The 56,948-nt window shown below is 67.9% G+C and carries 51 protein-coding genes and 3 riboswitches (1 of these 54 running past the window's edge); of the genes, 27 read left to right on the top strand and 24 right to left on the bottom strand.

Going from position 1 to position 56,948, the window contains the following annotated elements:
- From FHR90_RS12595 to FHR90_RS12585, 3 genes are all read left to right on the top strand, one after another.
- Nucleotides 1–1,186, top strand: the 3' portion of a protein-coding gene (locus FHR90_RS12595; protein WP_408871436.1) for an ArnT family glycosyltransferase. 530 nt of this gene lie to the left of the window's left edge; the window shows 1,186 of its 1,716 coding nt (coding positions 531–1,716); its start codon lies off the left edge, out of view; the stop codon is at nt 1,184–1,186.
- The gene (gene tenA, locus FHR90_RS12590; protein WP_176623991.1) at nt 1,183–1,845 is read left to right on the top strand and encodes a thiaminase II; all 663 of its coding nucleotides are present in this window, start codon (nt 1,183–1,185) and stop codon (nt 1,843–1,845) included. The genes FHR90_RS12595 and tenA overlap by 4 nt, the downstream gene beginning before the upstream one ends.
- Before the next feature lie 64 nt (nt 1,846–1,909).
- Nucleotides 1,910–2,599, top strand: a complete 690-nt coding sequence (locus tag FHR90_RS12585; RefSeq protein WP_176623989.1) for a YjbE family putative metal transport protein — start codon at nt 1,910–1,912, stop codon at nt 2,597–2,599.
- A 3-nt stretch (nt 2,600–2,602) separates the two neighbouring features.
- Here the strand turns inward: FHR90_RS12585 and FHR90_RS12580 are convergent, their stop codons facing one another.
- Nucleotides 2,603–3,343 (bottom strand): DUF5694 domain-containing protein, encoded by a 741-nt coding sequence (locus tag FHR90_RS12580; RefSeq protein WP_218062039.1) that lies wholly within the window; start codon nt 3,341–3,343, stop codon nt 2,603–2,605.
- A 441-nt stretch (nt 3,344–3,784) separates the two neighbouring features.
- A riboswitch (TPP riboswitch) is annotated at nt 3,785–3,880 on the top strand.
- On the opposite strand from FHR90_RS12580, the gene FHR90_RS12575 reads away from it, so the two are divergent.
- From FHR90_RS12575 to FHR90_RS12550, 6 genes are all read left to right on the top strand, one after another.
- Complete coding sequence (locus FHR90_RS12575) at nt 3,869–6,196, top strand: TonB-dependent receptor (RefSeq protein WP_176623987.1); 2,328 nt, start codon at nt 3,869–3,871, stop codon at nt 6,194–6,196. It overlaps the preceding riboswitch by 12 nt.
- Nucleotides 6,197–7,156, top strand: coding sequence for an ABC transporter substrate-binding protein (locus FHR90_RS12570; protein WP_246330243.1), 960 nt, complete (start codon nt 6,197–6,199; stop codon nt 7,154–7,156).
- A gap of 111 nt (nt 7,157–7,267) precedes the next feature.
- Nucleotides 7,268–7,936 carry a DUF72 domain-containing protein gene (locus tag FHR90_RS12565; protein ID WP_218062197.1) on the top strand — a complete coding sequence of 223 codons (669 nt, stop codon included), beginning with the start codon at nt 7,268–7,270 and terminating at the stop codon, nt 7,934–7,936.
- Complete coding sequence (locus FHR90_RS17665) at nt 7,933–8,583, top strand: cytochrome P450 (protein WP_183275337.1); 651 nt, start codon at nt 7,933–7,935, stop codon at nt 8,581–8,583. The genes FHR90_RS12565 and FHR90_RS17665 overlap by 4 nt, the downstream gene beginning before the upstream one ends.
- Complete coding sequence (locus tag FHR90_RS17660) at nt 8,484–9,317, top strand: cytochrome P450 (RefSeq protein WP_183275336.1); 834 nt, start codon at nt 8,484–8,486, stop codon at nt 9,315–9,317. Before FHR90_RS17665 ends, FHR90_RS17660 begins: the two co-directional genes overlap by 100 nt.
- Before the next feature lie 28 nt (nt 9,318–9,345).
- Nucleotides 9,346–9,765, top strand: coding sequence for a hypothetical protein (locus FHR90_RS12550; RefSeq protein WP_176624810.1), 420 nt, complete (start codon nt 9,346–9,348; stop codon nt 9,763–9,765).
- A 1-nt stretch (nt 9,766) separates the two neighbouring features.
- Here FHR90_RS12550 and FHR90_RS12545 read toward each other — a convergent pair whose 3' ends face one another.
- Complete coding sequence (locus FHR90_RS12545; protein ID WP_176624812.1) at nt 9,767–10,477, bottom strand: SDR family NAD(P)-dependent oxidoreductase; 711 nt, start codon at nt 10,475–10,477, stop codon at nt 9,767–9,769.
- Between the two features lie 86 nt (nt 10,478–10,563).
- Between FHR90_RS12545 and FHR90_RS12540 the strand changes: the two genes are divergently transcribed.
- Nucleotides 10,564–10,956, top strand: coding sequence for an MAPEG family protein (locus tag FHR90_RS12540; protein WP_176624814.1), 393 nt, complete (start codon nt 10,564–10,566; stop codon nt 10,954–10,956).
- 4 nt (nt 10,957–10,960) lie between these two features.
- Here the strand turns inward: FHR90_RS12540 and FHR90_RS12535 are convergent, their stop codons facing one another.
- The gene (locus FHR90_RS12535) at nt 10,961–11,854 is read right to left on the bottom strand and encodes a hypothetical protein (protein ID WP_176624816.1); all 894 of its coding nucleotides are present in this window, start codon (nt 11,852–11,854) and stop codon (nt 10,961–10,963) included.
- A gap of 76 nt (nt 11,855–11,930) precedes the next feature.
- Entirely contained in the window at nt 11,931–12,653 is a 723-nt protein-coding gene (locus FHR90_RS12530; protein WP_176624818.1) for an SDR family NAD(P)-dependent oxidoreductase, read from the bottom strand.
- A gap of 110 nt (nt 12,654–12,763) precedes the next feature.
- Between FHR90_RS12530 and FHR90_RS12525 the strand changes: the two genes are divergently transcribed.
- The 3 genes from FHR90_RS12525 to FHR90_RS12515 all read left to right on the top strand — a co-directional run bounded on the left by FHR90_RS12525 (nt 12,764) and on the right by FHR90_RS12515 (nt 15,443).
- Nucleotides 12,764–13,678, top strand: a complete 915-nt coding sequence (locus FHR90_RS12525) for a LysR family transcriptional regulator (protein WP_221188271.1) — start codon at nt 12,764–12,766, stop codon at nt 13,676–13,678.
- Nucleotides 13,679–13,758: 80 nt separating this feature from the next.
- Nucleotides 13,759–15,021: an MFS transporter gene (locus FHR90_RS12520; protein ID WP_183275335.1), complete on the top strand. Its 1,263-nt coding sequence runs from the start codon at nt 13,759–13,761 to the stop codon at nt 15,019–15,021.
- On the top strand, nt 15,018–15,443 hold the full coding sequence (locus FHR90_RS12515; RefSeq protein WP_176621667.1) for a MarR family winged helix-turn-helix transcriptional regulator: 426 nt from the start codon (nt 15,018–15,020) through the stop codon (nt 15,441–15,443). The genes FHR90_RS12520 and FHR90_RS12515 overlap by 4 nt, the downstream gene beginning before the upstream one ends.
- A 69-nt stretch (nt 15,444–15,512) precedes the next feature.
- Here FHR90_RS12515 and gcvP read toward each other — a convergent pair whose 3' ends face one another.
- Genes gcvP through gcvT form a run of 3 tightly spaced genes read right to left on the bottom strand, consistent with a single transcriptional unit; the run spans nt 15,513 to nt 19,921 of the window.
- Nucleotides 15,513–18,437, bottom strand: a complete 2,925-nt coding sequence (gcvP, locus tag FHR90_RS12510; RefSeq protein WP_176621668.1) for an aminomethyl-transferring glycine dehydrogenase — start codon at nt 18,435–18,437, stop codon at nt 15,513–15,515.
- 29 nt (nt 18,438–18,466) lie between these two features.
- The gene (gene gcvH, locus FHR90_RS12505) at nt 18,467–18,844 is read right to left on the bottom strand and encodes a glycine cleavage system protein GcvH (RefSeq protein ID WP_176621669.1); all 378 of its coding nucleotides are present in this window, start codon (nt 18,842–18,844) and stop codon (nt 18,467–18,469) included.
- 12 nt (nt 18,845–18,856) lie between these two features.
- Nucleotides 18,857–19,921, bottom strand: a complete 1,065-nt coding sequence (gene gcvT, locus FHR90_RS12500) for a glycine cleavage system aminomethyltransferase GcvT (protein WP_456305520.1) — start codon at nt 19,919–19,921, stop codon at nt 18,857–18,859.
- A gap of 237 nt (nt 19,922–20,158) precedes the next feature.
- Nucleotides 20,159–20,281: riboswitch (glycine riboswitch) on the bottom strand.
- Between the two features lie 32 nt (nt 20,282–20,313).
- Nucleotides 20,314–20,402, bottom strand: a riboswitch (glycine riboswitch).
- 235 nt (nt 20,403–20,637) lie between these two features.
- On the opposite strand from gcvT, the gene FHR90_RS12495 reads away from it, so the two are divergent.
- The gene (locus tag FHR90_RS12495) at nt 20,638–23,625 is read left to right on the top strand and encodes a ligand-binding sensor domain-containing diguanylate cyclase (protein WP_246330249.1); all 2,988 of its coding nucleotides are present in this window, start codon (nt 20,638–20,640) and stop codon (nt 23,623–23,625) included.
- A gap of 50 nt (nt 23,626–23,675) precedes the next feature.
- Here FHR90_RS12495 and FHR90_RS12490 read toward each other — a convergent pair whose 3' ends face one another.
- Nucleotides 23,676–24,239, bottom strand: coding sequence for a hypothetical protein (locus FHR90_RS12490; protein ID WP_176621672.1), 564 nt, complete (start codon nt 24,237–24,239; stop codon nt 23,676–23,678).
- Between the two features lie 139 nt (nt 24,240–24,378).
- Between FHR90_RS12490 and ispH the strand changes: the two genes are divergently transcribed.
- Genes ispH through rnhA form a run of 3 tightly spaced genes read left to right on the top strand, consistent with a single transcriptional unit; the run spans nt 24,379 to nt 26,824 of the window.
- Nucleotides 24,379–25,392: a 4-hydroxy-3-methylbut-2-enyl diphosphate reductase gene (ispH, locus tag FHR90_RS12485; RefSeq protein WP_176621673.1), complete on the top strand. Its 1,014-nt coding sequence runs from the start codon at nt 24,379–24,381 to the stop codon at nt 25,390–25,392.
- A gap of 15 nt (nt 25,393–25,407) precedes the next feature.
- The gene (locus FHR90_RS12480; protein ID WP_176621674.1) at nt 25,408–26,376 is read left to right on the top strand and encodes a homoserine kinase; all 969 of its coding nucleotides are present in this window, start codon (nt 25,408–25,410) and stop codon (nt 26,374–26,376) included.
- Nucleotides 26,360–26,824 (top strand): ribonuclease HI, encoded by a 465-nt coding sequence (rnhA, locus tag FHR90_RS12475; protein ID WP_176621675.1) that lies wholly within the window; start codon nt 26,360–26,362, stop codon nt 26,822–26,824. Before FHR90_RS12480 ends, rnhA begins: the two co-directional genes overlap by 17 nt.
- Nucleotide 26,825: 1 nt before the next feature.
- Here rnhA and FHR90_RS12470 read toward each other — a convergent pair whose 3' ends face one another.
- Entirely contained in the window at nt 26,826–28,271 is a 1,446-nt protein-coding gene (locus FHR90_RS12470) for an amidohydrolase family protein (RefSeq protein ID WP_176621676.1), read from the bottom strand.
- 188 nt (nt 28,272–28,459) lie between these two features.
- On the opposite strand from FHR90_RS12470, the gene FHR90_RS12465 reads away from it, so the two are divergent.
- Nucleotides 28,460–29,605, top strand: coding sequence for an AI-2E family transporter (locus FHR90_RS12465; protein ID WP_176621677.1), 1,146 nt, complete (start codon nt 28,460–28,462; stop codon nt 29,603–29,605).
- Between the two features lie 6 nt (nt 29,606–29,611).
- Here the strand turns inward: FHR90_RS12465 and FHR90_RS12460 are convergent, their stop codons facing one another.
- From FHR90_RS12460 to FHR90_RS12415, 10 genes are all read right to left on the bottom strand, one after another.
- Nucleotides 29,612–31,270: a long-chain-fatty-acid--CoA ligase gene (locus FHR90_RS12460; protein WP_176621678.1), complete on the bottom strand. Its 1,659-nt coding sequence runs from the start codon at nt 31,268–31,270 to the stop codon at nt 29,612–29,614.
- An 80-nt stretch (nt 31,271–31,350) separates the two neighbouring features.
- Nucleotides 31,351–32,673, bottom strand: coding sequence for an OmpP1/FadL family transporter (locus FHR90_RS12455; protein ID WP_176621679.1), 1,323 nt, complete (start codon nt 32,671–32,673; stop codon nt 31,351–31,353).
- Nucleotides 32,674–32,822: 149 nt separating this feature from the next.
- On the bottom strand, nt 32,823–34,463 hold the full coding sequence (locus FHR90_RS12450; RefSeq protein WP_176621680.1) for an electron transfer flavoprotein-ubiquinone oxidoreductase: 1,641 nt from the start codon (nt 34,461–34,463) through the stop codon (nt 32,823–32,825).
- A gap of 33 nt (nt 34,464–34,496) precedes the next feature.
- Nucleotides 34,497–35,069: a MerR family transcriptional regulator gene (locus FHR90_RS12445; protein WP_176621681.1), complete on the bottom strand. Its 573-nt coding sequence runs from the start codon at nt 35,067–35,069 to the stop codon at nt 34,497–34,499.
- An 8-nt stretch (nt 35,070–35,077) separates the two neighbouring features.
- Entirely contained in the window at nt 35,078–36,046 is a 969-nt protein-coding gene (locus tag FHR90_RS12440; RefSeq protein ID WP_176621682.1) for an NAD(P)H-dependent flavin oxidoreductase, read from the bottom strand.
- A 6-nt stretch (nt 36,047–36,052) separates the two neighbouring features.
- Nucleotides 36,053–36,586 (bottom strand): PaaI family thioesterase, encoded by a 534-nt coding sequence (locus FHR90_RS12435; protein WP_176621683.1) that lies wholly within the window; start codon nt 36,584–36,586, stop codon nt 36,053–36,055.
- A 3-nt stretch (nt 36,587–36,589) separates the two neighbouring features.
- Nucleotides 36,590–38,380 (bottom strand): acyl-CoA dehydrogenase C-terminal domain-containing protein, encoded by a 1,791-nt coding sequence (locus tag FHR90_RS12430; protein WP_176621684.1) that lies wholly within the window; start codon nt 38,378–38,380, stop codon nt 36,590–36,592.
- A gap of 91 nt (nt 38,381–38,471) precedes the next feature.
- On the bottom strand, nt 38,472–40,808 hold the full coding sequence (locus tag FHR90_RS12425; protein WP_176621685.1) for a 3-hydroxyacyl-CoA dehydrogenase/enoyl-CoA hydratase family protein: 2,337 nt from the start codon (nt 40,806–40,808) through the stop codon (nt 38,472–38,474).
- Nucleotides 40,808–41,947: a thiolase family protein gene (locus tag FHR90_RS12420; RefSeq protein ID WP_176621686.1), complete on the bottom strand. Its 1,140-nt coding sequence runs from the start codon at nt 41,945–41,947 to the stop codon at nt 40,808–40,810. The genes FHR90_RS12425 and FHR90_RS12420 overlap by 1 nt, the downstream gene beginning before the upstream one ends.
- Before the next feature lie 203 nt (nt 41,948–42,150).
- Nucleotides 42,151–42,792: a class I SAM-dependent methyltransferase gene (locus tag FHR90_RS12415; protein WP_183275334.1), complete on the bottom strand. Its 642-nt coding sequence runs from the start codon at nt 42,790–42,792 to the stop codon at nt 42,151–42,153.
- A gap of 223 nt (nt 42,793–43,015) precedes the next feature.
- Here FHR90_RS12415 and FHR90_RS12410 point away from each other — a divergent pair, with 223 nt between their 5' ends.
- Entirely contained in the window at nt 43,016–43,726 is a 711-nt protein-coding gene (locus FHR90_RS12410) for a hypothetical protein (RefSeq protein WP_176622045.1), read from the top strand.
- A 3-nt stretch (nt 43,727–43,729) separates the two neighbouring features.
- Here FHR90_RS12410 and FHR90_RS12405 read toward each other — a convergent pair whose 3' ends face one another.
- Entirely contained in the window at nt 43,730–44,299 is a 570-nt protein-coding gene (locus FHR90_RS12405; protein WP_183275333.1) for a YidB family protein, read from the bottom strand.
- 96 nt (nt 44,300–44,395) lie between these two features.
- Here FHR90_RS12405 and FHR90_RS12400 point away from each other — a divergent pair, with 96 nt between their 5' ends.
- Genes FHR90_RS12400 through FHR90_RS12380 form a run of 5 tightly spaced genes read left to right on the top strand, consistent with a single transcriptional unit; the run spans nt 44,396 to nt 49,439 of the window.
- Entirely contained in the window at nt 44,396–45,706 is a 1,311-nt protein-coding gene (locus FHR90_RS12400; RefSeq protein WP_266152723.1) for an extracellular solute-binding protein, read from the top strand.
- Between the two features lie 29 nt (nt 45,707–45,735).
- Nucleotides 45,736–46,623, top strand: coding sequence for a carbohydrate ABC transporter permease (locus FHR90_RS12395; protein ID WP_176622047.1), 888 nt, complete (start codon nt 45,736–45,738; stop codon nt 46,621–46,623).
- A gap of 3 nt (nt 46,624–46,626) precedes the next feature.
- Nucleotides 46,627–47,493 carry a carbohydrate ABC transporter permease gene (locus FHR90_RS12390; RefSeq protein ID WP_176622048.1) on the top strand — a complete coding sequence of 289 codons (867 nt, stop codon included), beginning with the start codon at nt 46,627–46,629 and terminating at the stop codon, nt 47,491–47,493.
- Nucleotides 47,494–47,505: 12 nt separating this feature from the next.
- Nucleotides 47,506–48,651 (top strand): ABC transporter ATP-binding protein, encoded by a 1,146-nt coding sequence (locus FHR90_RS12385; protein ID WP_176622049.1) that lies wholly within the window; start codon nt 47,506–47,508, stop codon nt 48,649–48,651.
- 26 nt (nt 48,652–48,677) lie between these two features.
- Entirely contained in the window at nt 48,678–49,439 is a 762-nt protein-coding gene (locus FHR90_RS12380; RefSeq protein ID WP_176622050.1) for an SDR family NAD(P)-dependent oxidoreductase, read from the top strand.
- A gap of 56 nt (nt 49,440–49,495) precedes the next feature.
- On the opposite strand, the gene FHR90_RS12375 is transcribed toward FHR90_RS12380, so the two are convergent.
- From FHR90_RS12375 to FHR90_RS12360, 4 genes are all read right to left on the bottom strand, one after another.
- On the bottom strand, nt 49,496–49,681 hold the full coding sequence (locus tag FHR90_RS12375) for a hypothetical protein (RefSeq protein ID WP_176622044.1): 186 nt from the start codon (nt 49,679–49,681) through the stop codon (nt 49,496–49,498).
- A gap of 82 nt (nt 49,682–49,763) precedes the next feature.
- On the bottom strand, nt 49,764–49,991 hold the full coding sequence (locus FHR90_RS12370) for a hypothetical protein (RefSeq protein ID WP_176622051.1): 228 nt from the start codon (nt 49,989–49,991) through the stop codon (nt 49,764–49,766).
- Between the two features lie 126 nt (nt 49,992–50,117).
- Nucleotides 50,118–51,185, bottom strand: a complete 1,068-nt coding sequence (gene hisC / locus FHR90_RS12365) for a histidinol-phosphate transaminase (protein ID WP_176622052.1) — start codon at nt 51,183–51,185, stop codon at nt 50,118–50,120.
- A gap of 43 nt (nt 51,186–51,228) precedes the next feature.
- Nucleotides 51,229–52,038 (bottom strand): DUF1217 domain-containing protein, encoded by an 810-nt coding sequence (locus tag FHR90_RS12360; RefSeq protein ID WP_176622053.1) that lies wholly within the window; start codon nt 52,036–52,038, stop codon nt 51,229–51,231.
- A gap of 115 nt (nt 52,039–52,153) precedes the next feature.
- On the opposite strand from FHR90_RS12360, the gene FHR90_RS17655 reads away from it, so the two are divergent.
- From FHR90_RS17655 to clpB, 3 genes are all read left to right on the top strand, one after another.
- Nucleotides 52,154–53,398, top strand: a complete 1,245-nt coding sequence (locus FHR90_RS17655) for a flagellin N-terminal helical domain-containing protein (protein WP_176622054.1) — start codon at nt 52,154–52,156, stop codon at nt 53,396–53,398.
- Nucleotides 53,399–53,465: 67 nt separating this feature from the next.
- Entirely contained in the window at nt 53,466–53,894 is a 429-nt protein-coding gene (locus FHR90_RS12350) for a flagellar biosynthesis regulator FlaF (RefSeq protein ID WP_176622055.1), read from the top strand.
- Nucleotides 53,895–54,026: 132 nt separating this feature from the next.
- On the top strand, nt 54,027–56,615 hold the full coding sequence (gene clpB, locus FHR90_RS12345) for an ATP-dependent chaperone ClpB (RefSeq protein WP_176622056.1): 2,589 nt from the start codon (nt 54,027–54,029) through the stop codon (nt 56,613–56,615).
- The last annotated feature ends 333 nt before the right edge of the window (nt 56,616–56,948 follow it).

The raw sequence follows: 56,948 nt of genomic DNA, 5'->3' as shown, positions 1-56,948 counted from the left end.
TGCCGAGCGTGGTCGCCCGACCTCTCCGGCGGTCGCCGCGCTGTACTGGGTCGCGCTGGGCTGCGGGCTGATGTTCAAGGGCCCGGTGGTGCTGATCCCCGGCTGGGGGATGCCGATCGCACTCGCCGCGATCGAGCGCAGCACCGGCTGGTGGCGGCGTTTGCGCCCGCTCTGGGGCATCCCCCTGATGCTGCTGATCGTGGTGCCCTGGTGTGTGGCGATCTGGATCGTCAGCCACGGGACGTTCTTCGAGCGCGCGGTCGGCACCAATTTCCTCGGCAAGGTCGCCTCCGGCCAGCAGGCGCATGGCCTGCCGCCCGGATTCCATCTGGTGGTGTTCCTGCTCGCCTTCTGGCCGGGCTCGTTCTTCGCCATGCGCGCGCTGCCGTGGGTGATCGGACAGCGACGCAGCCTGCAGGTGCGGCTGCTGGCCTGCTGGATCGTGCCGCACTGGCTGGTGTTCGAGGCGATCGCGACCAAGCTGCCGCATTACGTGCTGCCGACCTATCCGGCGATCGCGCTGCTGGCGGCCGCCTCCCTGCTGCGGGGCGGTCCTGTCGCCGCGTTCGGCGCGCGTGGCTGGTGGCGTGGCTGGCTGGGGGTCTATGGCGCGCTGTGGCTGCTGGCCGGTCTCGCCCTCGCCCTCGCCGGACCGCTGCTGCTGTGGTTCGTCCAGCATGAGGTCCGCGTGCTGCCGATCGTCACCGGGGCGCTGGCCGGGCTTGCAGTGCTGTCCGGCGCCGTCCTCGTCGCCCGCGGGCAGGCCCTGCGCGGTCTCGTGGCGACGGGCGCCGGCGCGCTGGTCGCCTATCTCGGCATCTTCGCCGCCGTAATCCAGAACCTGACCACGATCTGGCTTAGCCCGCGTATCGCGCTGGCCTTCGACCAGGTTCGTCCCTGCGCCGACAGCGTGCTGGCCTCGACTTCGTTCAGCGAGCCGTCGCTGGTCTTCGCCGTCGGACAGGACACCAGGCTCGTCGATGCGGCCGGTGCCGCCGCCTTCCTCGCCACCGACCGGCGTTGTGGTGTCGCCCTCGTCGGCACCCGCGATCAGCCGGCCTTCGAACACGCCCTCGCCGATCGCGGCCTTACCGTCCGCCTGCTGGGCCGCGTGCAGGGCGTGAATTACTCCAACGGCCGCCACCTCGATCTCGGCTTCTTCGCCGTCGCAGGAGAGACACCATGAAACCTTGGGAACGCGGCCTGTTCGGCCGCCTGCGCCACGATGCGAGCGTGGTCTGGAAGAGCTATATCGACGCGCCGTTCGTCCGCGCGCTCGGCGATGGCAGCCTGCCGCGCGAGGATTTCCGCGCCTATCTGGTGCAGGACTACCTCTATCTGAATCACTTTGCCCGCGCCTACGCGCTCGCCGCCTACAAGGCGCCCGACCTCGCCGGCATGCGCCGCGCCGCCCGCTCGATGAGCACCATCGTCGATGTCGAGGCGGCGCTGCACGTCTCGCTCTGCGCCGAATGGGGCATGACCGAGGCCGAGATGGCCGCCACCCCGGAGACACTGGCCACCCTGGCCTACACCCGCTTCCTCATCGAGCGTGGCCTGTCGGGCGACGCGCTCGACCTGATGGTGGCGATGAGCGCCTGCGTGATGGGCTATGCCGAGATCGGCGACCGCCTGCGCGAGCGCGGCGCGGTCGAGAACCATCCCTATGCGTCCTGGATCAACACCTATGCCGGGTCAGACTACCAGGCGATCGCCGAGGAGGAGGCCGACGCGCTCGATGCGCTTGGCGCGAGGCTCGGGGCGGAGGCGCGCTACGAGATCCTGCTCGCGGAGTTCACCACCGCCTCGCGGCTCGAGGCGGCGTTCTGGACGGGGGCGGCATAGGACCTTCTTTTTCTGAGGAAAAAGAAGCAAAAAGACTTTTGTCCGTTTGAGCCCGGGGGCAGGAATGTCAGGTTTGGTCGGCCCCGAGATCTGGCCTTCCCTGATCGCGCTGGGGCAGGTGCTGGCGATCGATCTGGTACTGGCCGGTGACAACGCGGTCGTCGTCGGGCTCGCGGTGGCGGGGCTGGCGGTCGAACAGAAACGACGCGCGATCGCGCTCGGCGTCATCCTCGCGGCGATCATCCGGATCGCGCTCGCCCTGGTCGCGCTCGACCTGCTTGCCATCGTCGGATTGACCCTCGCCGGCGGGCTGCTGCTGCTGTGGGTCTGCTGGCGCATGTATCGCGAACTGCGCCATTCGCCCGCGCCCGACCCGACCGGCATTCCGGCGAAAAAGACCCTGCGCGCGGCGATCACCCAGATCGTGCTCGCCGATCTGTCGATGAGCCTCGACAACGTGCTTGCCGTCGCCGGGGCGGCCCATGACCACCCATATGTGCTCGTCGCCGGTCTCGCGGTCTCGGTGCTGCTGATGGGGGTTGCCGCCAATGCCATCGCCCGTCTGCTCGACCGCTATCGCTGGATCGCCTGGATCGGCCTGCTGATCGTGCTCTACGTGGCGCTGAAACTGATCTGGGAAGGCAGCGACAGCGTCATCGAGCACACCGGCTGCACCTTCTTGCCCGCCTGGGTGCCACATCCCCTACGCCGTGCGTGTGCGGCGCTTGCGCGGCCGGGGCTGCTGTTTTTCTAATCGTCAGTGCAGCAGTGCCTCGACGTCATCGAGACTGACGTCGTGCATCTGGTCCAGATAGGCCTCCAGATAGGGCCTGTGCGAGGCGCCGATCAATGACATCAGCCTCATTCCCGGGTGTTGACCGACGATCTCGCGGATATTGGCCGCAATACGCAGGTTGCGCGTCTCCCAGTAGCCGACATATTGGCGTCCGTAGCCCTGCGGTGATGGCTCGCGCAGTGCGGCGCCGAAATCCGACTGATAAACCACCATCCCCATCCCAGGGGCATTCAGGGCGCGATACAGGGCGAGCACCCCGTCGGGCCCGTCGATATCCGCGATCAGGCGCGCTTCCTGCGTCGCGCGCTCGCGATTTGCCGGGTTCTGCCAGGCCGCACTCAACGCCGCGCCGTAAGCCCGGGCATCGCCCGGCGTGTCGAGGGGCGTGTCGGAGTCGGCGGTGTGATCATCGACCGGCCAAACTCTCTGCAACCCCAGACGCACCGCGAGACGCACCGCCACCAGTACCGTCTCGTCGCGCTTGTTTTCGCCTTGGCGAAGCTGCGTGACGAGCGGATCGTCGAGACCGTCGCCTGCGTGGCGTTCGGGACCTGGCAACGACAGCCACTGCACCATCGCCGAGGCGGGATCACCGGCGGCGAGAAACAGCGCGGCAAGATGGCGGCGGCGCTGCGGGCCTGGCTCGGCTGGCCAGTCGGCGAGCGCCCGCTCGACCTCGGCCGTGGCACTCGCGACATCCAATCCCGTGCTGTGCGCCGCGGGCGTCGGGTCGGCGCAGTACCTGCCGACAGAACTGGCGTAGGGAAAGCGTAGCGTCGCATGGCATCGCATTGCAGACCGGGGAGTGCTTCAATCGAGATCGCCGTGGGCTGCCAACTGGCCAACCGGTCCAGCAAGGGGTCGAGGCGCCGAGGGTCGAAGTCAGCCGGCAGGCTCGAGAGATGGATGCTGCCGACCACAATTACGCGGTTGGGCTGGCTCAGGCCCTCGCGCTTCAGCGTCGAGGGCTGAAACAGTGGGTGGCCGTCGATGGGAGCGTTTTCGCCTCGACCCGGGGTGCTCGTGTTCAGCACAGCGCCGATGCTCAAGATCAACCATCCCAGGCGTCGCTGTCTCATGAGGTCCACCTCGCTGTCGACGCGCGATCGGGCTTGACCCACGTCGGAAATATGTCGAAAGCATCTCCCATGACCGGGGTGCCCGCAATTGCGGGCTGAGATCACACCCGTCGAACCTGATCCGGGTCATGCCGGCGAAGGGAGTTCCATGTCCTTACTGCGCCCGCTTCTTGTCCTGTCTGCTGCGTTCTGTGTCGCGCGGTCCTCTCTCGCCGAGCCGCCGAGGAAGAAGCCTGCCACCACCACGCAGAACATCGTCGTCACCGGCTCGCTCGCCAATGCGGCGGGCGGTGGCAACATCCTGCCGCAGACGGAGACCCGCTCGGTCAGCACCGTCTCGCAGGCGGCGATCGAGCGCGCCGCCCCGACGCTCAACGCCTACCAGCTCGTGGCCCGGTTGCCCGGGGCGAATGTGGCGATGTCGGACCCGTACGGCCTGTCGCAGCAGCTCTCCATCACCGTGCGCGGTTTCACCCAGGACCAGATCGGCTATGTGCTGGAAGGCATGCCGCTTGGCGACATGGGCTACTACAACGGCTATCCGTCGCAATTCGCCGACAGCGAGAACCTGCGTTCGGTCTCGTTCGCACAAGGGGCGGCCGATCTCGACTCGCCCGTCGTCAACGCCGCCGGCGGCCTGCTCACGCTCAGCTTCCGCGATCCGGCCACCCGTCCGGGCGGCGAGGTCTCGTATTCCTACGGCACCTATCGCGCCCAGCGGGTGTTCGCCCGTGCCGATACCGGCACCCTCGGCGCGTCGGGTATCCGTGCGTTTCTCTCCTACTCGCACACGGTGGCCGACAACTGGCGCGGACCGGGACGCGACTGGCGCGATCATGTCGACTTCAAGGCGGTGCGCGAATGGGGCGAGGGCACCCGTATCGCGCTCGCCGGCACCTATCACGATGCCTACACCTCCTCCTACCCCGAAGTGACCGCGGATCAGTGGCATGCCGACGGCATTGGCGGGCAGGACAACTATGCCGGCGACTACGCCACCGGCGGGACAGGTTACTGGAAGCTCTATGCCGGCACCTATCACCTGATCTATCTCAGCGCGCCGTCGGATTTGCGGGTCAATTCCGCAATATCGCTGCATGCAACACCGTATTTCCAGTTCGGCTACGGCAACTCGCCCGGCGGCACCACCATCGCCACCTCGGGGCTGTTCCAGGGCGCCGAGGCGCTGCCCTACACGCTCGACATCCCCGGCGCGCAGGATGGACAGGCCAACGTGGTGGGCAACTACACGGGCCAGCAATACCGGACCGGCTGGCGTCCCTCGCTGGACTGGCGCTGGCGCGGACATCGCTTCGTGCTCGGATACTGGGGCGAGTACGACCACGAGCAGGACCGTCAGAGCTTCGGCCTGATCGGCGACGATGGCACGCCTGGCAATGCCTGGGACAACGCCGCCAACGCCCGTGTGCTGCTCCCGGACGGACGCGCGCTGCTGGCGTCCGACACCGGCACGATCACTCGCATCAACATGATCTTCGTCGGCGACACATGGACGGTTCCCGGAACCTCGCTGACGTTGCAGGCGGGATTCAAGCAGGCCTGGGTGACGCGCGACGGCACCAACCATCTGCCGGGCCCGCAGTATCGCAGCTCGATCACCGATTCCGCGCCGCTGCCGCGCATCGGCGCGCGCTGGCAGATCACCGCGCGGCATCAACTGTTCCTCAGCGCGACAACGAACTTCCGGACACCGGCGCAGAGCACGCTGTTCGACGTGTACGACCCGTCCTCCGGCGAGGTGATCTCTGCCGCCAATACCGATCTGCGGCGCGAATATGCGATCAGCGAGGAGTTCGGCTACCGCTACAGCGGCGATTGGCTGATCGGATCGATCGCGTTCTTCAACGCCAACCTCACCAACCATCAGGTCGCCACCGTCATCGATCTCAACGGGGCCCTGGTGGGTGCGACCGTCAATGCCGGCGGCGAGACCTCTCGCGGCGTCGATATCGAGCTCGGCACGAAGCCCTGGCATCATGTCAGCCCGTATGTTTCGGCCGAATACCTGCACGCGACGATGGACAACGATTTCACCACTGGCGAGCAGGTTCTGCCGACGGCGGGCAAGCGCGCGGTCGGCAGTCCGTCGGTGCAGCTTGCCGCCTCGCTCACCTATGACGATGGCAGGCTGTTCGGCAGCATCGGCGGCAAGTATGTCGGCCGGCAATATGCGACCTTCATGAACGATGAGCGTCTGCCCGGCCGCGCCACCGGCGACATCGCGTTGGGCTGGCGCCTCGATCCCCGCCGCCTCGCCGGCCGCGAGGTCAGACCGCAGCTCAGGCTGAATGTGCTGAACTTCACCGACGCCCATTTCCGCTCGGGCATTGCCAGCCCGACCTCCAACGCGCTCGATACTGCGGCGCGTGACGGCAGCACCGTCGCCGGCAGCGCGCCGACCTTCTATATCGGCGGTGGTTTCGCGGCGATGATCACCGCATCGGCAGGTTTCTAGATGAGACAGCTTTCGCGCAGGATGGCGCTGGGTAAGGCCTTGGGGGCGGGTGCGGCGCTGGTGCTGGGCGCGCCGCCTGCGCGCGCGACCGACAGCCTGCGCGTGCTGCTCGACTGGTTCGTCGACGCCAACCATGCCGCCCTGTTTGCCGCCCATTACAGCGGTGCCTTCACACGCCAGGGCCTTGCGGTGGAGCTGACCCCGCCCGCCGATCCGAACACGCCGCCGCGCATGGTGGTCGCCGGTCAGGCCGATCTGGCGGTCAGCTATCAGCCGCAGCTGCAGATCCTCGCCGCCGAGGGCGTACCCCTGGCCCGGATCGCCAGCCTCGTCGCCCGGCCGCTCAATACGCTGCTGGTGCTCGGCAACGGCCCGGTCCGCCACGTCGCCGACCTGCGCGGCCGGCGGATCGGCATCTCGATCGGCGGCACCGACGAAGCCCTGCTGGGCGGCCTCCTGGCCTCGGCGGGGCTGAAACTGACGGATGTCCATGCCATCCCGCTGACCTTCGACCTCGAGGCCGCCCTGCTCGGTCACCAGCTCGATGCGATCATGGGCGCGATGCGCAATTACGAGCAGGTCGATCTCGCCCTGCGCGGTGCGTCGCCGCGCGCCTTCGACCCGGAGGCGTATGGCGTGCCGGCCTGGGACGAGCTGATCCTGGTGGCCCGGCGCGACCGGGCGGCCGATCCGCGCCTGCACCGCTTCACTCTCGCTCTCACCGAGGGCACGCGCGCGCTGCGCGACAATCCGGAGCGCATCCGCGCCGCGATGGAGGCCGATCACGCCGAGCTGCGCAGCCCGCTCAACCGCGCCGCCTGGACCGCGACACTGCCGCTGCTGGCCGACGATCCGGGCGCACTCGACCGGACGCGCTACGAGCGCTTTGCGTCGTTCCTGTTGCAACAGGGCGCGATCTCTCGCACCGTGCCGGTCGCGGACTATACCGCGACGCCCTGAAACGGCGCCGTTGCGCAAGGCAGGGCAGGGGAGGACGAACTGGGTCCGATCACCATCGGGGTCGGCGGCTGGGACTACGCGCCCTGGCACGAGACCTTCTATCCGAAGGACGTGCGCAAGTCCGGCGCGCTGGCCTACATGGCCGGGCGGCTCGGGGCGACCGAGATCAACGCCACCTTCTACCGCACCCAGACGCCGCAGACCTTCCGCGCCTGGCACGATGCGGTGCCGGAGGGCTTCGTCTTCGCCGTCAAGGCCGCCCGAGGTGCTGCCCAGCGCCGCGAGGCAGCGGAGGCCGCCCCGGCGATCGAGCGGTTCCTGCACTCCGGGCTCGCCGAACTGGGGGACAAGCTCGGCCCGCTGCTGTGGCAGCTCCCGGCCGGGCGGGTCTTCGACGCCGACGCTTTCAGCCGTTTCCTCGACCTGCTGCCGGACACGCTCGACGGGCTGCCCCTGCGCCATGCCATCGAGGCGGCGCATCCCTCCTTCGACGCCGCGGAGGCGCTGCTGGGTGAGCGCGGCATCGCGCGGGTGATCCTCGACAAGCCGGGCGTCGCGCCTGCCGACCGGCCGACGGCGCCGCATGTCTATCTGCGCCTCCAGGGCACGCATGCCGAGATCGAGACCGGCTATGACGCGCCCGCGCTCGATGCCTGGGCGGTGCGGCTGCGCGATCTCGCCCGTCCCGCGGGGCGGCGTGTGCATGCCTTCGTGATCGCCGGCGCGAAGGAGCGCAATCCCGCCGCCGCCCTCGCGCTGCAGTCCAGGATCGCCGCATGACCGGAGCGCCCGTCATCACGCGCCTCGAGGGCCATCATCCGCTGCGCCTGCTGCGCAGCTTCGTCGACACGGTGCGCAACCCGATCGCCGCCCTGCCGCCCGAGATCTATGACAGCGGCGCTCATATCGTCCGCGTCGGGCGCCAGCAGGTGCTCTATCTGAGCGACCCGGCGGCGATCCAGGAGGCGCTGAGCGCCCATGCCGGACGCCTGCGCAAGTCCGATGCGATGCTGCGCGCTCTCACCCCGGCGGTGGGCGAGGGGCTGCTGACCGCCGATGGCGCGCACTGGCGCTGGCAGCGTCAGGCGATGGCCGCCGCCTTCCGTCCGCAGGCCACCGACAGCCTCGCACCGCGCATGCTGGCCTGTGCGGGCCGCGCCGCCGACGCGCTCGCGGCACAGGCCGGGGATGTGGTGGCGATCGACGCGGCGATGATGCGCCTGACCTACGACATCCTGATCGAGACCATGCTGTCGGGCCAGGCCGTGGCGGGGATCGACACCGGGTTCGTCTTGCGCGCGGTGACGCGCTTTCTCGAACAGACCGGGTGGAGCATGGCCGGCGCGATCCTTGGCCTGCCGGACTGGAGCCGCACCCCGACCGCACCGGCGCGCGACGCGCGGCGCGGCGCCTGCGCGAGATGCTGATGGCGATGCTGGCGCGGCGTCGCGACGAACTCGCGGCCGGCGGGGCGCAACGCGGTGACCTGCTCGACCGGCTGCTCGACGCGCGCGATCCGGAGAGCGGCCGGGCGATGGACGATTCGGAGATCGTCGACAATCTCATCACCTTCGTCGCCGCCGGCCATGAGACCACCGCGCAGGCGCTGGGCTGGACGCTCGATCTGCTGGCGCGGCATCCGCGGGTGATGGCGGAGGTGTCGGCTGAGATCGATGCCGTCACCCGGGGTGGCTGCGTGCTGCCGGAGCACCTGGTGCATCTCGTCCTGACGCGCCGGGTGCTGGAGGAGGGCATGCGGCTGTTCCCGCCGGCGCCGATCATCGGCCGGGAGGTACAGGACGGCTTCGCGCTCGAGCGGCTCGGCGGGCTCGAGGTAGAGCCGGTGGCGACGATCATCGTGCCGATCTGGGCGGTGCACCGCCACCGGCGGCTGTGGGACGAACCCGGGCAGTTCGACCCCGACCGTTTCCTGCCCGAGCGCGTCGCTTCCCGGCATCGCTATACCTGGCTGCCGTTCGGCGTCGGGCCGCGCGTCTGCATCGGGGCGGGGTTCGCGATGCTGGAGGGAATGGCGATTCTCGCCGTGCTGCTGGCCCGGCTGCGCTTCGTGCCGGCCGATCCGTCCACGCCGGCGCCACGCATGGCGATCACCCTGCGCCCGGCCACCCCGTTGCGCCTGCGTCCGCTGCTGCGCGGTTGAACCGACAGCGAAAGGACTCGCATTGCCGGTGCGGTGTGTGGTCCCCTGTCGTCCTGCTGACATCGACACCGAGGCCCGTCTGCCGAAAGCGCTGCCCGCCATCGTGCTGATCTGCGCCGCAGGCGCCATCGCGCCGGCGCTGGCCGCCCCTGATGGCGGCCCGCTCTCACGCCCGATCTCGGGCCCGGTCACGGTGATGCAGGAAAGCCTGGTGGTGCACGGCCAGCGCCGGCTCGCACCCGCCCCCGACGCCGCGCGCGTGGTTCCGGAATTCGAGGACCACGCCTACAGCTATCATGGCTGGCAGCCCGGCAACGGGCGTGATCCCAACACCGATGCCTTCATCGCCCCGTTCGGCACCGCCTATGGCGAAAGTTCGCCGGCGCCGGGGGCCAATCTCAGCGCGCCGGGCACGATTTCGCCGATCCAGTCCGGATTGCGGCGCTGACTCAGCGGCCGCCGGACACCGTCATCACCGAGCCGGTGATGTAGGAGGCGGCGTCCGACAGTAGGAACGCCACCGCATCGGCGATCTCGTCGGGACGCCCGGGCCGACCGAGCGGGGTGGTCTGGCGGGCGATCTCGAGCAGGTCGGCGGCCATGTCGGTGTCGATGATGCCGGGCGAGAGCGCGTTGACCCGGATGCCTTGCGCGCCGACCTCGCCGGCCAGCGCGCGGGCGAATACTTCCACCGCCGCCTTGGAGGCCGAGTAGGCGGCCATGGTCGGCCGGGCGAGGCGGGCGGCGACGGAGGCCAGCATGACGATGCCGCTACCGGGCGGCATCCGTCGCACCGCCTGCTGCGCACAGAGCATCGCGCCCAGCACGTTGATGTCGAACAGCCGCGCCAGCGCGCCGGGGTCCGCCTCCGCGAAGGGCGCCGGCGGCAGGATCACCCCGGCATTGGTCACCAGCGCCGAGAGCGTGCCGAGCCCGTCCACCATGTCGAACAGGGCGGCGATCTGTGCGGGATCGCCGGCGTCGGAGCGCAGTGCCCGCGCATGGCCGCCACCGGCCTCGATCTCCGCCACCAGAGCGTCCGCTGCGTCTACCGAGGCGCCATAGGTGAAGGCGACCGTGTAGCCGTCGCGGGCGAGGCGCAGGCAGATCGCCCGGCCGATGCCGCGCGAGCCGCCGGTGACCAGTGCGATACCCTGCATTTGCGCTCTCCGATCCGATATGATCGAGCAACTGCCGCGCCCGCGTCGGGTTGCATCGCCCAACACCCCCGGAGGAGACGATCCCGATGACGCCCCTGCTCGCCCTGTTGCTCGGTGCCGCCCTGATCGGGCTGGTCTCCGCCGTCGCCACCGGACCGGCGCTGAGCGCGCAGCGCGGTTTCGCCTATTCGGCCGGCGCGCGCGACAACCCCCAGCCGTTGACCGGCATCCCGGCCCGGATACAGCGCGCTTCCGCCAATTTCAACGAGACCTTCGCCTTCTTCGCCGTTGCCGCCCTGGTCGCTCATCTGACCGGGCGCGAGACGCCGCTCGCGATCTGGGGCGGCTGGATCTATGTCGTCGCCAGGCTGGTCTACTGGCCGCTCTATGTCGCCGGTGTGCCGGTGATCCGTTCGCTGGTCTGGCTGGCGGCGGTCGCCGGCATCGTCATGGTCGGGTTTGCCGCCGCGTTCGGCTGAGGCGTCAGTGGCGGGCGAGGGTGCTGCGCACGCGCGAGGCGATCTCGGCCTGTTCGTCATGCGCCTCGCGCGCCGGATCGGCGTCGTAGAGGGCGTTCAGCACCGCGTGGTCGAAGGGCGTCAGACCCTCGGGTGCGGCCGGGTTGAACCGGCCGCCATCGAACAGGCTCATGATCGACACCGGCGAGAAATCCTCCCCGAGCTTCGGCCCGGCCAGGACGACAAAGGCAATGTAGTCGGCGAGCTGGCCCAGCCGCGCACCGGTGGCGCGCTGCGTGTCGACGATCACCATCAGAGAACTCACATGCGCGACGGTGTCCTTCTCCTGCTGGGAGATCTTGACGTTGTTGGTGGCGACGAAGCGGTGGAACCGCGGGTCCCAGACCGCCGCTACACCGGGTGCCGGATCGGTGACGGTGCTGCGATACCAACGTACCGAACGCTCCACCTTCAGATCGGCGATGTCGTCGTCTCCGGGAGGCTGGAAATCCGAGGTGTCGATGGCGACCAGCGGCGAGGTGTTGCCCAGCATCGGTGCGCGGTCGAGTATCTGCTCGAACGCCGCGGTGCCATCCTCGGTGAACAGGATGAACACGTTTGGCCTGGCGCATTTCGCCGTGGCATCGGAGATCACGGCCTGGGCGGCGCGCTCGACATGCTCCATCACCACTGTCTGGTAAGGGTCGGGCAATCCGACCACCCTGGGGCAGAAGTTCGCTCCCCAGCGGGCGAGTTGATGGTTCCAGGGTGCGGAGGCCAGCTTGTCGATCTCGCGACGGACCACCTGAGGCGTCATGCCGTGCACGATGATCGTCTCATCGTTGCCTGGATCGGCGCCGAGCGCAGGCATGATCGGCAGCGCGGCAAGCACAAAGGCCAGACAGAAGAGCTTTCGCATCCCGAACTCCCGCCGCGACATGGCATCAGCGCATGCCGGCGACGTCGAAGACAAGTCGAAAAGCAGCACATTTCCGTCACCACGGCACCACGCGGCCGAGATAGTCGAGATAGTGCAGTCCCGGATGGCCCGGCAGGCCGGACAGGACCTCGATCATGCCTGCGATACTGTCCTCGAGGGCAATCGGCGCGTCCGGGCCGCCGAGTTCGGTGCGCACCCAGCCGGGCGCCATCAGCACCATCGGATGGCCGCGCGAGGCCGTGCGGGCGGCATAGCTGCGCATGAAGCTGTTCAGCGCCGCCTTGCTGCCGCGATAGAGTTCGCGTCGGCCCGAGACGTTGTTGGCGACGCTGCCCTGGCCGGACGACATCACCCCGATCGTGCCGCCGGGCACCACCAGCCCGTCGATCGCCTCGATCACCCGCATCGGGCCGAGTGCGTTGGTCAGCATGATGTGGCTGAACACCGACGCCTCGACCTCGCCGATCGGCTGGTCCGGCTGGGCGCTGGTGGTGCCGGCGTTGACGAACAGCAGATCCAGCCCACGTCCCGCCAGCCGGTCGCGCAGCGCTGCCGGACCAGCGGCGTCGAGCAGGTCGAGCCGCTCGATCGTCACATGCCGCGGATGGCGGTTGCGCAGGGCCTGCAGACCGCAGGGCCGGTCGGGGTCGCGCCCGAGGTTGCGTGCGGTGCCGATCACCGTCCAGCCCCGCTCGACCAGCGCCTCCGTCAGCGCCAGACCGAGTCCGCGCGAGGCGCCGGCGATCAGGGCCGTCGGGGTGTGGGTGTTCGCATCCATCTCGACCTCCGTCATCAGCATGCACGGGCATATGCGTCGCCATCCGGATTGCGCCAGACGCGAGGGACGCAAACTATGATTGCGTCCGACGCCTCATCAGGAGACCGCCCTTGGCCGCCGACGATCCCGACCTCAACCTGCTGGCCGCGCTCGACGTGCTGCTGGAGGAGGCGAGCGTGACCGCGGCGGCGCGCCGGCTCGGGCTGAGCGTGTCGGCGATGAGCCGCACCCTGACCCGCCTGCGCGCGGTGACCGGCGATGCGTTGCTGGTGCGCGCCGGCCGCCGGCTGGTCCCGACGCCGCATGCGAGCGCGCTCGCCGCACGGGTGGCGGAGGTCCATCGCGCCGCCCGCGCCGTGCTGTCCGCCGCGCCGGAGGGCTTCGATCCGGCCCGTCTGCGTCGCGAGGTCTGCCTGCGGGTCAGTGAGGTGTTTCTCGATACCCTTGCGCCGTTCGTCACCGAGGCGCTGCTGGCGTCCGCGCCGGAGCTGCGCGTCCGCTTCGTGCTGCGCGCCGACCGTGATGCAGCCCCCTTGCGCGAGGAGCAGGCCGATCTCGAGATCGGCCTGCCCGGCGGCTCGGGGCCGGAAATCCGTCTGACCACGCTGTTCGAGGACCGCTATGTGGGCGTGGCGAGATGCGGCCATGCCCTGCTGGCGGAGGGTGCGCCGGATGCCGCGGGTTATGCCGGCTGTCGGCATGTGGCGGTGGCGTCCTCCGGTGCGGCGGGACAGATGCTCGACGATGGGCTCGCCGCACTGGGCCTCGCGCGCCGGGTGGCTGCCATCGTGCCCGGCTATCCTGCCGCGATGCGTCTGGCGGCGTCCGGCGATCTGGTGGCGATGGTGCCGCGCTCGGCGCTCGGACATCGCCAGGCGCCCGGCCTGGTCGCCTTCGCGCTGCCGGTGCCGCTGCCCGGGTTCCGGGTCTGTGCGATGTGGCACCCGCGCCGGCAGGCCGACCCGGTGCATCGTTGGCTGCGCGCGCAGGTGATCTCGGCCTGCCGGGAGGCGTGTGTGGACTGACGCCAGTCATGGGCAATTGCCCGCTTTACGATGAGGGCAATTGCACGTATGATCGCGATACCCTTGCCGGAGCCCTGCTGATGAGTCGCACGCCCCGACTGCACACTGCCTGGATCGTGTTCGGCGTGACCTTCCTGGTCATGCTCACCGGCGCCGGCATCCGCGCCGCGCCCGGTGCGCTGATGATGCCGCTCGAGATGGAGTTCGGCTGGTCGCCGGCCGCACTCGGCGGTGTCGTCGGCCTCGCGATCCTGCTCTACGGGCTCGTCGGCCCGTTCGCGGCCGCCCTCTACGAGCGCTTCGGCATGCGTCGCTGCATCTGCGCCGCCCTGCTGCTTCTGGCGGCGGCCCTCGCGCTGAGCACGCAGGTGCATCAGCTGTGGCAGATGCGGCTGGTCTGGGGGATCGCGATCGGGCTGGGGTCCGGCATGGTGGCGATGGTGCTGGGCGCGACCGTCGCCGAGCGCTGGTTCGCCAGCCATCGCGGCCTGGTGCTGGGCGTGCTGACCGCCTCCTCGGCCACCGGCCAACTGGTGTTCCTGCCGGCGATCGCCGCACTGAACGATCATGCCGGCTGGCGTATCGCGGTGGTGCTGCTGGCCGCCGTTGCCCTGGCGATGGTGCCGGTGGTGGCCCTGCTGCTGCGCGACACGCCCGCTGCCATCGGGTTGCGGCGCGTCGGCGAGGCGGACGACGCGGCACCACCCCCGGCGGCGAAGGTCAATCCCGCCCTGCGCGCGGTTCGCGCGTTGCGCGACGGGCTCGGCCGGCGCGATTTCTGGCTGCTTGCCGGCACGTTCTTCATCTGCGGCGCCTCGACCAACGGGCTGATCGGCACGCATCTGATCCCCGCCTGCGCCGATCACGGCATCCCCGAGCAGCGCTCGGCGGAACTGCTCGCCGCGATGGGCATCTTCGACCTGGTCGGAACCACGGCCTCGGGCTGGCTGACCGACCGTTTCGATGCCCGCAAGCTGTTGTTCGCCTATTACGGGCTGCGCGGCCTGTCGCTGATCTGGCTGCCTTGGGCGTTCGGCGCCGATGTTCTCGGTCTGCCGCTGTTCGCCGCCTTCTACGGGCTGGACTGGATCGCCACCGTGCCGCCCACGGTGCGTCTGGCCGAGCGCGCGTTCGGCAAGAGCAATGCCGCGGTGATGTTCGGCTGGGTAGGGGCATCGCACCAGATCGGGGCGGCCTGCGCGGCCTGGCTGGCCGGGGTGTGGAGGACGGATATGGGCAGCTATGGCGGCGCCTTCGCGATCGCCGGCGTGATCTGCGTCGGTGCGGGGTTTCTCGCGCTCGCCATCGGGCGCCGGGCGCCGGTGGCCGTGGCCGCCGGATGAGCGACGATCCACTGCACTGCACCTGCGCGGTACTGCGCGGGGCCTCGCGTCATCTCAGCCGCCGCTACGATGCCGCGCTGGCCGGGCTCGGGCTCAGCCTGAACCAGTATTCGATCCTCGCCCGGCTCGACCGGCTGGACGCGGCGGATGTCGGTAAGCTGGCCGAACTGCTGGTGATGGACCGTTCCACGCTCGGCCATCTGATCCGGCCTTTGCAGGCGCGGACCTGGCTGGAAACGCGTCGCGACCCTGACGACCGTCGCCGGACGGTGCTGGCACTGACCAGCACGGGACGTGCCGTGCTCGACGCCGCCCGGCCGATCGTCGCCGAGCATCAGCGCGGGCTGGAGACGGCCCTCGGCGAGGAGGATGCCGCCACCCTCATCGCCCTGCTGGAGCGGGTTACCGCCCTCAATCGCTGAGCAACGCTGCTCGCCCAGCTTCTGCACCGGCAGCACCCCCGCGCCCGGCCGCCGCCGGCACCGGCGAGGTCATGCAAGCGCTTCTTGCTCGGCATAGGCCTCCAGCGGCGCGCAGGTGCAGACCAGGTTGCGGTCGCCATAGGCGTTGTCGACGCGCTTGACCGGCGGCCAGTATTTCGCCGCCCGCACGAAGGGCAGCGGAAACACCGCCTGCGCCCGGCTGTAGGGGTGCGTCCAGTCGCCGGCGATCTCGGCCGCGGTGTGCGGCGAATTGCGCAGCACGTTGTCGGTACGATCGGCCGCACCGGCCTCGATCTCGGCGATCTCGGCGCGGATGGCGATCATCGCGTCGCAGAACCGGTCGAGCTCGTCCTTGGGTTCGCTCTCGGTCGGCTCGATCATCAGCGTGCCGGCCACCGGCCAGGACATGGTCGGCGCGTGGAAGCCGTAATCCTGCAGCCGCTTGGCGATGTCCTCGACGCGGATATTGGCCGAAGCCTCGAAGCCGCGGCAGTCGATGATGCATTCATGCGCCACCATGCCGCGCGCGCCGCGATAAAGCACCGGATAGTGCGGACCCAGCCGGCCGGCGATGTAGTTGGCGGACGCGATGGCGACCTCGGAGGCGCGTTTGAGCCCGGCCGCCCCCATCATGCGGATATAGGCGTAGGAGATCGGCAGGATCAGCGCGCTGCCATAGGGCGCGGCCGAGACCGGACCCACCGGCGAGGTAGGCGTGGCATCGGCGTGGCCGTCGCTGACCACCACCGGGCGGCCCGGCAGATAGGGCACCAGATGCGCGGCCACCCCGATCGGACCGATCCCCGGTCCGCCGCCGCCATGCGGGATGCAGAACGTCTTGTGCAGGTTGAGATGGCAGACATCGGCGCCGATCGCGCCGGGGCTGGTCAGCCCGAGCTGCGCGTTCATGTTGGCCCCGTCCATGTAGACCTGGCCGCCATGCGCGTGCACCAGCTCGCAGATGCGACGGATCTGCTCCTCGAACACGCCATGCGTCGAGGGGTAGGTGATCATCAGGGCGGCGAGGCTGTCGCCGTGTTGGGCGATCTTGGCCTCGAGATCGGCGACGTCGACGTCGCCATCCTTCGTGCAGGCGACGACCACGACGCGCATGCCGGCCATCGCCGCCGAGGCCGGGTTGGTGCCGTGCGCCGAGGACGGGATCAGGCAGATGTCGCGGTTGGCCTGGCCATTCGCATGGTGGAAGGCGCGGATCGCGAGCAGACCGGCATATTCGCCCTGGCTGCCGGCATTGGGTTGCAGCGACACGGCCGCGAAGCCGGTGGCGGCCGCGAGCCAGCCCGACAGCCGCTCGATCAGCGTGAGATAGCCCTGCGTCTGTGCGGCAGGCGCGAAGGGGTGGATGTCGGCGAATTCCGGCCAGGTGATGGCCATCATCTCGGCAGTGGCGTTCAGCTTCATCGTGCACGAGCCGAGCGGGATCATGCTGCGGTTGAGCGCGATGTCGCGGTCCTCGAGGCGCTTGAGATAGCGCAGCATGGCGTGCTCGGAATGGTGCGTGTTGAACACCGCCTGTTCGAGATAGTCCTCGCCGCGCAGCAGGGCGAGCGGCAGCGAGGTGGCGATCTCGCTCAGCGCGCCGCCCATCAGCGTGGCCGCGTCGCCGCCGAACAGGCCGATGAGCGTGTCGAGTTCGGCCAGGGTGACGGTCTCGTCGAGGCTGATCGACAGTGCGCCTTCGGGATGCAGGCGCAGGTTGAAGCCGGCCTCGGCGGCGGCGCGATACAGCGCGGTATTGGCCGGGGCGGGCGCCAGCGTGACGGTATCGAAGAAGGCGTCATGCATGACCGCATGGCCGCCGGCCCGTGCGGCGGCGGCGATCAGCCTGGCATGCAGGTTCACCCGCCGCGCGATCCGGCGCAGCCCCTCCGGCCCGTGCCAGACCGCATAGAATCCAGCGATCACGGCCAGCAGCACCTGGGCGGTGCAGATATTGGAGGTCGCCTTCTCGCGGCGGATATGCTGCTCGCGGGTCTGCAGCGCGAGGCGCATCGCGGGCGCGCCGGCGGCATCGATGCTGACGCCGACGATGCGTCCCGGCATCAGCCGGCGGTTGGCCTCGGTGGTGGCGAAGAACGCCGCATGCGGGCCGCCGAATCCCATCGGCACGCCGAAGCGCTGCGACGAGCCGACCACCACGTCTGCCCCCATCTCGCCCGGCGGGGTCAGCAGCACCAGCGCGAGCGGATCGGCGCAGACGATGGCCAGAGCGCCGACAGCATGCGCGGCGTCGATCTCGGCGCGCAGGTCGCGCACCTCGCCGGTGGTGCCGGGATAGGACAGCACCACCGCGAACGGCTTCGTCTCCGCGATCGCCTCCGGCTGGCCGGAAGCCAGATCGGCGAGCGGGATGCCGAGCGGCGCCATCCGGGTGGCGATCACCGCGCGGGTCTGCGGATGGATGTCGGTGGCGATGGCGACGGCGGTGTTGGTCTTCACCTTGCACGCCGCGCGCGCCATGGCGACGGCCTCGGCCGCGGCGGTGGCCTCGTCGAGCAGCGAGGCATTGGCCACCGGCAGCCCGGTGAGTTCGCAGACCAGGGTCTGGAAATTCAGCAGCGCTTCCAGCCGGCCTTGCGCGATCTCGGCCTGATAGGGCGTATAGGCTGTGTACCAGCCCGGATTTTCCAGCACGTTGCGCCCGATCACCGGCGGGGTGCGGGTGCCGTGATAGCCGGCGCCGATCAGCGAGCGCGCGACGGTGTTCTGCCGCGCCAGTGCGCGCAGCTCGTCGAGGGCGGCATGCTCGTCGCAGGGCGCGGGCAGGCCGGCGATCTCGCCGATGCGGATCCCGTCCGGCACGGTGCGGGCGGCGAGTGCGTCGAGCGAGGCGACGCCGATCGCGTCGAGCATATCGGCGATCCCGGCCGCGTCGGGCGCGATATGGCGGCCGATGAACGCATCCGCGGCGTCGAGGGCGGCGAGTTCGTCGCGGGTCGGGATCTGGCTCATGATGGCGTGTCCTTGCAGGGAGCCGAAGGTCAGTGCTCGGCCGCGAAGGCGGCGTAGGCGTCGGCATCCATCAGCGCCTCGAACTCCGACGGATCGGCCGGCTTGAGCTTGAAGAACCACGCCCCCGATTCAGCCTCCGAGTTCACCAGGGCCGGATCTTCCGACAACGCCTCGTTGGCGGCGATCACCGTGCCGGCGACCGGAGCGTAGATGTCCGACGCTGCCTTGACGCTCTCAACAACGGCCGCTGTCTCCTTCGCCGTCAGCTCGCGCCCCACATCGGGTGTCTCGACGAACACCACATCGCCCAGCGCCTGCTGCGCGTGGTCGGTGATGCCGACGGTGAGGCTGCCGTCGCTCTCGCGGCGCACCCATTCATGGCTCTCGGTGTAGCGGGTCTCGGTCATGCTCGGGTCTCCTCAGGCTTTCGCCGACTTGGCGCTGAAATAACGGTGCTTGACGAAGGGCAGGCTGGCGCGGCGGGCGGCAATCGCGCGATTGCGCACCAGCAGCGAGATGTCGCCCGCCTCGATCAGGTCGCGGCGCAGATAGCCCATCGACACCGGCGCGCCCCCCTCGACGGAGGGGCCGAACGTGCCGGAGGTCACGATGCCCGCCTCGGTTCCGTCGGCGGCGACGATGGTGGTGCCGGCCCGTGCCGGTGCCCGACCCTCGGGACGCAGGCCGACCCGCAGGCGCGGCGCGCCGTGGGCGAGCTGGTCGCGCACCACCACACCGCCCTCGAAGGCGAAATCCTCGCGGCGGCGCTTGCCGATCACCCAGTTCAGCGACGCCTCGACCGGGGTGGTCACCTCGTCGATGTCGTTGCCATACAGGCACAGCCCGGCTTCGAGGCGCAGTGAATCGCGCGCGCCCAGGCCCGCCAGCAAGACCTCCGGATCGGCGATCAGCGTCTCGGCCAGCGTCTCCGCACGGTCGGAGGCGACCGAGAGCTCGAACCCGTCCTCGCCGGTGTAGCCGCCCCGGGTGAGCTGGACCGGAATGCCCCCCACCAGTGCCTCCGCCAGCCCCATGAACGGGATCTCCGACGTCGCCACACCGAGCCGATCGAGCACCGCGGCCGCCCCCGGTCCCTGCAGGGCGAGCAGCGCACGGTCGAACATCGGTTCAAGGCGCACCGAGCCGGGCAGGGCGGTTTCCAGGTGGCGGTAATCCACCGCCTTTCGCGCCGCATTGACCACCAGGAACATCCGGTCTGCTGACAGCCGCGCGATCATCAGGTCGTCGATGATGCCACCGGCCTCGTTGAGCAGCACCGAATAGCGCTGTCGCCCATCCTTCAGTCCGAGAATGTCGGACGGCACCAGCTTCTCGAGTTCGGCGGCGGCGTCGGTGCCGTGCAGCAGCGCCTGGCCCATATGCGAGACGTCGAACAGCACGGCGCGGGAGCGGCAGTGCAGGTGCTCGGCCATCACCCCGGCGCCGTACTGCACCGGCAGCGCATAGCCGGCGAAATCCACCATCTTGCCGCCGTGCGCCCGGTGAAACGCGTCGAGCGGCAGGGTCGCCGGGCCGGTCAGCGCCCCGGTCGGGTCGGTATCATCGGGCACGCCGGCCGGGATCACCAGATCATCGGAGCGCAGCCCGGTCTCGCCGGTCGATTCGGAAGGATATGCGGTCATCGCGATGGCTCCATGAGGTCAAGGCTCCGCCCGGACGTCCGTAGCCACCGCATCGGGCGGCAGCCTTGAGAACGACGGACGGCCCCCTCTGTCACGGAACCTGAGAGATTCGGAGCCGTAAACCCCTGGCAAGGGGAAAGGCTCCTTTCTCCGTCGGTGACCCGCACCGGCGGGCCGGGGGGTCTTTCCAGAGGTCGTGGGTGTCCGCGCAGGCCTCTCGGCATGCTCGGACACTGGCCCGCGCGGTCCTGTGGCCTGAGCGTTTCCGGGGCCGGTTGCGCCTTCGGCGGCAGAACCATCTGCGCTCTCCCGCGCAGGCTGATCCAGACCCTGTCACACTGGACGAAATCGCCGCCCTGCGCAATCGCACTTGTGATGTCCCGGCAACGAAAGATCCCGTGTCGTGTCGTTAACGGTTTGTAAGTCGGTCTGCTATAACGGTCCCATTCGATGCTCATGGGGGCGGATCGGCTGGGCGGATGAACCGTGCGTACGGAAGTGACTTCGTAAGGCGTGCGTTCGTCAGCACGATAACTCGTGCCATCTTCGTGACCGTCATGATCGTGCTCGCATCGGCCATCGCGCCGGCCGCGCGCGCGGCGGACGGCCTGGCCCTGGGCGATCATCCGAGTGCGCTCGCAGCCCCGCTCCGCAACTTCGAGCTGGCGGTATGGACCACGCAGCAGGGCCTGCCGCAGAATTCGGTCCGGCGCATCGTCCAGACCGCGGACGGCTATCTGTGGTTTTCCACTTGGGAAGGGCTGGTCCGCTACGATGGCAGCCATTTTCAGGTCTACGATCGGGGGAATTCGCCCTTCATCCTCGATAACGCCCTGTGTGGGCTGGCCGTCGACCGGCACGGATGGCTCTGGGCCGGTGATTCGCGTGGCAACATCGCGATGCGGCTGCCGGACGGAAGCTGGCATCACTGGCCGCGGCCTGCGAACGCACCGTCGGCGCTGATCCAGGCCCTGCGGGGCGACGGCCGGGGCGGCGTGTGGGTGATGTACCAGGGTTACGGCCTGGGACATTTCGACGCGGCGGGGCATTTCACATTGCGGTATTCGGCGACCTCCAGACATGCCTGGGTGTCGGAATATCTGGAAGTCGACGACGCCGGCGGCCTGTGGGTCGGGGGCTATCATGGTGCAATGCGGCTCGATCCTTCGGGCTCCGTCAGCCTTGGTGACGAGGCCTACCACCTGCCCACAGGGTTCGCCTGGCCCTACAAGTCGCCGGGGGGAGCGATCTGGATCGTCGATGGTGACGGATTGTTCCGCTTCGAGCACGGCCGTGCCGTCTTGCAGCACAGTCTGGCCGGCATGGGGCGCGTCACCTCCCTGCTCGAGGACCGGAAGGGCTCTCTGTGGGCGGGCACGGAGAGTAACGGCGTCCTGCGGATCAGCGATCGTGGCGTCGAGATCCTGGCGCCAAGTCTGATCGTGCCCGATGGGCGGGTGCTGTCGCTCGCCCAGGATGCCGAGGGCAGTATCTGGATCGGCAGCAATGCCGGTCTGGCCCGTCTGCACGAGACGGCGTTCGGCAATTTCGGCACGGCCGATGGTCTGGCGAGCGGCTTCGTGCGCGATCTGCTGGAAGATCACACCGGTCGGATCTGGATCGGCAGCGGTGCCGGTCTGGATCGAACCGAGACGGATGGCCGGATCGTTCCGGTCAGCCTGCCGAGTTCGACAGGGCACTCGCCCGAAGTGCTCTCACTGGCCGAGGGCGCCGACGGCACGGTGTGGGTCGGCACATATGCGGACGGTCTGTACCGGATCGGTACAGCCGGCGACATCCGGGTGATCGGCGAGGCAAATGGTCTGCCGCCCGGTAGCATTCGTACGATTGTGATCGACCCGCATGGGCTTCTCTGGGTGGGTACGCAGCGTGGGGTGAGGCGTCTCGACCCCGTTACCCTGACAGCGACGCCGGTCGGCGGCGCGGTACAAGATCAGGTCGATTCCCTGGCTGTCGATCCGGATGCGACCTGGATCGGCACCGTGAACGGCCTGTGGCGGGTGGACAGCCGGGGCGTGCGCCAGATCGATCTCGAATCGTCGGGTGGCGGACGCACCATCCTGGCGCTGACCCATCTCGGACGCGCCCTGTGGATCTGCACTGACCGTGGTCTCTACAGGTGGCTCGACGGGCGGCTGTCACATGTCGGCCTCGAGCAGGGTCTCGGTGTCGACACCATCTTCGCCATGGTGCCCGACCGTCTCGGCAAGGTCTGGCTGACCAGCAATCGCGGCATCTGGCGCGTCTCGCGCGACGAGCTGGAAGCCGTCGCCGATGGCCGTATGTCCAGGCTGACGGTCCGGCACTTCGACGAGGCCGACGGAATGGCGAGTGCGCAGACGAGCGGTGGTGCCTCGCCTTCGGCGCTGCTGAGGCAGGATGGCACGCTGCTGGTGGCGACATCCGCCGGCCTGACCTCCGTCGACCCGGCTCGTGTCGACGAGAGCGCGGCGTTGCGTCCCCCCAGGGTACTGATCGATTCCGTCATGGTCGATGCAAGGCCCGTGCAGGTCTCGGCGGTCGCCGGGGAGGCTTCGGTGCGACTTTTCAGTTCTCAGAGACTGTCGATTTCCTACGTCGGACTGAGCTCGATCCTTGCCGACCGGATCACCTACCGCACGCGCCTGAAGGGGGTGGACGACAAATGGGTCGAGCGCGGGCGTCAACGCGGCATCGATATGGCCGGCCTGATGCCCGGCCATTATCTCCTGCACGTCGCCGCTGCGCGCCCCGGCGGGGATTGGGGCGTCCACGAGGCGACGCTTCGGATCGACGTCATGCCGTTGTGGTGGCAGCGGCTGTGGGTGCGGCTGTGCGCCGGGCTGCTGATGGCCGCGGCCACTGGCGTCGTCATCTTCGAGGCGGTGCGTCGTCCACGTCGACGTGCCTTGATGCTGGGTCATCTGGTCGCACGCCGCACCGCCGAGCTTGAGCGGCAGCGGGACCAGCTCGCAGCCCTTGCCGACGAAAAGACCGCGTTGCTGGAGCAGGTGCGCCTGCAGTCCGAGCGGCTCGGCCGTCAGGCGCTCGAGGATTCGCTGACCGGGCTGCCGAACCGACGCGCGTTCGACCTGCGCATGGCGCAATGGCAGGCTGCAGCCGATCTCGGCGAACGGACCTTCAGCCTGGTGCTGCTCGACCTCGATCATTTCAAGATGGTCAACGATCGCTTCAGCCACCAGGCCGGCGATCTGGTCCTGCGCGAGGCAGCCCAGCTGATCGAAGGCGAACTGCGGGGCATGGCGTTCGCCGCCCGGACCGGGGGAGAGGAGTTCGCCATCCTGCTGGTCGGCGACGAGGGAGCGGCCACGGCGTTCTGTGAACGGCTGCGCGAGGCATTTCACACCCACGGCTGCTGGGGCGGCGTCGACGGTCTGAGCGTGACGTTCAGTGCGGGCGCTGCACGCTACCCCGGCAGCCTGGCGGTCGGTACGTTCCTCAGACGGGCGGACGACGCGCTGTATGAAGCCAAGCAGCTGGGACGCGATCGCGCCTGCCGATGGGCGGCGCCGATCAGGGCGTGAGGCCCGCCGAACGAGATCGCCGCATCCGCACCAGCGGGCCGGACACGTCTCTAGCGCGGGGGATGGGCACGATTGTAGGCGAGCTGTGCCGGGGTCAGCTGGTAGCCGACCTCCAGACGGTAATTCTGCCCGTCGAGGTGCCGGCCCACCGGCAGGTCGAGATAGATCGCGGCGGCACGAACATGCACGTGGTCGACATTGGAGGGGAAGGTGGCGATCGCCTCCGCATCATGCTTCCACAGCAGCGCGCCGTCCTTCAGCACGGCGACGAAAAACGGCACCTTGACGCTGTTGGTGGGCGCGGCCGGGCCGCGGGTGACGTCCATCTCCACCGAAACGGTGGTCTGCAGCCGGTCGCCGGGCTTGTTGTTGCTGCACCGCCCATAGATACCGGTGATCGCACCGTGGCTGATCATCTGGCCGATATCGGGAATGTCGCCCTTGTAGAGGGTATAGTCCGCCGCATCGGCCAGGATGCCGACCGGTGCGCAGGTCGGCGCATAGGCGTTGGGGTCGGTGTTGCCGCATCCCGACAGCCCGGCCAGCGCCGCAAGGGTCGCCACAGGTGCCAGCGCGCGGCGGCAGGAGCGTCTGGACAGGTCGGCGGCGTGCATCGTAGGCGGTTCCCAAGGATCAGCGATCGGTGGCCGGGTATAGCCGAAAGCCCGCAGGCTGGAAAATGGGCGCGCGGGTTGAGACCGGCCGCCAATGCCGTCATATAGATACAATTATCGACGACAAGGACCATGGCCGATGCCGGATCAGATGTTGGCGGATCAGACCGTGATCTCCGACCGCGACGACCGCGCCGCCGGCGCCAAGCCGCAGCTTCGTGTGCTGCTCGCCGGGCCGCGCGGCTTCTGTGCCGGTGTGGACCGCGCCATCCGTGTCGTCGAGGAGGCGCTGCGGCAATATGGCGCGCCGGTCTATGTCCGCCACGAGATCGTCCACAACCGCACCGTGGTCGAGGCGCTCGAGGCGCAGGGGGCGATCTTCGTCGAGGAACTCGACGAGGTGCCGCCCGACGGGCATGTGGTTTTCTCCGCCCATGGCGTCCCCAAGAGCGTGCCGGCCGAGGCCGAGCGCCGCAACCTGCTCTATCTCGACGCCACCTGCCCGCTGGTCAGCAAGGTGCATCGCGAGGCCGAGCGCCATTATGCCGGCGGTGGCCCCGACACCCGCCACATCCTGATGATCGGCCATGCCGGGCACCCGGAAGTGATCGGCACCATGGGCCAGTTGCCGCCCGGCGCGGTGACGCTGGTGCAGGATGCCGAGGAGGCGCGCTCGGTCGCGCCCGCCGATCCGATGCATCTCGCCTTCATCACCCAGACCACGCTCTCGGTCGACGACACCGCCGAGATCGTCGACATCCTGCGCACCCGCTTCCCGCATATCGAGGGGCCGAAGCGCGAGGACATCTGCTACGCCACCACCAACCGCCAGGAGGCGGTCAAGGCGATCGCGCCGGGCTGCGATCTGGTGATCGTCATCGGAAGCCCCAACTCGTCGAACTCGCAACGCCTGCGCGAGGTGGCCGAGCGCTCCGGCGCGCCGCGCGCGCTTCTGGTGCCCAAGCTCGCCGATCTCGACTGGTCGGCGCTCGAGGGCGTGCGCACGCTCGGCATCACCGCCGGTGCGTCGGCCCCCGAGGCGCTGGTGCAGGAGATGGTCACCGCACTGGCCGGCACCTATGCGCTGGAAATCGAGGAGCGCACGGTGCGCAAGGAAGACGTGATCTTCAAGCTGCCCGCCCCGCTGGGCTGATCCCGCCCGACCGCGATGGCCGTCTATACCGATGTCTCCGACGAGGCGTTGTCCGCTTTCCTCGCTGACTACGACATCGGCGGTCTGGTCGCCTTCCGCGGCATCGCCGAGGGGGTCGAGAACAGCAATTTCTCGCTGCGTACCACGACCGGCGATTACATCCTCACCCTCTACGAGAAGCGCGTCGATCCTCTTGAGCTGCCCTGGTTCCTGGGCCTGATGCGCCACCTCGCCGCCGCCGGCCTGTCCTGCCCGCTGCCGGTGGCGGGGAGCGACGGCGAACCCTTGCGCGAACTCTGCGGCCGCCCCGCGGCGATCACCACCTTCCTGCCCGGCGTCTGGCCGCGACGCATCAAGCTCGACCACTGCCGCCCGCTCGGCGCAGCACTGGCCCGGCTGCATCTCGCCGGCCGGACCTATGCGCCCCGCCGTGCCAACACGCTCGGCCCCACCTCCTGGACGCGCCTGCTCGATCTCTCGCTGGCCAGGCCGGAAGCGGTCGAGGCGCTGTCGCCCGGTCTCGGCGGCACCCTGCGCGCAGCGCTGGACGCCATCGTGCCGGCCTGGCCGCGCGACCTGCCGACCGGGCACATCCATGCCGATCTGTTCCCCGACAACGTGTTCTTTCTCGGCGCGCATCTGTCGGGCCTGATCGATTTCTATTTCGCCTGTACAGACATCCTGGCCTACGACATCGCCATCTGCCTCAATGCGTGGTGCTTCGAGCCGGACCTGTCATTCAACATCAGCCGCGCCCGCACGCTGCTGGCGGGTTACGAAAGCCTTCGCCCACTCTCCGCGGCCGAGCGGTCAGCGCTGCCGGTCCTGAGTCAGGGGGCGGCGATGCGCTTCACGCTGACGCGGCTGTATGACTGGATCAACACCCCGAGCGGGGCGATGGTGACCCGCAAGGACCCGCGCGACTACCTGCGCCGGCTGCGCTTCCACCTCGCCGCAGGAGACGAACGTGCCTACGGACTCTAGTCCTGCTGTGGTCGAGATCTGGACGGATGGCGGTTGCAAGCCCAATCCGGGCCCCGGCGGCTGGGCGGCGCTGCTGCGCTGGGGTGGCCATGAGCGCGAGTTGTCGGGCGGCGAGGCCGAGACCACCAACAACCGCATGGAGCTGACCGCGGCTGCCGCCGCACTCGAGGCGCTGTCGCGTCCGTGTTCGGTGCGTCTGCACACCGACAGCGAATATGTCCGCAACGGCATCACTCGCTGGTCCACCGGCTGGGTGCGGCGCAACTGGCGCAGCGCGTCGGGTGATCCGGTCAAGAACATGGATCTGTGGCGCCGCCTGCTCGACGCCAGCGCGAGGCATCAGATCGAATGGCTCTGGGTGCGCGGCCATTCCGGCGACGAGGGCAACGAGCGCGTCGACCGGCTGGCGACCCAGGCGCGCGATCGGGCCGCCGGCCAGCCGCAATAGATCACGGCCACTTCGCCGGCGGCTCGGGCTTCTTCAGCGACAGGGCGACACGCTGGTTGACCTCGCGCTCGACCCGGTCGAGGTCCTGGTGCAGCGGCCTGCCATGTTCGACCATCCTGCGCCCACCGACATAGACGGCTTCCAGATCGGGCTCGGCGGCGACGAACACCAGCGTCGCATAGGGATCGTAGACATGGGCGAAGTGCGTCGGATCGATGACCAGGAAATCGGCGAACTTGCCAGGCTCGAGGCTGCCCAGCCGGTCGGCCACACCGAGCACGTCGGCACTCCCCAGCGTGTGCAGCCGCACCACGTCACGCGGGGTCATCGCGTCTGCGCTCTCGTGGCGGTCGCGGATCGCATAAAGGCCTGCGCGCATGTTCTCGAACGGATCGGCGAGGTCGGCGCTGGCCTCGCCATCTACCCCCATGCCGACGCGCAGGCCAGCCTTCAGGTAGGCAGGGATGTCGGCCACCCCCGAGGCCAGGCGTCCGTTGGAGAGCGGATTCCAGGCCATCGCCGCATGCGCGGCGGCGGCCTTGGCCAGGATCGCCGGGTTGGTGTGGATGAAATGCCCGAAGATCAGCCGTGGCCCGAGATCGGCGTCGAGCAGGCCCGAGCTCTCGAAATTGACGAATCGCGCCTGCTGCTCGGCGACCCGCACCGGCTCCTCGAGATAATGGGACTGGTTGGAGAGATGGAACTCCCGCATCAGGCTGGCTTCCACCACCGCCTGTTGCGGGGTGGGACGAAATCCGGCCGAGCCGTTGATCATCACCGACAGCATCCGCTCGTGTCCGGGCTGCGTCGCGGCCCAGGCCAGGAACCCGCCGACATGGGCGCGCGCCGCCTCGATCGTGTGGTCCGGCCCGTCACTGGCATCGAGGCCGTGTACGAAGCGGATGCCGGAATCGGCCTCGCCGCGAAAGTTCAGCCGGTCGATCGTCTCGACGCCGTCTGTCGCGGCGGCACGGGCGGGATCGGGTCGGCCGAGATTGAAATCATAGGCCGCGGTAATGCCGTGGGCGAGGTGGTCGAGCCCGCCATAGAGGGTGAACCAGTAGAAATCCGCCGTCTCTGCCCGCGGCGCCTGCTGGCCGTAGAGGGCGCCGAGCCATCCGCTCAGCGTGCTGTCGGGCGCGAGCCCGCGATAGGCCGCCTGCCACAGATGGGAATGCGCCGAGATGAAGCCCGGCATGATCCAATGGCCATGCGCGTCGAGCCGGTCGCGTGCATGGAGTGTGGCGGGCGGTGCGCCGCGACCGATGGCGCCAATCCGTCCCGAGGCGTCGACGCTGAACCAACCCATGAACGGGTCCGGCTGCGTCGGAGCAACGGTGAACAGCAGCGCATCGCTGACCAGCAGCACCGGGTCTGCAGCCGGTTCTGCATGCGCGACGGGCGCAATGGCCAGCAGGGCCGCGCATAGGGCAGATATCCGTCGCATGACCGATCCCGGCTCCCGTTTCGTGGATGATGTCGCGGGATCGTAACGGTTCGGAAGGGCCGTTCCATAGCGACATTTCCCGCTCGCAGCGCTGCCGCGAAGGCAGCGGAGGCGAAATCTTGCCGGCGGCGGATCGTCGGTCGCCGCGGATCGTTTCATCCTGACGATCTGACAGGGGAGTGCAGGGCATGGCGGACAACGCGGCGGGCGAGGGCGAGCCCGGGGGGGCGGTGCTCCAGGGGGGCGGTGCGGTCGATCATCCGCTGTCGCATATCTACCGGCTGCTGCGCTTCACGCTGATTGCCGCAACCCTCGGGCTGGTGGTGTGGCTGTTCAAGTCGGTGCTGATGGTGGTGTTCGCCGCCGTGCTGATCGCGGTGATCCTGCACGGGCTGGCGCGGTCGCTCCGTCGTGTGACGGGGTTGCCGCTCTGGGCATCGCTGCTGGTGGTGGTGGTGGTGATCATCGCGTTACTGGTCGGGTTGGGTTTCGTCGCCGGTCCCGGGCTCGTGGACCAGTCTGTCAAGCTCCGCAGCGCGATGGTGCAGCAGGTCGGCTATCTGCGCGACCAGCTCGCCCAGACAGGCTGGGGGCGCACGGTGCTGGAGCGGGTGCTGCCGGAACTGCAGCGATTCGGTATCGTCGGTGGTGGTGGCGGCGAGGCGGGCTCCGGGGGCGGGTTCTCGCTGCCGTCGGGTCTGGCGGGCTCGGTCGCCGGCTTCTTCGGCTCGGTGTTCGGCTTCTTCGGCACGCTGGTGGTGGTGCTGATGGCGGCACTCTATTTCGCGGCCTCGCCGGCGATCTACGGCAATGGCGTGCTGCGCCTGGTCAGCCCGCCGCATCGCCGCAAGGCGCGCACCCTGCTCGATACGGCGGGCAACGCGCTGTGGCACTGGAGCCTCGGTCAGGGGCTCGACATGCTGGTGGTCGGGGTGTTGTCCGGGGTCGGACTATGGTTGCTCGGCGTGCCGCTGGCGCTGGTGCTGGGCGTGGTCGCGGGGCTGATGAACTTCGTGCCTTACATCGGCGCGATCACCGGGGCGATCCCGGCGGTCCTGATCGCGCTCTCGGTCAGTGGCACGGTGGGCGTGGAAACCGCAGTGCTCTACTGCCTGATCCAGTTCTTCGAGGGCAATGTGCTGGCTCCGCTGATCCAGCGTCATGCGGTGGATATGCCGCCAGGTCTGACCATCCTGTCGCAGACGGCGCTGGGAGCGATCCTGGGTGTGCCGGGGCTGATCTTCGCCACGCCGATCACCGCCGCGCTGCTCTCGGCGGGCGATGCGGCGACGGCGAAGCTCGATGACGAGGTGCGGATCGGCCCGGCAGCCTGAGGCAGGTCAGGCCGCGCTGCGTGAGCCCTCCGCGGCGGCGCGCTTCGCGGCCTCCTCCTCGACCAGCTCCTTTTTCGACAGCTTGCCGATCAGGGTCTTGGGCAGGGACTCGCGGAACTCGATCTCGCGCGGCATCTCGATCTTGGAGACGTGTTCGGCGAGATGGGCACGCAGGTCCGCGACGGTGGCAACCTGTCCGGGGCGCAGCACCACGAACGCCTTTGGCGCCTGGCCGCGATGGCTGTCCGGCACGCCGATCACCACCGCCTCGAGCACCGCCGGATGCGCATACAGCGCCTCCTCGATCACCCGCGGATAGACGTTGTAGCCGCTGCACAGGATCAGGTCCTTGGTGCGGTCGATCAGGTAGAGGAAGCCGTCCTCGTCGAGATAGCCGACATCGCCGGTATTGAACCAACCATCGACCAGCGCCTTGGCGGTTTCCTCGGGGCGGTTCCAGTAGCCACGCATCACCTGTGGCCCGTTGATCCAGACCACACCGCGCTCACCGATCGCGAGATCGGCATGCGGCGGCTCGATGTCGCGGATCGCGATCCGGGTGTTGGCAACGATCCGGCCGCACGATCCTTCGCGGCCGCCATCGAGCGGCGTCATCGTCACCACCGGCGAGGTTTCGCTCAGCCCGTAGCCCTCGCGCACCGCCACCCCGGTGACGCGCTCGAACTCGGTGCGGATCTCCGCCGGCAGCGGCGCGCCGCCGGACACGCAGGTCATGATGCTGGCCAGATCGGCCGGGTTCAGGCCCGGCTCGCGCAGGATCGCGGTGTAGATCGTCGGCACGCCGAACATCGCGGTCGGTTTCGTGCGGGCGATGGTCTTGATCAGATCCTTCGCCTCGAAGCGCGGCACCAGCACGATCTCGCCGCCCTGGCCGATGGTGGAGATCAGGATCGCCATCATTGCGAACACATGAAACAGCGGCAGCACGCAGATCGCGGTGCGGTAGGCGCCCGGCATCGCGGCGACGGTGTCGACCACCTGGGCGAAATTGGCGAGCAGGTTGGCCTGGGTCAGCACCGCCGCCTTCGGCAGGCCGGTGGTGCCGCCAGTGTATTGCAGCGCGGCCGGATCGTCGGGCGCGGTGGCGACCGGCACGGGCTTGCCCTTCGTGGCCAGCAGGGTCTGGAAGGACACGAAGCGCGGTCCGACAAGGTCATGCGCGATCGCCGCGCGACGCGCGATGCGGAACAGGATGCGCTTGATCGCGGGGAGCTGGGCGGCGAAGTCGCAGGCGACGATGTGGCGCACCGCGCTGCCCTCGGTCGCCTTCACCACCTTGGTGCTGATGTCGGAGAGATTGGGCAGGCAGACGATCTCCGCGCCGCTGTCGCGCAGGAGATGGGAAATCTCGCGCTCGACATAGAGCGGGTTGAGCGCCACCACGATGCCGCCGGCGCGCTGGATGGCGAAATACAGGATCACCGTGGCCGGGCAGTTCGGCATCGTCATCGCGACCCGCGTGCCGTGCACGACACCAAGCGCCTGCAATCCGGCGGTCACTGCGCCGACCTGGCGGCCGAGCTCGGCGTAGCTGGTCTTGCGGCCCATGAAATCGAGGGCAGGGCGCGGGCCGAACGTGGCGACCGCGGTGGTGAAAAGGTCGGCGAGGGTCTTCGCACTCGTCGTCGGTGGTACTACGGTCATCGCGCGGTCGTCCCCGGGCTTTGAGGCGGAGGCGTACAAGAAGATCTGCCCGGAGGGTGGCTCCGGGCAGATCGTCAGGCTCAGAAGTGGGTGATCATGCCGACGCTGACGACGTCGGCCTTGTTCTTGTAGATGCCGGTCACGGTGTGGCTGCCGATCAGTGAGCTGTCGGTCTCGTTGATGCGGCCATCCGGCGTGAAGAGATGCGCATAGGCGGCATTCAGCGTCAGACCGCGCGTCATACGATATTCGACACCGCCGGCCAGCATGTAGCGCGAGGTATCCGGCGTGCGACTGATGCGGTTGGCATAGGTCGACGGCGACTGGTCATAGGAGAAACCGCCCCGCAACCCGAGTGCGGGGGTCAGCTTGTAGAGGGCGCCGACACCGCCCATCCAGGTGTTCTTCCAGCCGACGGCGATGGAGCTGTTGGCGACCGCGTCGGAGTGAAACGTCAGTTGCGGCAGCAGGGACCAATGCGTCCACTGCGCTTCGGCCATCACTGCCAGGCGCGGCGAGAACCAGTGCGTCAGGCCGAAGGTGACCGTGTCGGGCAGCGTCACCTCGGCGGCGACATGTCCGCTTTGCGAGACAAAGACCGGGTGCAGCAAAGGGTTGTTGATGATCGCGTCGGATGAGGTGATCTTCTGTTTGCCGCTCAGATTGACCGTGGTGCGCGAGCGATACGTCACGCCGAACTGGGTGCGGTCGTCGAAACGGTAGATCAGACCAGCGTAATAGCCGAATCCGAACCCGTTGCCGGAAATGGCGCCGATGGTCTGGTTCAGCGGATCGGCGGTCAGCGCGCCGAGATCGAGGGCCTCGGTGAAGCGGCCCTCGAGGAAGTTCATCTGCGGGCCGAAGCCGAGCGAGAGATGGCTGTTCACCTTGTAGGAGACGGCGGCCGACAGGTTGTAGTCGGTGAGCGAGGTCACGAGGCTGTTGTAGCGGCCGACCCAGTTCGACGGATAGTCCGCGCGCTCGCCATAGGGGGTGGTGAAGCCGTAGCCGATGCGCCAGCGATCCCCGAGCTTGAACACACCGAAGGCCGAGCCGGTCACCGCGGGATCGATCGCACTGGCCGAGGTCGCACCGCTGACCACACCGCTCAGTCCGCCCGAGCCGTAGCCGTCGCGGAACCTCGATGACGGATGCACATAGGTGACGGTCGTCTCCATCTCGTTGTCGTCCAGCCAGGCCATGCCTGCCGGGTTGAGATAGGCGGTCGAGGCGTCCGAGGCGCGGGAGACGCCGCCGATATAGGCATTGGCGGTGGTGGCCGGATCGGTGTCGCGCAGGGCGAGACCACTGGCCATCGCCGACGGGGCGAGCGCTGCGAGGGTCAGGCTGGTCGTGGCAAGGAAGGTGGCGCGGCGCAGAATGCGGATCGCAGCGGAACTCATGGTCGTCTCTCCCTGATTTGCCTTATCGGCTTGAGGTTCACGTATAGGGAACTCATGTCATTCCGCAAGCGGCAAACGCGTCATGTTGCCTTGATGTAACAGCGTGCGGGCAACCCGACGTCGCATCGCGTCGGGCTGCTACGCGCCGTTCACATGCCGCCGATGTAGTTCGGGCCGCCGCCGCCCTCGGGCGTGCACCAGTCGATGTTCTGATCGGGGTCCTTGATGTCGCAGGTCTTGCAGTGCACGCAGTTCTGCGCGTTGATCCGCAACGCGGCATCCGCGCCTTCGCCGACCACCTCATACACGCCGGCCGGGCAGTAGCGGCTCTCCGGCGAGCCATAGGTGTCGTAGTTGACCGGCTTCCACAGGCTCGGGTCGCGCAGCCGCAGATGCACGGGCTGATCTTCCTCGTGATTGGTCGAGGACAGGAACACCGAGGACAGCTTGTCGAAGGTCAGCTTGCCATCCGGCCGGGGGTAGACGATCTTCTCGCACTCCGACGCCTTCTTGAGCGCCTCGTTGTCGGGGTGGCGGACTTCCATCGTCCATGGTGCGCGTCCGCGCAGCAGCATGGCATCGATGCCGGAATACAGCGCGCCGCCGAACACACCGAACTTCGAGAAGGAGGGCCGTACGTTGCGCACGTCGCGCAGTTCCTCCCACAGCCACGAGGCGCGCACCTTCGCGGTGAAGCTCGCCGGCTCGGCGGGCTTGTCGCCCGCCAGCGCCTCGGCGACCGCTTCCGCCGCCAGCATGCCGGACTTCATCGCCGTATGCGTGCCCTTGATCTTGGGCACGTTGAGGAAGCCGGCCGTATCGCCGATCAACGCGCCGCCGGGGAAGGTCAGGCGCGGGATCGACTGCAAACCGCCTTCCGACAGCGCGCGCGCGCCATAGGCGATGCGCCGTCCGCCCTCGAGATGCTCGCGCACCGCCGGGTGTGTCTTGAGACGCTGCATCTCGTCGAACGGCGACAGCCAGGGGTTCTCGTAATCGAGGCCCACCACGAAGCCGTAGGAGACCAGGTTGTCGCCGAAATGGTACAGCCACGACCCGCCATAGGTCTTGCGGTCCAGCGGCCAGCCGAAGGTGTGCTGCACCAGGCCGGGGCGGTGCTTCTCCTTGGGGATCTCCCACAGCTCCTTGATGCCGAGCCCGTAGGTCTGCGGATCCACACCCTCGCGCAGGTCGAACCGCGCCATCAGCTTCTTGCCCAGCGAGCCGCGGCAGCCTTCGCCGAACAGCGTGTAGGTGGCGCGCAGCTCCATGCCCGGCTGGTGGTTCGGCCCCGGCTCGCCCTCGCGCGTGACGCCCATGTCGCCGGTGGCCACGCCGACGATGCGGCCATCCTCCTCGAGCAGTTCGGCGGCGGCGAAGCCGGGATAGATCTCGACGCCGAGCTCCTCGGCCTGGGCGGCGAGCCAGCGGCAGACATCGCCGAGGCTGACGATGTAATTGCCGTGATTGGCCATGTGCGGCATCACCCGCTCCAGCATCGGCACCGTGTAGCTGCGCTGCGGGGTGAGGAACATGATCCGGTCGTCGGTGGCCGGCGTGTTCAGCGGCGCGCCTTTTTCCTTCCAGTCCGGGATCAGCTCGTCGAGCGCGCGCGGCTCGATACAGGCGCCCGACAGGATGTGCGCGCCGACCTCGGAGCCTTTCTCCACCACGCAGACCGTGGCCTCGGGGGTGAGCTGACGCAGGCGGATCGCGGCCGACAGGCCCGCAGGCCCCGCGCCCACGATCACCACGTCGAATTCCATCTGCTCGCGAGCGGTTTCGCTCATGGTCTGTCTCCCGGTCCCGTCAATGGTCCAATTTCAGTCGCGGCCGCGGCGGCCTTCGCGCGCCAGTCGCCGTGTCACTTCGGCCGACGCGTCGGCGGCACGATGGGCGTCCTGCCCGCCGGACTGCATCTCGGCGATCACCGCGCGCGTCTCGGCGGCCATCGCCTCGAGCTCGCCGAGGGTGATGTCGAGCGCGCGTCGCATCTGCGCGAGCTGGGCCACACGGCTGTCGATCTTCTGCAGCAGCACTTCCTTCTGCCGCAGATGCCGCTCGTCGGCGTCGTAGAGATCGAGGAACGAGCCGATGTCGCGCAGGCTGAACCCCAGCCGCTTGCCGCGCAGGATCAGCAGCATCCGCGCCCGCTCGCGCGGCGTGTAGACACGCGCAGCACCCGCCCGCGACGGCGAGATCAGCCCCTTGTCCTCGTAGAAGCGCAGCGTCCGCGCCGTCACCTTCAGCTCGGTGGCGAGTTCGGTGACGCTGTACAGCCTGCCTTCCTCGCCGGCGGCGCGCGCCTTCTGGTCCGCCCGCGCCCAGTGGCTGGACACCGGCGGGGAGACGTCGGTGCCGGACGATTCGGAGGAGGGAGCGGGGTGCTGGGCCATGGAACCGATCAGCGTGCCAGCAGATCGCGCGCATCACCATACTGTGCGATCATTCCGGCGATGATTTCGCCCGCGGGCTGCACCGAGGTGACAGTGCCGATGCCCTGGCCGCAGCCCCAGATGTCACGCCAGGCCTTGGGCGCGTTCATGTCCAGCGACGCCGCCCCGCGGCTGGGCAGATTGTCGGGGTCGAGCCCCTGGGCGGCGACCGAGGCGCGCAGGTAATTGCCCTTCACCCCGGTGAACACGTCGGAATAGACGATATCCTCGCCGGTGCCGTCGATCAGCCCCTGCTTGTAGGCATCGGTCGCGTTGGCCTCGCGCGCAGCGATGAAGCGCGAGCCGATCGAGACCAGATCCGCCCCCATCGCGCGCGCCGCCAGTACGCCGCGCCCGGTGCCGATCGCCCCGGCCAGCACGATCGGCCCATCGAACCAGGCGCGTGTCTCCTCGACCAGCGCGAAGGGCGACAGGTTGCCGGCATGTCCGCCCGCGCCGGCCGCAACCAGGATCAGCCCGTCGGCACCGTTCTCGATCGCCTTGCGGGCGTGTTTCTGATTGGTGACGTCGTGCAGTACCAGCCCGTCATGGGCGTGGATCGCGTCATTGACCTCGCGCGTCGCGCCCAGCGAGGTAATCACCAGCCCCACCCGCCGTGCCACGCAGGTGGCGAGATCGGCCTCCAGCCGCGCGTTGCTCCGGTGCACGATCAGGTTGACCCCGAACGGCGCGGCCGACTCGTCGAGCGCGTCCTCGACATGGCTGATCCAGCCATCCAGGGTCTCGTTGCCGCGGGCATTCAGCGCCGGAAAACACCCCGCGATGCCGGCGCGGCACTGCGCGATCACTAGTTCGGGGGTGGAGACGATGAACATCGGCGCGCCGATCGCCGGAAGCGCCAGCCGCGCGGTCAGCCGTGAAAGTCGACGCTTGGCGTCGCTGGTGTCGGGGGGAGCGATCGGGGCGATGACGGACATCGGAGCTCAGCCTGGCTTGGCGGGGAAGGGGGGCAGTCCGAACTGCTGGCGCAGCAGGTTGCCGACATGCGGCGGCGCCTTGCCGCCATGCGCAGGGCGCAGCGTGCGGAACACCGCCGAGGCCCGGGCGATCGGCGTCGCGTCGCCCGCCTCGCGCGGCACCAGGATGCTCGCCCGGGTGAACGAGGTGCCACCGGCGCGGTCGATCTCTGAATGGATCTCCACCCAGTCGCCGGGTCGTCCGGCACCGAGGTAGTCCACCGTCATGCTGACCGTCACGATCGTCCCCGCACCGAGGTCGTGATCGAACTGCACCGCCAACGACATGCAGATATCGGCGAGCGTGGCACTCATCCCGCCGTGCAGGGAGCCGGCCGGATTGCAGTGCCGTTTCTCGACGCGCAGTCCGCCGACCAGACGACCGTCACGCAGGCCGAGATACAGCGGCCCGATGACGGTATTGAACGTCTCGCCCAGCGGCGGGAGCGGATGAAATCCGGCGGGGACCGACGCTGCGGCCCCCGTCGCGTGCTGGTCCAAGGCTCAGAACGCCGCTTCGGCCAGCGCCATCATCGACGCCTTGCCCGACTTGATCGACAGGAACATCGCCGCCGTCTGCGGCAGGATGCGGTCGTAGAAGAACTGCGCGGTGGCGATCTTCGCCTTGTAGAACTCGCCCTCCGGCCCGGCCTCGCCGACCTTGGGCGCGGCGATCAGCACCGAGCGGGCGAACATGTAGGCGATGCCAACTAGGCCGGCCAGACGCAGGTAGTCGGTCGAGGCGGCACCGGCCTCCTCGGGATCGCGCATCATCTTCTCGGCGAGCTTGCCGGTGGTGAGCTGAAGTGCGCCGAACGCCTGCTCCAGACCGGGGATGAAGCTGGCGAGGGCCGGATTGGTCTTGTTCTCGGCGATGAACTCGGCGATCGGGTGGAACAGACCGCGCATGTAGCGGCCCATATGTGCTGGCAGCTTGCGACCCACCAGGTCGAGCGCCTGCACGCCGTTGGTGCCCTCGTAGAGCATGGTGATGCGCGCATCGCGCACGAACTGCTCCACACCATGCTCCTTGATGAAGCCGTGGCCGCCATAGACCTGCACCGCGAGCGAAGCGGAGTCGAAGCCGAAATCGGTGAACATCGCTTTGACGATCGGCGTCATGAACGCGATGAACTCCTCCGCCTCCTCGCGCTCCTCGGGCGAGGGCGCATGACGCGAGATGTCGACCGCACGCGCGACCCACGCGCCGAGCGCGCGGCAGCCCTCGTTATAGGCGCGCTGCGTCATCAGCATGCGGCGCACGTCGGGGTGCACGATGATCGAATCGGCGGCCTTGTCGGGGCTTTTGACGCCCGACAGCGAACGGCCCTGGATGCGGTCCTTGGCGTAGAACACCGAGGACTGATAGGCGATCTCGCCGATGCCGAGGCCCTGGATGCCGACGCCGAGGCGCTCCTCGTTCATCATCGTGAACATCGCCGCCATGCCCTTGTTGGGCTGGCCGACGATCCAGCCGGTGGCGTCGTCGAACGCCATCTGGCAGGTGGCGCAGCCGCGCAGGCCCATCTTGTGCTCGAGGCCCGAGCAGGTGACGCCGTTGCGCTGCCCGACCTCGCCGGCCTCGTTGGGCAGGAACTTCGGCACCAGGAACAGGCTGATGCCCTTCACGCCCTTCGGTGCGTCCGGCAGGCGGGCCAGCACCAGATGGATGACGTTGTCAACCATGTCGTGGTCGCCGCAGGAGATGAAGATCTTCGAGCCGTTGATCTTGTAGGTGCCGTCCGCTTGCGGGGTGGCACGGGTGCGCAGCAGGCCGAGATCGGTGCCGCAATGCGCCTCCGTCAGACACATCGCGCCGGACCAGGTACCGTCGATCATCTTCGGCAGATAGGCCTGGCGCAGTTCCTCGGTCGCGTGTTCGGCGATCGCGCGGCGCGCGCCATGGGTCAGGCCGGGGTAGAGGCTGAAGGCGAGGTTGGCCGAGCAGATCATCTCCTCGACCATCTTGCCGACCATCTCGGGGAAGCCCTGGCCGCCATACTCCTGCGGCGCCCCCAGGCCGGTCCAGCCGCCTTCGCGGAAGGTGTTGTAGGCATCGCGGAAGCCGGTCGGCGTGGTGACCTTGCCGTTCTCCAGCGTGCAGCCCTCGGCCTCGCCGACCGCGTTGAGCGGCAGCAGCACTTCGGAGGCGAGCTTGCCGGCCTCTTCCAGCACGGTGTCGACGAGGTCCTCGCTGAACTCCTCCTGACCGGGGAGGGCGGCGATCGCCTTATAGTCGTGCAGCTCGTGCAGCACGAATTTCATGTCGCGAAGCGGGGCGTTGTAAACCTGCATGGACGTTCTTCCCGTCGAACCGTGGGTCGTGTTGGAAAAGGCAAAAGAAGTGGGCGGCCGGAGCGATGCCCCGGCCGCCCGCCTGGTCTGTTCAGTTGCGCAGCGGCTTGCCGGTGACCAGCGTGTGCTCGATGCGTGCCAGCGTCTTGGGGTTCTTCATCAGCTTGATGAAGTTGGCGCGCTCGATGTCGAGCACCTGCTGCTCGGTCAGCTCGTCGAGATAGTCAGCTTCCGCCCCGGTCAGCGTCTCGGCCAGCGAGGCGGCGACGGTGACGTCATGCGGGGTGGCGACACCCTGCTTGCGGAACCCGTCCACGGCCTGTGCGAAGGCCAGTGCCCCCGAAGGTCCCGGCAGGCGGAAGACCGGCGGCTCGGGCGGCACGTAGCCGTCGAGCAGCTTCAGCGCCTTCGCCTTGGCGTCGAACAGCAGACGGTCGCGGTTCATGGTGATCTCGTCACCCTTGCGCAGCATCTGCATCTCGCGTGCTTCCGCCGCCGACTTGGCGGTCTTGGCGGTGGAGATCGCCTCGAACGCCTTCGACGGCGCCGGCATCGGCCCCTTCGGCATCATCGGCGAGGCTTCCCAGCGCTTGATCAGCTCGCCATTGCCGCCCCAGCCGGGGATCAGCCCGACGCCGCATTCGACGAGACCCATATAGGTCTCGGCATGGGCCTGGATCGCGTCGGCATGCAGGCAGATCTCGCATCCCCCGCCGAGCGTCAGTCCCGCGGGTGCGGCGACCACCGGGAAGTTCGCATACTTGATCCCCTTGAGCGCCTTCTGGCCACCGGCGATCAGCTTGTCGATCTCGCCCCAGGCGGCGATGTTGCAGGCGAACAGCGCGAGGCCCAGATTGGCACCGACCGAGAAGTCCTTGGTCTCGGAGTAGACCACCAGCGCACGATACTTGTCGCCCGCCTCGATGAGCGCCTGTGCTCGGACGAACATCTTCATGACGTTCTCGTCGAGCGCGTTCATCTTGCCGGTGAACTCGAGGCACAGCACGCCGTCACCGATATCCCAGATCGAGGCGGAGCCGTTCTTGTCGACCGGCTTGCTGTTGCGCTTGATGTCCTCCAGCAGCAGCACGCCCTCGGGACGCTTGCGCGGGTGATAGACCCCGTCAGCGCCGAAGAACTCGAGCTGCCCGTCGGTGACACGATAGAAGGTGCCATCGCCGACCTTGGCAAGGATGTCGGGAACCTTGCGGCCTTCCTTGGCGAGACGATCGGCGACCGCCTTCGGGCCGAGCTGGTCGAGCAGCTCGAAGGGGCCGAACTTCCAGCCGAAGCCCAGCTTCATCGCATCGTCGATCGAGACGATGTCGTCGGCGATCTCGCCGACCAGTGACGCCGCATAGCCCAGCGTGCCGCTCATCACGTCCCAGGCGAACTTGCCGTATTTGTCGCTCGAGGCGATCAGCGACTTGCCGGTCTTCGAGGTGGCCGGCGGCAGCGTGATGCGCTTCGACGGCTCATACTCGCCGGTGATCAGGCCGATCGACTCCTTGACCTTCCCCGCCGCCTTGTTGACCCGGTAGAAACCACCCTTGCCCTTGCGGCCGGTGTAGCCGTCGGCGATCATCTTGGTGATCAGCGGCTGCTCGCGCAGCTCGGTGACAAAGAGGTCGTCGGCCGGCAGTAGCGCCTTCATGCTGGCATTGATATGCGGCATCAGATCGAGACCGACCAGATCGATCAGCCCGAACACGCCGGTCTTGGGGAAGCCGAACGGCTTGCCCATCACCGCATCGGCCTCCTCGATGGTGAGCTTGTCCTCGATCGCGCGATTGACCGCCTGCTGCATCCACAGCGTGCCGATGCGGTTGGCGATGAAGCCCGGTGTGTCCTTGCAGATCACCACCGTCTTGCCGAGCTTGAGATCGGCGAAGCTGGTGATCGCCTCGACCATCTTCGGATCGTTGCCGGCGTGGGTCACCACCTCCAGCAGGCGCATGTAGCGCGGCGGATTGAAGAAATGGGTGATGGTGAAATCGTCGGCGAAGCTCTGCGGCAGCCCCTCGATCAGCTTGTTGAGCGGAATGGTCGAGGTGTTGGAGCTGATCGGCGTGCCGGGGCGACGCACTGCATCGATCTTGCGATACAGGCTCTGCTTGAGATCGACGCGCTCGATGATGACTTCCACCACCCAGTCGCACTCGGCGATCTTGCCGAGATCATCGTCGATGCTGCCGGTCTCGACCAGCTTGGCGGCCGATTTCGACATGAACGCGGCCGGCTCAGTCTTGAGCATCTTGGCGACCGCACCGGCGGCAACCGCATCGCGCGGCAGCTTGTCATCCTTGGGCAGGATATCGAGCAGCAGCACCGGGATGCCGGCATTGGCGACCTGGGCGGCGATGCCGGCGCCCATCACGCCGGCGCCGATCACACAGACCTTCTTGAAGGTTTCGGGCGTGCCGGGCATCAGACGCGCTCCATGAGGGTGGCGATGCCCTGGCCGCCGCCGATGCACTGGGTGGCGAGAGCGTAACGGCCGCCCTCGCGCGCCAGCAGCGACGCGGCCTTGCCGACGATGCGCGCGCCGGTCGCGCCCAGCGGATGACCCAGCGCGATCGCGCCGCCATCGATGTTGACGTGCTCGGTGTTGAGCCCGAGATCCTTGATGCAGGCGATCGACTGGCTGGCGAAGGCCTCGTTGATCTCGACGATGTCGATGTCGCTGGCCTGGATGCCGGCGCGCGCCAGCGCCTTGCGCGACGCCTCGATCGGGCCCAGTCCCATCACGTCCGGCTCACAGCCCGACACCGCCACCGCCTTGATGCGTGCCAGCGGCTTGAGACCGTTCTTCAGCGCATACTCCTCGCTGCACACCAGCACGGCGGAGGCGCCGTCGGTCAGCGGCGACGAGGTCGCGGCGGTCACCGTGCCGTCCTTGCTGAACGCCGGCTTCAGCCCCGCGAGGCCCTCTGCGGTGCTTTCGGGGCGCGGACAGCCGTCCTTGTCGACCACACCGGCCTTGGTGATGATCGGCACGATCTCGGCTTCGAGCTTGCCGGCCTTGATCGCGTCGTCGGTCTTCTTCTGGCTGACGAGGGCGAATTCTTCCTGCGTCTTGCGGTCGATCTGGTAGCGGTTGGCGACGTTCTCGGCCGTCTCGCCCATGCCCATGTAGGCGCCGGGCTTCTTCTTCGCCAGCGCGGGGTTCGGCATCGGGTTGAACCCGGTCATCGGCACGCGGCTCATGCTCTCAATGCCGGCGCAGATATAGACCTCGCCGGCGCCGATCGCGATCTGGCCGGCGGCGATGTGCACCGCATGCATCGACGAGCCGCAGAAGCGGTTGACGGTGACGCCACCCACCGACAGCGGCAGGTCGGCGAGCAGCCCGATCAGGCGGCCGACATTGAAGCCCTGCTCGGCCTCGGGAAAGGCGCAGCCGACGATCAGATCCTCGACGTCCTCCGCCTTCACGCCGGTACGCTCGATCAGCCCGCGCACGGTCTGCGCTGCGATGTCGTCGGGCCGCGTGCGCGCCAGCGCGCCGCGATTGGCAGGGGTGAAGGGCGAGCGGACGAATCCGGCGATAACGACGTTCGACGACATGCTTCTCTCCCGGGACAAGGGTGCCTCATCCCCCGCGGCTTTCGTGGCGGCCGTGTGGTTGGAGTCCACGGCCTTTCCGTCAGGGGTGACAACCTTCCCTATACGTCAACCAAGCAGGGACGTAGCACCGAGCCTGCGCTTCGGCAAGCGCGGTTTTGGCTCGCCTGTCCGCAAAAATGCTTAAGCGTATTTACGAGTTCGGATCAGGCGACATCGCGATAACGCCAGACGCTGGCAGGCGGAAAGTTCAGCGGCGTCCAGAACTCGCGCCTCCCTGCCAGCCGGTGCGCGCGCATCGGCAGCGGCGAGGTCGCGCAGTAGGAGTAATGCAGGAACCCGCGCCGGCGCATCAGCGCCGGTGCGAGAGCGCGCATCGTGTCGATGAAGCGCGCCTGCGCCGCCTTCGGCAGCAGAACCAGCGGGATGCCGCAGATCAGCGCCCCGAGCGGCGGGCTGCCCTCGGCGGCGAGCAGGGCGGGCAGGTCGCGCGCGTCGGCCTCGATCACCCGCACCCCGGCGAGGCTGCGTCGCAGGTGGGCGGCCATGGCGGGGACGATCTCGACCGCGATCAGCCGTTCGGGGGGCAGTCCTGCATCGAGCAGGGCGCGGCCGATCACTCCGGTGCCGGCGCCGAGCTCCAGCACCGTCTCGCCCTCCTGCGGCCAGGCCGCCCGCACCAGGCGGCGGCACAGCGCCGGCGAGGATGGCACCACCGAGCCCATCTGCAATGGATGGGCCAGCCACCGGCGCAGGAACAGTGCCGTGCCGCCCCGGTCGGGTGCCGGAGCGGTGGAGCGATCGACGGTGGTCTCGAGCCCGGCGGACTCGCGGGTCAGGGCATCCATCGGCGCAAAGTAGCGACCGCCCGTGCCGTGGCGCGCGACATTGTGGTGACACTTGTCGTGCCACGCAGGGTGATGGAATACGCCACGATCATCGCGGATCCGTAAAATTATGGCCTCGTACGCCAGGTCGGGTGTAGGGCGGCGAGCGCAAACCAGGTTGTTCCGGCTTGGCATGTATCTTGCGAGGCATCGAGGCAAGACGCCTTATCCGGAGTGAATCCCCATGCCCCCTCGCTGGCTCCTGCCCCTCGCCGTCGCAGGTCTGTGCCTGTCGGTCGCCGCCCGCGCGGCCGTGTTGACCGGTACCTCGCTGTCGATCGACGATCTCTGCGCGAAGCGGGTGGTCATCACGCCCGACCCGTCGCTGAAAGGGCGCGTGAGTTTGGACCTCGCCGCCGCCAATCCGCAGGAGCTGACATCGGTGACGCTCGGTTCGGGTAATGGCGAGGCGAGGATCACCGGCCATTTCTGCGCGCACGGCCTGTCGGACGACCGCAAACCCACGCTGCTGGCGACGATCCTGGTTCCGCCCGGGATGGCGCTGCACGTGACGGAATCGACGGTCGGCGACTATCGCATCGGCGCCGTGGGCGGCCCGATGGTGTTGCGGCTGTCCGGCGCCAACGCCGTCTCGGTCGCCGCCGCCGGCCCGGTCGACCTGTCGAGCAGTGGTTCTGGTGCCATTTCGATCGACCATATCGAGGGCGATCTCGATGCCGACCTGTCTGGAAGTTCCGCTCTGAGCGTCGGTGCAGGCGAGATCGGCCATGCCCATCTCGATCTCAGCGGCGTGGGTCAGGCCAGCATCGGCGCCATCGTGCGTGAGGGCTGGTTCGATGTCAGCGGCGTGGGCAGCATCTCGCTCGCCCACCCGGTCGGGGTGGTGCATCGGCGCGAGATCAGCGGGGTCGGCCGCATCACCATCGCGCCATAGGCGTCAGCCGAGCAGCCGGCCCAGGATCGAGGTGATCGCGTCGCCCTGCGCCGGCGCGCCCACCGGCTGGCCGTTCGTATCCGCGCCCTGCGGCGTGGCGTGATCGACCGCGCTCGGCAGCACATGCGCCAGCACCTGGGTCGCCAGACCGGCGGGCAGGCCGTGCGCCTGCGCCCAGGCGTCGATCTGTCCCGCCGGCAGCACCTGCTGCAACTCCGCCGAGCTGACCGGCAGATTCGCGCCCGAGCCGATCCAGGACTGCACCTTGTCGCCCATCCCGGCCTGCTCGAACTTGGCGATCAGTCCCTGGATGCCGCCGGCCTGCTCGATCGCATGCGCGACGAAACCGGCGATCGCGGCGCCGCCCACCCCGCCCAGCGGGCCGCCGAGGCTGCCTTCGCGCTCGTTGCTGCCGCCCGCGCCGCCGGTCAGGCTGCCGAGAAGGCCGCCGAGAATTCCGCTCATGATGGTGATCTCCGAAAGGATCGCTGCCTCGATTCGTAGCAGGCCCACGGCACGGCGGCAAAGTGCGCGCTGCTTGACGGGGCGGGAGCCTGCGCGCAGTGTCATCATCAACCAGGCTGCCTGACGGTCTGGACTGAAAAATGACATCGGGGAGGGCTTCAGGCCGTGTCAGTTAAAGCCAGCATTGCGTCCATTCACGGGCGCGTGATTCGTGCCTGTCTGCTTGCCGGAGTGGCGAGCGTCTCTCTCGCCGCCGGGGCCAATGCGGAGCCGGTCTCCATCACCATCGCCACCGTCAACAACGGCGACATGGTGACCATGCAGAAGCTGTCCGACGCGTTCGAGAAAGCCAATCCCGACATCAAGCTCAACTGGGTGGTGCTGGAAGAGAACACGCTGCGCCAGCGCGTGACCACCGACATCGCCACCCATGCCGGCCAGTTCGACGTGCTGACCATCGGCAATTACGAAGCCCCGATCTGGGCGCAGCGCGGCTGGCTCGAGAAGATCACCCCCGACGCCGCCTACGATACCGACGACCTGCTCAAGCCGGTGCGCGATTCGCTGAGCTATAAGGGCGCGATCTACGCGCTGCCCTTCTATGCCGAAAGCGCGATGACCTATTACCGCACCGACCTGTTCAAGAAGGCCGGGCTGACCATGCCCACCGCGCCGACCTATGAGCAGATCCGGCAGTTCGCCGACAAGATCACCGACAAGTCCAATGGTGTCTACGGCATGTGCCTGCGCGGCAAGCCCGGCTGGGGTGAGAACATGGCGTTCTTCACCATGCTGGTGACCGCGATGGGCGGTCAGTGGTTCGGTGATGGCTATCACGCCACCATCGACACGCCCGCCTGGCACAAGGCGCTCGACTGGTATGACGGCATCCTCAAGGCCGATGGCCCGCCCGGCGCGACGTCCAACGGCTTCAACGAGAATCTCGCCCTGTTCGCGTCCGGTCATTGCGGCATGTGGATCGACTCCACCGTCGCCGCCGGCCTGCTGTATGACAAGAAACAGAGCACGGTGGCCGACAAGGTGGGCTTCGCGCCTGTGCCGACCGGCAGCTATACCGGCGGCCCGACCTGGCTGTGGTCCTGGGCGCTGGCGGTGCCGGTGTCGTCCACGCACAAGGGTGCGGCCGAGAAGTTCGTCACCTGGGCGACGTCGAAGGCCTATGTCGATCTCGTCGCCAAGACCAACGGCTGGGTCTCGGCGCCCGCTGGCACGCGGCAGTCGACCTACGCCAACCCGCAATACAAGGCGGTCGCGCCGTTCGCCTCGTTCGTGCTCGATGCGATCGACAATTCCAACCCGAACGGCAAGACCGCACAGCCGCGGCCCTATGTCGGCGCACAGTTCGTCGGCATCCCCGAGTTCCAGGGCATCGGTACCCAGGTCGGGCAGACCATTGCCGCCACGCTGACCGGCGGGCTGAGTGCCGACCAGGCGCTCAAATCCGCGCAGTCGGCCACGCAGCGCACCGTGCGCCAGGCCGGTCTCGCGCACTGAGCCGCACGCAGATCGGGGGAGGACCGGCCATGTCGGCGAGCACGATGCCCGCATCCCGCAGCCGAGGCGCCGGCCTCCCGTTTCTCGCGCCCTCGGTGCTGGTGCTGCTGCTGTGGATGATCGTGCCGCTGGCGATGACGCTGTGGTTCTCCACCCAGCGCTACAACCTGCTCGATCCGACCCAGACCGGCTTCGCCGGCATCGACAATTACTACTATCTCGTCACCGATCCCGATTTCTGGACTTCGCTGGTCAACACGCTGGTCCTGGTGGTCTCTGTGCTGGTCATCACCGTCGGTCTGGGAACGTTGCTTGCGGTGCTCTACGACACCGCGTTTCCGGGCCGCAACATCGCCCGCCTGCTGGTCATCGCACCGTTTTTCGTGATGCCGACCGTCAGCGCGCTGATGTGGAAGAACCTGATGATGCACCCGATCTACGGTTTGTTCGGGGTCGTCGCCCATGCGTTCGGCTTCGCGCCGATCGACTGGTTCGCGCAATATCCGATGGCGGCGATCGTCATCATCGTCTCGTGGGAATGGCTGCCGTTCGCGGTGCTGATCCTGCTCACCGCCGTGCAGTCGCTCGACGGCGAGCAGAAGGAAGCCGCCCGGCTCGACGGTGCGGGCCCGATCGCGCAGTTCGTCTACATCATCCTGCCGCACATGCGGCGCGCGATCACCGTGGTGATCATGATCGAGACGATCTTCCTGCTGACCATTTTCGCCGAGATCTTCGTCACCACCTCCGGCGGCCCCGGTACAGCGACGACGACACTCGCTTACCTGATCTACGCCCGCGCGCTGCTGCAATACGATGTCGGGGGTGCATCGGCCGGCGGCGTGGTGGCGATCGTGCTCGCCAATATCGTGGCGATCTTCCTGGTGCGCAGTATCGCGCGCAATCTGGAGGCCTGAGCGATGGCAACGGTGATCTCCGACACCCCCGTCAAGCTTCGCGCCTCCGGCACTGTCGGCGAGCGTGCGCACTGGGCGGTCGGCGTGCTCGGCTGGCTGGTTGCTTTGGCGATGTTCTTCCCGATCGCCTGGATGGTGCTGACCAGTTTCAAATCCGAGACCGACGCCATCGCCACCCCGCCACTGCTGCTCTTCCACCCGACTCTCGAGGGCTATGCGGAGGTGCAGTCGCGCGCCAATTACCTGCTGTTCGCGCTCAACAGCGTCATCGTTTCCGTCGGCGGCACCGCGCTCGCCCTGCTGTTTGCGGTTCCTGCCGCCTATTCGATGGCCTTTCATCCGACCAGGCGCACCCGCGGCACGCTGCTGTGGATGCTGTCGACCAAGATGCTGCCCCCCGTGGGTGTGCTGATCCCGATCTACCTGCTGTTCCGCAATCTCGGCCTGCTCGATACGCGCATCGGTCTGATCGCCATCTACATGCTGATGAACCTGCCGATCGTGGTGTGGATGCTCTACACCTTCTTCAAGGAAGTCCCGAAGGATATCCTCGAGGCCGGTCGGATGGACGGTGCGAACCAGCGTGACGAGATCCGCCACCTTCTGCTGCCGCTGGCCATGCCCGGCATTGCCTCGACCGGGCTGCTGTCGCTGATCCTGTGCTGGAACGAGGCGTTCTGGAGCCTCAACCTCACCTCGCACGCAGCCGCCCCGCTGACCCAGTTCATCGCCTCGTTCTCCAGCCCCGAGGGCCTGTTCTTCTCGAAGCTGTCGGCGGCGTCCACGATGGCCATCGCGCCGATCATGGTGCTGGGCTGGATCAGCCAGAAACAGCTCGTCCGTGGCCTGACCTTCGGCGCCGTGAAATAGGATCTTCGACCCATGGCCACACTGACGCTGCGCGACATCCGCAAGAGCTATCCGGGCGCTGCCGCCGAAACCATCAAGGGCGTGTCGCTCGATGTCGCCGACCGTGAGTTTGTCGTCTTCGTCGGACCGTCAGGATGCGGCAAGTCCACCCTGCTGCGCATGATCGCCGGGCTCGAGGACATCAGCGGCGGCGAACTCGCCATCGACGGTGTCCGCATGAACGAGACCGGTCCCGCCGGGCGGGGCCTTGCGATGGTGTTCCAGTCCTACGCGCTGTATCCGCACATGACCGTGCGGCAGAACATGGAATTCGCGCTCAAGCTCGCCAAGCTGCCCGTGGTCGAACGACGCGCGAAGGTGGAGGAGGCGGCGCGCATCCTCCAGCTCACCGACTATCTCGACCGCACCCCGCGCCAGCTCTCCGGAGGCCAGCGCCAGCGTGTCGCCATCGGCCGGGCCATCGTGCGCTCGCCCAAGGTGTTCCTGTTCGACGAGCCGCTGTCGAATCTCGACGCAGCCCTGCGCGGCCAGATGCGGCTCGAACTCGCAAGGTTGCACAACGAGCTCGCTGCGACGATGATCTATGTCACCCACGATCAGATCGAGGCGATGACGCTCGCCGACAAGATCGTCGTGCTGCGCGCCGGCCGCGTCGAGCAGCTCGGCTCGCCACTCGAGCTCTACCGCGACCCGGCCAACATTTTCGTCGCCGGGTTTATCGGCGCGCCAAAGATGAACCTGCATCCCGGCCGCGTGCTCGACACCCGCCCAGATGGCGTGCGCATCGCGCTCGATTCCGGGCCTGTGCTCGATGTCGCGGTCGCTGGCGATCGCCTCGCCCCGGGGGCTGCCATCACCTTCGGCGCCCGCCCCGAGGACATCACCGTCGCCGGCACGGCGGGACCCGACCGGCTGAGTGGCCGGGTGGTGGTGGTCGAGCATCTCGGTGGCCAGACCCTGGTGCATCTGGAAACCGACTCCGGCGAAAGCTGGCTGGTGCAGACCGACGGCAGCAGCACCATCGCCATCGGCGACACCGTGCATCTCGGCTTCGACGGCACCGTCAGCCATGTTTTCGACGGGCAGGGCCAGGCGGTGCCGCGCCTGCACCGCCACGACCCGAGCGCCGAGGCGGCGCGCATCCGCGCCGTCTCCTGACCCCGAACAGACGGAAAATCAGTCCGATGTACCTCGAAAAACTGCGTCTCGACGGCCGCGTGGCGGTGGTCACGGGCGGCGCGCGCAATATCGGCCTCGCCTGCTCGGCCGCGCTCGCCGAAGCGGGAGCGACGGTGGTGATCGCCGATCTCGACGAGACGGTCGCCCGTGAGGCGGCGGCTGGCCTGCCGCAGGGTGACAGCGTGAAGATGGATGTCACCAGCTCGGCTTCGGTCGATGCCGCCGCCGCCGAGCTCCAGGCGCGATACGGTCATGTCGACATCCTGGTCTGCTGCGCGGGCATCTGCAAAAGCGAGATCCGCGCCGAAGACGGCACCGACGAGTGGTGGCGCGTGCAGATGGCGATCAACCTCGATGGCACCTACTATGCCAACCGCGCCTTCGGCCGGTTGATGCTGGCCCAGGGGCGCGGCGCGATCGTCAACATGGGCTCGATGTCGGCCGAGATCGTCAACAAGCCGCAGGAACAATCCGCCTACAATGCGTCCAAGGCGGCGGTTCACCATCTGACGAAGTCGCTGGCTGCCGAATGGGCGACGCGCGGCGTGCGGGTCAACGCGGTCGCGCCCACCTATATCGAAACCACCATGACCCGCTTCGGCATGGAGAACCCGGCACTTTATCCGCACTGGATCGAGAACACGCCGATGGCCCGCGTCGGTCAGCCTGACGAGGTGGCCTCGGTCGTGCACTTCCTCGCCTCCGATGCCGCCAGCCTGATGACCGGTGCGGTGGTGCTTGTCGATGGCGGCTATACCTGCTGGTAGAATGATAAACGCCCGCCCGGAATGATCCGGACGGGCGTCTGATGGTGATGCGTCGCCTATTTCTGCCGCAGCTCGGCTTCGAGTTCGGCGATCCGTCGACGAATGCTGTCTCGCAGCGTGTTGGCGGTATGCGATTTCATCCCGGCCAGCGTCTCGCGCAGCTCCCTCAGCAGCTTCTGCTTTTCGGCCGCGTTGCGCTTGATCGGCTGGTTGTCGGAAAATTGTCCGTGGTAGGCGCGCAAGTTCGATCCTGTCGGCTCGTGGTTTCGACCCTCGAAGCCTTAGGTGAATCCGCTCGCCCTGCCTACCCCGGGCCGGGCCCGATCAGCGGTGCGGCGCGAAGCTGCTGCCGCGCAGGGCAATGAAATCGAGCCGGCCGAGCTGCGCATCGTCCGCAGCGCGATCGCTGTAGGTGTTGACCACACCACGGACGCGCGCCGCATGGGCCTCGGTACGTGTGGCGTGCAGCCGGCGCGCCGAGCCGAAGAACGCACGAACCATGTCGCGCAGACCGACAGGGGCGAGGGCGAGTTCATGGGTAGAGGCGGACATCGTCGTCTTCCCGGGCGCGGGCCTTGCGGCGGGATGCCGTCTGGCCGGTGCGCCTCAATTGGTGCGATGCAACAAATACATCGCCCACCGACCTTCCGCAAGCAAATTGTGCGTTGCACCATTTTTTCACCCGGCGGACAGGATTGCCTCCAGTGCCTCCAGCAGTCGTTGATGCTGGGCCGGCGTGCCGATGGTGATGCGCAGATGATCGCTGATCCGCGCCTGCCGGAAATGCCGCACCAGTACCGCCCGCGCCCGCAGCGCCGCGGCGAGCTCGGCGCCGTCATGCTCCGGATGCCGGGCGAAGACGAAATTCGCCGCTGACGGCAGCACCTCGAAGCCGAGCTTCGTCAACGCCGACACCAGCGCCGCGCGCTCGTCGATGATCGCGGCCCGCGTCGCCTCGAAATGCGCCGCGTCGCCGAGCGCCGCCAGCGCCCCGGCAGCCGCCAGCTGGTCGATCGGGTAGGAATTGAAGCTGTTCTTGATCCGGTTCAGCGCGTCGACCAGTGGCGCCTGCCCGAACGCCAGCCCCAGACGCAGCCCGGCCAGCGAGCGCGATTTCGACAGTGTCTGCGTCACCAGTAGGTTCGGGTACCGGCCGATCAGCGGAACGGCACTCTCGCCGCCGAAATCCACATAGGCCTCGTCGATCACCACCGGCGCGTCCGGATGGGCGATCAACAGCCGCTCGATGTCACGCAAGGGCAGCGCGATCCCGGTCGGCGCGTTCGGATTGGCCAGGATCACCCCGCCCGCCTGCCGCCCCTCATAGGCCGCCACATCGATCCGCAGCCCGTCATCGAGCGGCACCAGCTCATGCGCGATCTCGTACAGCCCGCAATAGACCGGATAGAAGCTGTAGGTGATGTCGGGATACAGCAGCGGCCGATCATGCCTCAGCAGTCCCTGGAAGATGAACGCCAGCACCTCGTCGGAGCCGTTGCCGACGAACACTTCCGCTGCATCCAGCCCGTGTGTCTCGGCGAGCCTGGCCCGCAGCGCGGTGGATTCCGGATCCGGATACAGCCGCAGCCGCTCATCCGCCGCAGCCCGGATCGCCGCAAGCGCTGCGGGGGAGGGGGGGTAGGGGTTCTCGTTGGTATTGAGCTTGACCAGCCCCTCGATCTGCGGCTGCTCCCCCGGCACATAAGGGGTCAGCTCGTGAACGATCGGGCTCCAGTAGCGGCTCATGGCAAAATCCTGCGGGCAGAGGCGACGCAGAGCTTTGCCACGCTCACGCCGAAAACGACAGCGCCCCTGCCGCCAGTGCCGTGAGGGAATTGGCGCCGCCGGAGCTGTTGAACAACGTCAGCAACGGATTCGCGCTGCCCGCGCTCGGCGCCGTCGGTGCCCAGTCCGGATTGGTCTGCAGCATGCACAGGTAGCGCTCCGCGTTGCGGTTGATGGTGCTGGTCGACTTGAAATCCGACAGGTTCACCATCTTTGTCACCATCTGCTTCTGCAGGGTGTAGTCGAGCGCGCCATACTGCGTTGGATTGACCCCGTGCATGATCAGCGTGACATTGAGCAGCCGGCTGTCCGCCATCAGTTGCGACACGGATTTCACCGAGCTCGCATTGCGCGCGTAATACAGCGCATCACCCAGGCCGGGCGAGGCGTCCTGCTGCTGGTTCTCGTACTGCGCCAGCACATAGCCCTGGGTGATGTTCGACACCACCGAGGCGGTGAATGGCGTCGGCTTCCACGATGACATCGCGCTGGCAAAGGTCTGCCAGGCCGCGTTGCCCGAGGTCCTGGCCAGCGAGGTCGCGCTGGTCGGATCCTGGGTCATTAGCTTGCTCAGCACGGCCGTGGCGTTGATCTGGTTTGACATTCCGTAGGCCGACAGCACCACCTGGAGCGTCTTGTAGTCCTTCAGCAGGGCCGCCGGCGAGGTCAGTGTCTTGGTGGCGGCGGTGAAATGCGCCAGAGCGCTGGTCTCGCTCGCCGAGGCCTTCTGCGCCTTCTGTGCCGCGCTGGTCTCGTTGCCGGCAATCTGGATGAAGGTCGCGACCGGCGACCCGCCGAGGGAGGAGATACTCATGGCTGCGGACCCATATCTGAACCGCCTCCATCATCGCTGCCGAGCGTAAACGCCCGGTTAATCTTTGCGGCCGAAAACCACTCCTGTGGAAAACCCTCCATAGGAGTAAAAACTCATGGCCTTCTCGATCAACACCAATACCGCCGCCCTCGCCGCCCTGCAGACGCTGCGCGAGACCAACGCCGACCTGACAGCGACCTCGAATGCCGTTTCGTCCGGCAAGAAGGTCAACAGTGCGGCGGATGACCCGGCCGTCTATGTCATCGCCCAGAAGATGAACAGCCAGATCTCCGGGCTTTCGGCGGTGTCGTCCGGCCTGTCCACGGGTGCGCAGGTCGTCTCGACCGCCAACTCCGCCCTGACCAGCATCGGCAGCGTGCTGACCCAGCTCAAGACGCTGGTGTCGGAAGGCCAGTCGGCCTCGATCGACCCCACCACCATCAACTCGCAGATCAGCAACCTGCTCAGCAACATCGACAGCTACGCCAAGAACGCTACCTTCTCCGGCGTCAATCTGATCTCCGGCAACACCGGCGGCTCGGTAACGTCCAACCAGCTGAAGCTGATCACCAGCGCCGACGCCTCGCAGTCCATCACGGTGGGCCGCGCCAACTCGGCAACCACCGATGCGATGAATGCCACCTCGGCCGGCCTCGGTCTCGCCAATCTGAGCACCACCTCGTCGGGCGTGACCTTCACCGGGCTGGGCGCGATCGGGACCGGTGGCTCCGTCACCCTGGCCAATAGCGTCACCACCGGAACCAGCGCCACCCCGTCACAGAGCTGGACGTTTACCCTGGCCACGACCGGCGCAGGCACGGTCGACACCGTCACTCAGGACGCCGTCAAGAACGTCACCGGCATCAGCCACGCGGTCACCGTCGTGCCCGCCTCCGGTCAGAGCGCGCAGGATGCGCTCGTCGCCGCGATGAAGAGCGCCGGCTTCTCCGTCAGCCTCACGCAGAACGCGACGACCGCGGCCGATGTCGACCTGCATGTGGCTGGCAACGACGTGGTCACCACCGGTGCCTCGGCGACGCCGGCCGCGAACGGCACGGCAGTGACCGGCTCCGCCTGGACCGGGTCTGACGCCGCGCTGGCAAATGTCGATGCGGCCATCAACAAGCTGGGTGCGATGTCCGTGACACTCGGCGCGCAGCAGAACCAGATCACCAGCCTGCAGAGCTACCAGAGCACTCTGAGCGATGCGCTGACGACCGGTGTCGGTGCGCTGACCGATGCCGACCTCTCCGAGGAAAGCGCCAAGCTCACCTCGCTGCAGACCAAGCAGCAGCTCGCCATCCAGTCGCTCTCGATGGCCAACTCGCAGTCGCAGTCGATCCTGAGCCTGTTCCGCTGACGGGTTGCGGGCGGGGATCTCGCCCCGCCCGCAAGACGCCAACGGAACTCCCGGGAGCTGACGAAAAATGGTCTACAATCCCTACCGGCGCGCCGGCGTCGCCGACACTGGCGGCATGAGCCCGCGCGAAATCGAGGCATCGGCGTTCGCCATGGTCAATCGCGCGCTCCGCGAGGCCCGCACGCCGCACGAGCGCGTCCTCGCCCTGGGCCGCAACCATGATCTTTGGTCGATCATCCTCAAGGATGTCGCCTCCGAACGTTGCGCCTTGCCGTCCGTCCTGCGCGACGACATCCTCCGCCTCGGTCTGTTCAGCACCCGTCGCAGCCTGCGCGCGATGGGGGAGAGCGCCCCCAGCCTCGCGGCGCTGCTCGAGATCAACGCCGACATGGAGGCCGCCCTGCGCCCCGCCGCTGCGGCGCCGTCCTCCCGGATGAGTGTTCCGCCGCTCGCACGGGTCGCAGAGCACGCCTCGCTGGCCGCCATGTCCGCCTGAGCTCAATCTTCCTTGGCACGCCTTGTGTTCAGGGCCTGTTCTCCCCACCTCTTCACGTGACAGTGATCGATATCGCCTTTGATGAGGGGTGTCGTCCTGCTGAACATGTCGCCTGAGTGAGAGGGACAGACCATGGATATCGAGAAGTTCACGGAACGCTCGCGCGGTTTCCTGCAAGCCGCGCAGACCATCGCCATTCGCGATTACAATCAACAACTTACGCCAGAGCACCTGCTCAAGGCGATGCTCGATGACGAGCAGGGTGCGGCGTCGGGCCTGATCCGCGCCGCCGGTGGTGATGCCCAGGCGGTACGCGCCGCCAACGATGCCGACCTCGCCCGGCTGCCGAAGGTGCAGGGCGGGGGCGCGGGCCAGCCACAGGCCACCCCTGATCTGGTGCGCGTGCTCGATGCCGCCCAACAGGGTGCGCAGAAGGCCGGCGACAGTTTCGTCGCACAGGACCGCCTGCTGGTCGCGCTCGCCGCCTCCGACACCGCGGCCGGCCGTGCTCTGAAGGCAGCCGGCGCCGGCGCGCCGGCGCTGGAGAAGGCCGTCGAGCTCACCCGCAAGGGCCGCAAGGTGGACAGCGAGAATGCCGAGGCAGGCTTCGACGCGCTGAAGAAATATGCCCGCGATGTCACCGCCGTTGCCCGCGAGGGCAAGCTCGACCCGGTGATCGGCCGCGACGAGGAAATCCGGCGCGCCATTCAGGTGCTCGCCCGCCGCACCAAGAACAACCCGGTGCTGATCGGCGAGCCGGGGGTTGGCAAGACCGCCATCGTCGAGGGTCTCGCCCTGCGCATCGTCAATGGCGACGTGCCGGAGGCGTTGAAGAACAAGAAGCTGCTGTCACTCGATCTCGGCGCTCTGGTCGCGGGGGCGAAGTTCCGTGGCGAGTTCGAGGAGCGGCTCAAGGCGGTGCTCAAGGAGATCGAGTCGGCCGCCGGGTCGATCATCCTGTTCATTGACGAGATGCACACGCTGGTCGGTGCTGGCCGCACCGACGGCGCGATGGATGCGTCGAACCTGATCAAGCCGGAGCTGGCCCGCGGCGTGCTGCACTGCATCGGCGCCACCACGCTCGACGAGTATCGCAAATACATCGAGAAGGACGCCGCCCTCGCCCGACGCTTCCAGCCGGTTTTCGTGGGCGAACCGAGTGTGGCCGACACCATCTCGATCCTGCGTGGCATCAAGGAGAAGTATGAGCTTCACCACGGCGTGCGCATCACCGATGCCGCCTTGGTCGCCGCCGCCACGCTGTCGAACCGCTACATCACGGACCGTTTCCTCCCCGACAAGGCGATCGACCTGATCGACGAGGCGGCGTCGCGCCTGCGCATGCAGGTCGACAGCAAGCCGGAGGCGCTCGACGAACTCGACCGCCGGCTGATCCAGCTCAAGATCGAGCGCGAGGCCCTCAAGCGCGAGGACGATGCCGCCAGCCGCGACCGGCTGACGACACTGGAAGGCGAGATCGCCGACCTCCAAGAGCGCTCCGATGCGTTGACCACTTCCTGGCGCACCGAGAAGGACAAGGTCCAGACCGTTCAGAAGCTCAAGGAGAAGCTCGACGCCGCCCGCTCGGAAGTCGAGGTGGCCCAGCGCCGCGGCGATCTCGGCCGGGCGTCGGAGCTGATGTACGGCGTGATCCCCGCACTTGAAAGTGAGATCGCCGAGGGTCAGTCCGGCGGCGACGAGCGCCTGGCGTCCGAGGCCGTTACTGAAGAGGGCGTCGCCGCCGTGGTGTCGCGCTGGACCGGCGTGCCGGTGGACAAGATGCTGGAGGGCGAGCGTGCCAAGCTGCTGCGCATGGAAGACGAGCTCCACCACCGGGTGATCGGCCAGGCGGCAGCCCTGGTGGCTGTCTCCAACGCCGTGCGCCGGGCCCGGGCCGGGCTGCAGGACCCCAACCGGCCGATCGGCTCGTTCCTGTTCCTCGGCCCGACCGGTGTCGGCAAGACCGAGCTGGCCAAGGCGCTGGCCGAGTTCCTGTTTGACGACGAGCGTGCCCTGCTGCGCATCGACATGAGCGAATTCATGGAGAAGCACGCCGTCTCCCGCCTGATTGGCGCGCCGCCTGGCTATGTCGGCTATGACGAGGGCGGGGTGCTGACCGAGGCGGTGCGCCGGCGCCCCTATCAGGTGATCCTGTTCGACGAGGTGGAAAAGGCGCACGAGGACGTCTTCAACATCCTGCTCCAGGTGCTCGATGACGGGCGACTGACCGACGGCCAGGGTCGGACGGTCGATTTCCGCAACACTCTCATCATCCTGACCAGCAATCTCGGCAGCGAGGTGCTGGCCAATCAGCCCGATGGCGAGCCGGCCACTCTGGTGCAGGCGCAGGTGATGAAGGTGGTGCGAGACCATTTCCGGCCCGAATTCCTCAACCGGCTGGATGAGATCGTGCTGTTCAACCGCCTCCAGCGCGCCGACATGGCCGGTATCGTGTCGATCCAGCTCTCGCGGCTGCGGGGCCTGCTAGGCGATCGCAAGATCACGCTCGATCTCGATCCCCTTGCAGTCGACTGGCTGGCCAACGAGGGCTACGACCCGGTCTATGGGGCGCGGCCGCTCAAGCGGGTGATCCAGCGTTCGCTGCAGAACCCGCTCGCCTCGCTGCTGCTGGAGGGCTCCATCCATAATGGAGAGACCATCCATGTGTCCGCGGGCCCGGAAGGGCTGATCCTGAACGGCCACGCCGTCGAAATGGCCTGAGCGCAAAGGGACCAGGCAAGGTATGCGCATGACGCATATCTTGCCTGCCCAGGCGGGCTGGTTTTTGCCGCAATGCAGCAGAAGAGCCGGTTTTACGGGGCTTTTGGTGATTGGCGGGCGGGCGGGCGGATTGGGACGTCGAGAATCGCCGTTGTCATCGTGTTGACACGGACCCACCCGAGGCCTATATCCCCGTTCACCGCGGCGCTGAGGGTTTCTAACCTCTTGGAAACGTTGGTTTTGTTCTTTTGACAATTGCATCGGATGGGAAGGGATATGCTGACGGCGTGATCTGTTCTGGTGGCTGGTTTCTGAGAGGGGGCTGGTTGCTTG

The organism is Endobacter medicaginis, from assembly GCF_014192375.1.
GTDB classification, from domain to species: Bacteria; Pseudomonadota; Alphaproteobacteria; order Acetobacterales; family Acetobacteraceae; genus Endobacter; species Endobacter medicaginis.
The sequence above is the reverse complement of the archived record's forward strand: the minus strand, read 5'-3'. Positions and strand labels throughout refer to the sequence as shown.

Coding starts and splice junctions, on each gene's coding strand:
- FHR90_RS12490 (WP_176621672.1), bottom strand. CDS start 24,239: ATGCACGCCGCCGACCTGTCCAGACGCTCCTGCCGCCGCGCGCTGGCA.
- FHR90_RS12545 (WP_176624812.1), bottom strand. CDS start 10,477: ATGCAGGGTATCGCACTGGTCACCGGCGGCTCGCGCGGCATCGGCCGG.
- FHR90_RS17655 (WP_176622054.1), top strand. CDS start 52,154: ATGGCCTTCTCGATCAACACCAATACCGCCGCCCTCGCCGCCCTGCAG.
- FHR90_RS12460 (WP_176621678.1), bottom strand. CDS start 31,270: ATGACCGTAGTACCACCGACGACGAGTGCGAAGACCCTCGCCGACCTT.
- FHR90_RS12585 (WP_176623989.1), top strand. CDS start 1,910: ATGTCAGGTTTGGTCGGCCCCGAGATCTGGCCTTCCCTGATCGCGCTG.
- FHR90_RS12540 (WP_176624814.1), top strand. CDS start 10,564: ATGACGCCCCTGCTCGCCCTGTTGCTCGGTGCCGCCCTGATCGGGCTG.
- ispH (WP_176621673.1), top strand. CDS start 24,379: ATGCCGGATCAGATGTTGGCGGATCAGACCGTGATCTCCGACCGCGAC.
- FHR90_RS12390 (WP_176622048.1), top strand. CDS start 46,627: ATGGCAACGGTGATCTCCGACACCCCCGTCAAGCTTCGCGCCTCCGGC.
- FHR90_RS12575 (WP_176623987.1), top strand. CDS start 3,869: ATGTCCTTACTGCGCCCGCTTCTTGTCCTGTCTGCTGCGTTCTGTGTC.
- FHR90_RS12350 (WP_176622055.1), top strand. CDS start 53,466: ATGGTCTACAATCCCTACCGGCGCGCCGGCGTCGCCGACACTGGCGGC.
- FHR90_RS12450 (WP_176621680.1), bottom strand. CDS start 34,463: ATGAGCGAAACCGCTCGCGAGCAGATGGAATTCGACGTGGTGATCGTG.
- FHR90_RS12410 (WP_176622045.1), top strand. CDS start 43,016: ATGCCCCCTCGCTGGCTCCTGCCCCTCGCCGTCGCAGGTCTGTGCCTG.
- FHR90_RS12480 (WP_176621674.1), top strand. CDS start 25,408: ATGGCCGTCTATACCGATGTCTCCGACGAGGCGTTGTCCGCTTTCCTC.
- FHR90_RS12440 (WP_176621682.1), bottom strand. CDS start 36,046: ATGTCCGTCATCGCCCCGATCGCTCCCCCCGACACCAGCGACGCCAAG.
- FHR90_RS12360 (WP_176622053.1), bottom strand. CDS start 52,038: ATGAGTATCTCCTCCCTCGGCGGGTCGCCGGTCGCGACCTTCATCCAG.
- FHR90_RS12535 (WP_176624816.1), bottom strand. CDS start 11,854: ATGCGAAAGCTCTTCTGTCTGGCCTTTGTGCTTGCCGCGCTGCCGATC.
- FHR90_RS12470 (WP_176621676.1), bottom strand. CDS start 28,271: ATGCGACGGATATCTGCCCTATGCGCGGCCCTGCTGGCCATTGCGCCC.
- clpB (WP_176622056.1), top strand. CDS start 54,027: ATGGATATCGAGAAGTTCACGGAACGCTCGCGCGGTTTCCTGCAAGCC.
- FHR90_RS12420 (WP_176621686.1), bottom strand. CDS start 41,947: ATGTCGTCGAACGTCGTTATCGCCGGATTCGTCCGCTCGCCCTTCACC.
- gcvH (WP_176621669.1), bottom strand. CDS start 18,844: ATGACCGAGACCCGCTACACCGAGAGCCATGAATGGGTGCGCCGCGAG.
- hisC (WP_176622052.1), bottom strand. CDS start 51,185: ATGAGCCGCTACTGGAGCCCGATCGTTCACGAGCTGACCCCTTATGTG.
- FHR90_RS12380 (WP_176622050.1), top strand. CDS start 48,678: ATGTACCTCGAAAAACTGCGTCTCGACGGCCGCGTGGCGGTGGTCACG.
- FHR90_RS17665 (WP_183275337.1), top strand. CDS start 7,933: ATGACCGGAGCGCCCGTCATCACGCGCCTCGAGGGCCATCATCCGCTG.
- FHR90_RS12395 (WP_176622047.1), top strand. CDS start 45,736: ATGTCGGCGAGCACGATGCCCGCATCCCGCAGCCGAGGCGCCGGCCTC.
- gcvP (WP_176621668.1), bottom strand. CDS start 18,437: ATGAGCCAGATCCCGACCCGCGACGAACTCGCCGCCCTCGACGCCGCG.
- FHR90_RS12385 (WP_176622049.1), top strand. CDS start 47,506: ATGGCCACACTGACGCTGCGCGACATCCGCAAGAGCTATCCGGGCGCT.
- FHR90_RS12515 (WP_176621667.1), top strand. CDS start 15,018: ATGAGCGACGATCCACTGCACTGCACCTGCGCGGTACTGCGCGGGGCC.
- FHR90_RS12415 (WP_183275334.1), bottom strand. CDS start 42,792: ATGGATGCCCTGACCCGCGAGTCCGCCGGGCTCGAGACCACCGTCGAT.
- FHR90_RS12495 (WP_246330249.1), top strand. CDS start 20,638: ATGATCGTGCTCGCATCGGCCATCGCGCCGGCCGCGCGCGCGGCGGAC.
- FHR90_RS12445 (WP_176621681.1), bottom strand. CDS start 35,069: ATGGCCCAGCACCCCGCTCCCTCCTCCGAATCGTCCGGCACCGACGTC.
- tenA (WP_176623991.1), top strand. CDS start 1,183: ATGAAACCTTGGGAACGCGGCCTGTTCGGCCGCCTGCGCCACGATGCG.
- FHR90_RS12465 (WP_176621677.1), top strand. CDS start 28,460: ATGGCGGACAACGCGGCGGGCGAGGGCGAGCCCGGGGGGGCGGTGCTC.
- FHR90_RS12455 (WP_176621679.1), bottom strand. CDS start 32,673: ATGAGTTCCGCTGCGATCCGCATTCTGCGCCGCGCCACCTTCCTTGCC.
- FHR90_RS12430 (WP_176621684.1), bottom strand. CDS start 38,380: ATGCAGGTTTACAACGCCCCGCTTCGCGACATGAAATTCGTGCTGCAC.
- FHR90_RS12570 (WP_246330243.1), top strand. CDS start 6,197: ATGAGACAGCTTTCGCGCAGGATGGCGCTGGGTAAGGCCTTGGGGGCG.
- FHR90_RS12370 (WP_176622051.1), bottom strand. CDS start 49,991: ATGTCCGCCTCTACCCATGAACTCGCCCTCGCCCCTGTCGGTCTGCGC.
- FHR90_RS12530 (WP_176624818.1), bottom strand. CDS start 12,653: ATGGATGCGAACACCCACACCCCGACGGCCCTGATCGCCGGCGCCTCG.
- FHR90_RS12520 (WP_183275335.1), top strand. CDS start 13,759: ATGAGTCGCACGCCCCGACTGCACACTGCCTGGATCGTGTTCGGCGTG.
- gcvT (WP_456305520.1), bottom strand. CDS start 19,921: ATGGTGGATTTCGCCGGCTATGCGCTGCCGGTGCAGTACGGCGCCGGG.
- FHR90_RS12405 (WP_183275333.1), bottom strand. CDS start 44,299: ATGATGACACTGCGCGCAGGCTCCCGCCCCGTCAAGCAGCGCGCACTT.
- FHR90_RS12425 (WP_176621685.1), bottom strand. CDS start 40,808: ATGCCCGGCACGCCCGAAACCTTCAAGAAGGTCTGTGTGATCGGCGCC.